This is a genomic window from Komagataeibacter nataicola (genome assembly GCF_003207795.1).
Classification (GTDB): Bacteria; Pseudomonadota; Alphaproteobacteria; order Acetobacterales; family Acetobacteraceae; genus Komagataeibacter; species Komagataeibacter nataicola.
Map to the genome: position 1 here is coordinate 57,280 of NZ_NIRT01000007.1, position 57,671 is coordinate 114,950.

The 57,671-nt window shown below is 65.9% G+C and carries 49 protein-coding genes, 1 tRNA gene and 1 riboswitch (2 of these 51 only partly in view); of the genes, 19 read left to right on the top strand and 31 right to left on the bottom strand.

Features of this window, described 5'->3' with window-relative positions:
- Positions 1-325, bottom strand: the beginning of a protein-coding gene (gene gcvT, locus CDI09_RS05745) for a glycine cleavage system aminomethyltransferase GcvT (protein WP_078526401.1). The gene continues 809 nt to the left of window position 1, outside the view; 325 of the gene's 1,134 nt are visible here — the first part of the coding sequence; its start codon is at positions 323-325; its stop codon lies beyond the left edge, outside the window.
- A gap of 250 nt (positions 326-575) precedes the next feature.
- A riboswitch (glycine riboswitch) is annotated at positions 576-663 on the bottom strand.
- A gap of 126 nt (positions 664-789) precedes the next feature.
- Here gcvT and CDI09_RS05750 point away from each other — a divergent pair.
- Positions 790-1,098 (top strand): antibiotic biosynthesis monooxygenase family protein, encoded by a 309-nt coding sequence (locus tag CDI09_RS05750; protein WP_078526399.1) that lies wholly within the window; start codon positions 790-792, stop codon positions 1,096-1,098.
- A 78-nt stretch (positions 1,099-1,176) separates the two neighbouring features.
- On the opposite strand, the gene speE is transcribed toward CDI09_RS05750, so the two are convergent.
- The 3 genes from speE to uvrA all read right to left on the bottom strand — a co-directional run bounded on the left by speE (position 1,177) and on the right by uvrA (position 5,842).
- A complete protein-coding gene (gene speE, locus CDI09_RS05755; RefSeq protein ID WP_078526397.1) occupies positions 1,177-2,037 on the bottom strand; it encodes a polyamine aminopropyltransferase in 861 nt (286 codons plus the stop codon).
- A 133-nt stretch (positions 2,038-2,170) separates the two neighbouring features.
- Entirely contained in the window at positions 2,171-2,635 is a 465-nt protein-coding gene (gene speD / locus CDI09_RS05760) for an adenosylmethionine decarboxylase (RefSeq protein ID WP_025437442.1), read from the bottom strand.
- A gap of 159 nt (positions 2,636-2,794) precedes the next feature.
- Entirely contained in the window at positions 2,795-5,842 is a 3,048-nt protein-coding gene (gene uvrA, locus CDI09_RS05765; RefSeq protein ID WP_078526395.1) for an excinuclease ABC subunit UvrA, read from the bottom strand.
- Between the two features lie 269 nt (positions 5,843-6,111).
- Here uvrA and ssb point away from each other — a divergent pair, with 269 nt between their 5' ends.
- From ssb to eda, 7 genes are all read left to right on the top strand, one after another.
- On the top strand, positions 6,112-6,648 hold the full coding sequence (gene ssb, locus CDI09_RS05770) for a single-stranded DNA-binding protein (protein ID WP_078526393.1): 537 nt from the start codon (positions 6,112-6,114) through the stop codon (positions 6,646-6,648).
- Between the two features lie 162 nt (positions 6,649-6,810).
- A complete protein-coding gene (gene gyrA, locus CDI09_RS05775; RefSeq protein WP_078526391.1) occupies positions 6,811-9,597 on the top strand; it encodes a DNA gyrase subunit A in 2,787 nt (928 codons plus the stop codon).
- The gene (gene coaD / locus CDI09_RS05780; RefSeq protein ID WP_078526389.1) at positions 9,590-10,102 is read left to right on the top strand and encodes a pantetheine-phosphate adenylyltransferase; all 513 of its coding nucleotides are present in this window, start codon (positions 9,590-9,592) and stop codon (positions 10,100-10,102) included. The genes gyrA and coaD overlap by 8 nt, the downstream gene beginning before the upstream one ends.
- 64 nt (positions 10,103-10,166) lie before the next feature.
- Positions 10,167-10,658, top strand: a complete 492-nt coding sequence (locus CDI09_RS05785; protein ID WP_078526387.1) for a peptidylprolyl isomerase — start codon at positions 10,167-10,169, stop codon at positions 10,656-10,658.
- Positions 10,659-10,824: 166 nt separating this feature from the next.
- Positions 10,825-10,900, top strand: a tRNA-Lys gene (locus CDI09_RS05790).
- 455 nt (positions 10,901-11,355) lie between these two features.
- Complete coding sequence (gene edd, locus CDI09_RS05795; RefSeq protein ID WP_078526385.1) at positions 11,356-13,194, top strand: phosphogluconate dehydratase; 1,839 nt, start codon at positions 11,356-11,358, stop codon at positions 13,192-13,194.
- A gap of 29 nt (positions 13,195-13,223) precedes the next feature.
- Positions 13,224-13,838 carry a bifunctional 4-hydroxy-2-oxoglutarate aldolase/2-dehydro-3-deoxy-phosphogluconate aldolase gene (gene eda, locus CDI09_RS05800; protein ID WP_078526383.1) on the top strand — a complete coding sequence of 205 codons (615 nt, stop codon included), beginning with the start codon at positions 13,224-13,226 and terminating at the stop codon, positions 13,836-13,838.
- A gap of 105 nt (positions 13,839-13,943) precedes the next feature.
- On the opposite strand, the gene alkB is transcribed toward eda, so the two are convergent.
- A complete protein-coding gene (gene alkB, locus CDI09_RS05805) occupies positions 13,944-14,600 on the bottom strand; it encodes a DNA oxidative demethylase AlkB (RefSeq protein WP_078526381.1) in 657 nt (218 codons plus the stop codon).
- 170 nt (positions 14,601-14,770) lie between these two features.
- The gene (locus tag CDI09_RS05810; protein ID WP_078526379.1) at positions 14,771-15,541 is read right to left on the bottom strand and encodes a DUF2076 domain-containing protein; all 771 of its coding nucleotides are present in this window, start codon (positions 15,539-15,541) and stop codon (positions 14,771-14,773) included.
- A 209-nt stretch (positions 15,542-15,750) separates the two neighbouring features.
- Between CDI09_RS05810 and CDI09_RS05815 the strand changes: the two genes are divergently transcribed.
- Together CDI09_RS05815 and glyS are read left to right on the top strand one after the other, a co-directional pair.
- Entirely contained in the window at positions 15,751-16,641 is an 891-nt protein-coding gene (locus CDI09_RS05815; RefSeq protein ID WP_061274502.1) for a glycine--tRNA ligase subunit alpha, read from the top strand.
- Positions 16,642-16,647: 6 nt separating this feature from the next.
- The gene (glyS, locus tag CDI09_RS05820; RefSeq protein WP_078526377.1) at positions 16,648-18,708 is read left to right on the top strand and encodes a glycine--tRNA ligase subunit beta; all 2,061 of its coding nucleotides are present in this window, start codon (positions 16,648-16,650) and stop codon (positions 18,706-18,708) included.
- Positions 18,709-18,816: 108 nt separating this feature from the next.
- Here glyS and CDI09_RS05825 read toward each other — a convergent pair whose 3' ends face one another.
- From CDI09_RS05825 to CDI09_RS05850, 6 genes are all read right to left on the bottom strand, one after another.
- Positions 18,817-19,209, bottom strand: coding sequence for a DUF3293 domain-containing protein (locus CDI09_RS05825; protein WP_078526375.1), 393 nt, complete (start codon positions 19,207-19,209; stop codon positions 18,817-18,819).
- Positions 19,209-20,366 (bottom strand): rod shape-determining protein RodA, encoded by a 1,158-nt coding sequence (gene rodA, locus CDI09_RS05830; protein ID WP_110571216.1) that lies wholly within the window; start codon positions 20,364-20,366, stop codon positions 19,209-19,211. Before rodA ends, CDI09_RS05825 begins: the two co-directional genes overlap by 1 nt.
- A 48-nt stretch (positions 20,367-20,414) precedes the next feature.
- Entirely contained in the window at positions 20,415-22,334 is a 1,920-nt protein-coding gene (gene mrdA / locus CDI09_RS05835; protein WP_078526372.1) for a penicillin-binding protein 2, read from the bottom strand.
- A gap of 34 nt (positions 22,335-22,368) precedes the next feature.
- On the bottom strand, positions 22,369-22,935 hold the full coding sequence (locus CDI09_RS05840) for a rod shape-determining protein (protein ID WP_078526370.1): 567 nt from the start codon (positions 22,933-22,935) through the stop codon (positions 22,369-22,371).
- A complete protein-coding gene (gene mreC / locus CDI09_RS05845; protein ID WP_078526368.1) occupies positions 22,932-23,834 on the bottom strand; it encodes a rod shape-determining protein MreC in 903 nt (300 codons plus the stop codon). Before mreC ends, CDI09_RS05840 begins: the two co-directional genes overlap by 4 nt.
- Positions 23,835-23,971: 137 nt before the next feature.
- On the bottom strand, positions 23,972-25,018 hold the full coding sequence (locus CDI09_RS05850; protein ID WP_078526366.1) for a rod shape-determining protein: 1,047 nt from the start codon (positions 25,016-25,018) through the stop codon (positions 23,972-23,974).
- Between the two features lie 313 nt (positions 25,019-25,331).
- On the opposite strand from CDI09_RS05850, the gene CDI09_RS05855 reads away from it, so the two are divergent.
- Entirely contained in the window at positions 25,332-25,895 is a 564-nt protein-coding gene (locus CDI09_RS05855) for a hypothetical protein (protein WP_078526364.1), read from the top strand.
- A gap of 165 nt (positions 25,896-26,060) precedes the next feature.
- On the opposite strand, the gene CDI09_RS05860 is transcribed toward CDI09_RS05855, so the two are convergent.
- Both CDI09_RS05860 and CDI09_RS05865 read right to left on the bottom strand, forming a co-directional pair.
- On the bottom strand, positions 26,061-27,635 hold the full coding sequence (locus tag CDI09_RS05860; RefSeq protein WP_078528024.1) for a 2-isopropylmalate synthase: 1,575 nt from the start codon (positions 27,633-27,635) through the stop codon (positions 26,061-26,063).
- Positions 27,636-27,932: 297 nt separating this feature from the next.
- Complete coding sequence (locus CDI09_RS05865) at positions 27,933-28,859, bottom strand: N-acetylmuramoyl-L-alanine amidase family protein (RefSeq protein ID WP_078526362.1); 927 nt, start codon at positions 28,857-28,859, stop codon at positions 27,933-27,935.
- Between the two features lie 508 nt (positions 28,860-29,367).
- Between CDI09_RS05865 and CDI09_RS18790 the strand changes: the two genes are divergently transcribed.
- On the top strand, positions 29,368-29,502 hold the full coding sequence (locus CDI09_RS18790) for a hypothetical protein (protein ID WP_265001033.1): 135 nt from the start codon (positions 29,368-29,370) through the stop codon (positions 29,500-29,502).
- 21 nt (positions 29,503-29,523) lie between these two features.
- A complete protein-coding gene (locus CDI09_RS05880; RefSeq protein ID WP_110571214.1) occupies positions 29,524-32,475 on the top strand; it encodes an Rne/Rng family ribonuclease in 2,952 nt (983 codons plus the stop codon).
- Between the two features lie 181 nt (positions 32,476-32,656).
- On the opposite strand, the gene CDI09_RS05885 is transcribed toward CDI09_RS05880, so the two are convergent.
- The 4 genes from CDI09_RS05885 to CDI09_RS05900 form a co-directional block, all read right to left on the bottom strand.
- Positions 32,657-34,159 carry an ATP-binding protein gene (locus CDI09_RS05885; protein WP_078526358.1) on the bottom strand — a complete coding sequence of 501 codons (1,503 nt, stop codon included), beginning with the start codon at positions 34,157-34,159 and terminating at the stop codon, positions 32,657-32,659.
- Entirely contained in the window at positions 34,156-35,412 is a 1,257-nt protein-coding gene (locus CDI09_RS05890; RefSeq protein WP_078526356.1) for a TIGR03862 family flavoprotein, read from the bottom strand. The genes CDI09_RS05885 and CDI09_RS05890 overlap by 4 nt, the downstream gene beginning before the upstream one ends.
- Positions 35,412-36,188 carry a serine O-acetyltransferase gene (gene cysE, locus CDI09_RS05895; protein WP_236944685.1) on the bottom strand — a complete coding sequence of 259 codons (777 nt, stop codon included), beginning with the start codon at positions 36,186-36,188 and terminating at the stop codon, positions 35,412-35,414. The genes CDI09_RS05890 and cysE overlap by 1 nt, the downstream gene beginning before the upstream one ends.
- 140 nt (positions 36,189-36,328) lie before the next feature.
- Complete coding sequence (locus CDI09_RS05900) at positions 36,329-37,561, bottom strand: UbiH/UbiF/VisC/COQ6 family ubiquinone biosynthesis hydroxylase (protein WP_078526352.1); 1,233 nt, start codon at positions 37,559-37,561, stop codon at positions 36,329-36,331.
- A gap of 204 nt (positions 37,562-37,765) precedes the next feature.
- Here CDI09_RS05900 and CDI09_RS05905 point away from each other — a divergent pair, with 204 nt between their 5' ends.
- Together CDI09_RS05905 and CDI09_RS05910 are read left to right on the top strand one after the other, a co-directional pair.
- Positions 37,766-38,104: a P-II family nitrogen regulator gene (locus CDI09_RS05905; protein ID WP_061274536.1), complete on the top strand. Its 339-nt coding sequence runs from the start codon at positions 37,766-37,768 to the stop codon at positions 38,102-38,104.
- A 43-nt stretch (positions 38,105-38,147) separates the two neighbouring features.
- Positions 38,148-38,612 (top strand): hypothetical protein, encoded by a 465-nt coding sequence (locus CDI09_RS05910; RefSeq protein ID WP_078526348.1) that lies wholly within the window; start codon positions 38,148-38,150, stop codon positions 38,610-38,612.
- 11 nt (positions 38,613-38,623) lie between these two features.
- Here CDI09_RS05910 and CDI09_RS05915 read toward each other — a convergent pair whose 3' ends face one another.
- Genes CDI09_RS05915 through CDI09_RS05925 form a run of 3 tightly spaced genes read right to left on the bottom strand, consistent with a single transcriptional unit; the run spans position 38,624 to position 41,532 of the window.
- Positions 38,624-39,541, bottom strand: a complete 918-nt coding sequence (locus tag CDI09_RS05915) for an aspartyl protease family protein (RefSeq protein WP_078528022.1) — start codon at positions 39,539-39,541, stop codon at positions 38,624-38,626.
- 26 nt (positions 39,542-39,567) lie between these two features.
- Complete coding sequence (gene pip, locus CDI09_RS05920) at positions 39,568-40,524, bottom strand: prolyl aminopeptidase (RefSeq protein ID WP_078526346.1); 957 nt, start codon at positions 40,522-40,524, stop codon at positions 39,568-39,570.
- Positions 40,525-40,536: 12 nt separating this feature from the next.
- Positions 40,537-41,532 (bottom strand): tyrosine recombinase XerC, encoded by a 996-nt coding sequence (locus CDI09_RS05925; protein ID WP_078526344.1) that lies wholly within the window; start codon positions 41,530-41,532, stop codon positions 40,537-40,539.
- A 216-nt stretch (positions 41,533-41,748) separates the two neighbouring features.
- Between CDI09_RS05925 and CDI09_RS05930 the strand changes: the two genes are divergently transcribed.
- Entirely contained in the window at positions 41,749-43,998 is a 2,250-nt protein-coding gene (locus CDI09_RS05930) for a primosomal protein N' (protein ID WP_078526342.1), read from the top strand.
- 28 nt (positions 43,999-44,026) lie between these two features.
- On the opposite strand, the gene CDI09_RS05935 is transcribed toward CDI09_RS05930, so the two are convergent.
- Positions 44,027-45,712 carry an NAD(P)/FAD-dependent oxidoreductase gene (locus CDI09_RS05935; protein WP_078526340.1) on the bottom strand — a complete coding sequence of 562 codons (1,686 nt, stop codon included), beginning with the start codon at positions 45,710-45,712 and terminating at the stop codon, positions 44,027-44,029.
- A gap of 152 nt (positions 45,713-45,864) precedes the next feature.
- Between CDI09_RS05935 and CDI09_RS05940 the strand changes: the two genes are divergently transcribed.
- The 3 genes from CDI09_RS05940 to CDI09_RS05950 all read left to right on the top strand — a co-directional run bounded on the left by CDI09_RS05940 (position 45,865) and on the right by CDI09_RS05950 (position 49,438).
- Complete coding sequence (locus CDI09_RS05940; RefSeq protein ID WP_078526338.1) at positions 45,865-47,013, top strand: cation diffusion facilitator family transporter; 1,149 nt, start codon at positions 45,865-45,867, stop codon at positions 47,011-47,013.
- Between the two features lie 22 nt (positions 47,014-47,035).
- Positions 47,036-47,938 (top strand): cation diffusion facilitator family transporter, encoded by a 903-nt coding sequence (locus CDI09_RS05945; protein ID WP_078526336.1) that lies wholly within the window; start codon positions 47,036-47,038, stop codon positions 47,936-47,938.
- 168 nt (positions 47,939-48,106) lie between these two features.
- Complete coding sequence (locus CDI09_RS05950) at positions 48,107-49,438, top strand: chloride channel protein (protein WP_110571215.1); 1,332 nt, start codon at positions 48,107-48,109, stop codon at positions 49,436-49,438.
- A 79-nt stretch (positions 49,439-49,517) separates the two neighbouring features.
- Here the strand turns inward: CDI09_RS05950 and CDI09_RS05955 are convergent, their stop codons facing one another.
- From CDI09_RS05955 to CDI09_RS05995, 9 genes are all read right to left on the bottom strand, one after another.
- A complete protein-coding gene (locus CDI09_RS05955; RefSeq protein WP_078526334.1) occupies positions 49,518-50,555 on the bottom strand; it encodes a glycosyltransferase in 1,038 nt (345 codons plus the stop codon).
- Positions 50,556-50,579: 24 nt separating this feature from the next.
- On the bottom strand, positions 50,580-51,641 hold the full coding sequence (locus tag CDI09_RS05960; protein ID WP_078526332.1) for a WD40 repeat domain-containing protein: 1,062 nt from the start codon (positions 51,639-51,641) through the stop codon (positions 50,580-50,582).
- Positions 51,638-52,639, bottom strand: a complete 1,002-nt coding sequence (locus CDI09_RS05965) for a CobW family GTP-binding protein (protein WP_078526330.1) — start codon at positions 52,637-52,639, stop codon at positions 51,638-51,640. Before CDI09_RS05965 ends, CDI09_RS05960 begins: the two co-directional genes overlap by 4 nt.
- A gap of 101 nt (positions 52,640-52,740) precedes the next feature.
- Complete coding sequence (locus CDI09_RS05970) at positions 52,741-53,838, bottom strand: glycosyltransferase family 4 protein (RefSeq protein WP_078528020.1); 1,098 nt, start codon at positions 53,836-53,838, stop codon at positions 52,741-52,743.
- Positions 53,839-53,852: 14 nt separating this feature from the next.
- Entirely contained in the window at positions 53,853-54,521 is a 669-nt protein-coding gene (locus tag CDI09_RS05975; RefSeq protein ID WP_078528018.1) for a glutathione S-transferase family protein, read from the bottom strand.
- Complete coding sequence (gene mnmA, locus CDI09_RS05980) at positions 54,521-55,618, bottom strand: tRNA 2-thiouridine(34) synthase MnmA (RefSeq protein WP_078526328.1); 1,098 nt, start codon at positions 55,616-55,618, stop codon at positions 54,521-54,523. The genes CDI09_RS05975 and mnmA overlap by 1 nt, the downstream gene beginning before the upstream one ends.
- 125 nt (positions 55,619-55,743) lie before the next feature.
- Positions 55,744-56,058, bottom strand: a complete 315-nt coding sequence (locus CDI09_RS05985) for a ferredoxin family 2Fe-2S iron-sulfur cluster binding protein (RefSeq protein WP_061273819.1) — start codon at positions 56,056-56,058, stop codon at positions 55,744-55,746.
- Between the two features lie 30 nt (positions 56,059-56,088).
- Complete coding sequence (locus CDI09_RS05990) at positions 56,089-57,270, bottom strand: cysteine desulfurase family protein (RefSeq protein ID WP_078526326.1); 1,182 nt, start codon at positions 57,268-57,270, stop codon at positions 56,089-56,091.
- Positions 57,267-57,671, bottom strand: partial view of a cysteine desulfurase family protein gene (locus CDI09_RS05995; protein WP_078526324.1) — the 3' portion only. The gene runs 729 nt beyond the window's last position; 405 of the gene's 1,134 nt are visible here — the last part of the coding sequence; its start codon lies beyond the right edge, outside the window; it ends in the stop codon at positions 57,267-57,269. The genes CDI09_RS05990 and CDI09_RS05995 overlap by 4 nt, the downstream gene beginning before the upstream one ends.

A 57,671-nucleotide genomic window follows, 5' to 3' on the forward strand; every position in this document is an offset into this window, starting at 1 on the left:
CCATCAGGTCATCGCTGATGCCGCCATCTGCGGTAGTGAACACGGCATAGCGCTGGCGGCCGGGCCTGAGCGCCACAATATCCGCAGGCACCAGCGCCTCGAGGGCGTGCGCCGCATCAACCAGATTGCCCGAGCGCGGGCGGATGCGCACCTGCCCCATATGCGAGACATCGAACAGCCCCGCCTTGCCGCGCGTGTGCAGGTGCTCGGCCATGACGCCTGCGGGGTACTGCACCGGCATGTCATAGCCTGCAAACGGCACCATGCGGGCGCCGAGTTTGATATGAAGGTCGTAAAGCGGGGTGCGCAGCAGGGGCTGGGTCATGCGGGCTGGGCCTTGTGCGGGTCCGCAGGCACGCACGCGACCCTGCATGCCAGGCATGCGGGCGGGCAGGCACGAAACGCGCCAGCGGAACAGGTCGGGGGAAATGCGGGGAACACGGTAACGAACGGCATAAGCATGCGGGACTCCTGTCGAATCCTGATGGATTCCAAGTGCCCCTTCTGTCGCATGTGCCTGAGATCGCTATCCCGTCGGCGGGCATCCTGGTGAGGGACGCCTCTTTCCAGAAGTCTTGGTCAACCGGTCCTTTGGCCTGAGAGTTTCCGGGGCGGTTGCTCCTTCGGCGCTGGCGCGGGGCCAGTCTCTCCCGTGTCGACAGAGCTGACTTGACATGAGCGGATGCGCCAAGTCAATCCATGAAAATGCGCCATGGTGGTGCACACCATGACCCCGCCCACCGCAGGCATTACGTTTTGGGCCTGTAACGTAAAAAGGATGACCCCTTCATGACCAGCCCGCTGACCATCGTGGCCGAATTCCGCATTCCCGCCGAGCACCGCAACCACTTCCTCGAACTGTGCGCCTATGACAGCGCCCATTCGGTAGCGGATGAAAGCGGCTGCCAGCGCTTTGAGGCCGTCTGCCCGCTCGATGACCCGCAGACCGTCATCCTGGTGGAAGTCTATGACGATGAAGCCGCTTTCGAGACCCATCTCGCGACCCCCCATTTCAAGGTGTTCGAAGTGGCCGTCAAAGAGCTGGGCGCGGATCTGGTCAGCCTGCGCAAGACCGCCCGCATCGCGCCCGCGGCCTGAATACCGACCTGAGCGCGCAACGAAAAAGGCCGGAGGGGAACATACCCCTCCGGCCTTTTCCTTAACTGGATCCGGTGATTAGCGCGGCAGGTTCTGCGCGATATAAGGCGGCAGGACGAAGGAGGCGACATGCATCTCCGGCGTCCAGTAACGCGTGCCCTTAATGCCCGCCTTCTCGGCGCGCGCGCGGATCACATCAGCCCCATGCCGGCCCGGCACCGTGCCCTTGGCGGCCACGCCCAGCGTCATGAACCCGCCCACATAGGTCGGCACGGCAGCGACATAGGCCGACACATGATCGAAAAACTGCGCACGCCGCGCACTGGTGTCGCGCAGTTCATCCGCCTGCATGAACGGCACGCCGCACTGGTTCACGATAATGCCGTTGGCCGTAAGAATGCGGGCGCAGTGTTTGTAGAACGAATCGGTAAACAGCACCTCGCCCACGCCGATCGGGTCAGTGCTGTCGACGATGATGACATCAAACGATCCGTCGGGCGCGTTGGTCACGTATTCGATGCCGTCACCCACGATCACCTCGGCGCGCGGGTCGTTCCAGGCATCGCCCGCAATGGCGGGCAGGAACTTCTTGGACAGGTCGATGACCTCGCCATCGATCTCGACCATCACGGCCTTTTCCACCGTGCCATGCTCGAGCACGCGGCGCAGCACGCCCCCGTCGCCCGCGCCGATAATCAGCACGCGCTTCGCATCGCCATGCTCGAGCAGCGGCACGTGGGTCAGCATTTCCTGATAGACGAATTCGTCGCGTTCCGTGATCTGGACCACGCCATCAAGCATCAGCACCCGGCCAAGATCGACATTCTCGAACACCGCAATGTCCTGAAACTGGCTTTTGGTGCGTGCCAGCAGCTTATCCACGCTCAGTTCCTGCCGCCAGCCTTCATACAGGCCTTCGCTGATCCACTCACGGGACATGACCAACCCCCTTTACGTCCTAATCGATGCACATGAAAAAGCACGGGCCGGAAATACATCCGGCCCGCCACTTCGACTTTGATTTACTGAAAGCATGCCGGGGCGCGCGGATATGCCCCCCGGCCACAGCCGTTTAAAGCTGCACGCGCCCACGGCGCTGCTCGTCCACCTCGATCCGGCCCGCCTGGAACAGGCGCTGCATGACCGGAATGGCAAGGTGCGGATCGCACGCCCCACACATGAAAATATCCACGGCGGCAAAGTTGCGCTCGGGCCATGTGTGAATCGAGATATGACTTTCCGCCAGCACGACCACGCCCGACACGCCGCCATTGGGCGTGAAGTGATGGAAGTGGCTGTGCAGGATCGTCGCCCCCGCCGTAACGGCGGCCTCGCACAGGGTACGGTCGATCTGTTCCGGATCATCGAGATTCCGGGCATCCCATAGATCGACAAGAAGGTGCGTTCCCGCAAACTTCATTCCGTCTTTCTCGACGAAATAATCCTTCCGGTCGTCCTCGGACGAAAACGGCGCTGAAGAGATCTGGTTATCGCTCGGGTGTTCCGAGACCATCCCCAGTTGAGCAAGTGCGTTCATCACGTACCCCCAAACCAGTAGACAGCCTGTTGGGCAGAATTGCCCCCTTGGGCCAAGAGAGGCGCTGATAGGGCCTGCGGGCCTTGGGGTGCAAGTGTTTTTCGCAGCCTGCGAAAAGTTTTTTGCACCCACCCCGCAACCCTCTGCGCAAAACGGTGTCTATTTTGCCGGCTTACGCTTCGCTTTTGCCGGTTTTTCTTTCTTTTTCGGGCCTTCAGGGGTTTTGCTCCCCGCAGCCACTGTGACTTTTTTGCCGCGCGCCTTGCGGGCTGGCGTGGATGGCGGCACGCCTTCTTCCACCGGCACGAGCGGCCTGTGTTCAAGCAGCGGGCGCAGGAATCGCCCGGTATGGCTTTCGGGTGTGGCCGCCACCTGCTCGGGCGTGCCGCAGCCCACGATGCGGCCACCGCCATCGCCGCCCTCCGGCCCCATGTCGATCACCCAGTCGGCGGTCTTGATTACCTCGAGGTTATGCTCGATCACCACCACCGTGTTGCCCTGATCGACCAGCGCATGCAGCACCTCGAGCAGCTTGCGCACATCCTCGGTATGCAGGCCGGTGGTGGGTTCATCAAGAATGTAGAGCGTGCGGCCCGTGGCCCGGCGCGCCAGCTCCTTGGACAGCTTGACGCGCTGCGCCTCGCCGCCCGAAAGGGTTGTGGCCTGCTGGCCCAGCGCCACATAGCCCAGCCCCACCTTCTGCAATATGGCCAGCCGGTCGCGGATGCGCGGCACGGCGGAGAAGTAGGGCAGCGCCTCATCAACCGACATGGCCAGCACATCGGCAATCGACTTGCCGCGGAACTTCACGTCCAGCGTTTCGCGGTTGTAGCGCGCGCCCTTGCAGGTATCGCAGGTCACGAACACATCGGGCAGGAAGTGCATCTCGATCTTGAGCACGCCATCGCCCTGGCACGCTTCGCACCGCCCGCCTTTTACGTTGAACGAGAAGCGGCCGGGCTTGTAGCCGCGCGCCTTGCTCTCGGGCAGTTCGGCAAACCAGTCGCGGATGGGGCCGAACAGGTCGGTATAGGTAGCAGGGTTGGAGCGCGGTGTGCGCCCGATGGGCGACTGGTCGATGTCGATGATCTTGTCGAGCTGCTCCAGTCCGTCGATGCTGGCATAAGGCGCCGGGTTCTGCCCCGAGCCCATCAACCTGCGTGAGAGCGCCTTGTACAGCGTGTCGATCACCAGCGTGGACTTGCCGCCACCCGACACGCCGGTCACACAGGTAAACGTGCCGAGCGGGAACTTTGCCGTCACATCCTTGAGGTTGTTGCCCGTTGCCCCGCGCAGCACGAGTTCACGCTCGGGGTCGATCCTGCGGCGTTTGGCGGGCACGGGAATGCATTTGCGGCCCGAAAGATAGGCCCCGGTCAGGCTGTCCGGGTTTGCGGCCACTTCCTGCGGCGTGCCGGCGGCGACGATGTTGCCACCATTCACGCCCGCCCCCGGCCCCATGTCGATCAGCCAGTCCGCAGCGCGGATGGCGTCCTCGTCATGCTCGACGACGATGAGCGTGTTGCCGAGCTTCTTGAGCCGGTCGAGCGTGCCGAGCAGGCGCTCGTTATCGCGCTGATGCAGACCGATGGAGGGTTCATCAAGCACATACAGCACGCCCGTCAGCCCCGAGCCGATCTGGCTGGCCAGCCGGATGCGCTGGCTCTCGCCGCCCGAAAGGGTGGCCGAACCGCGTGACAGGGTCAGGTAGTCCAGCCCCACGTCATCAAGAAAGCGCAGCCGGTCAAGGATTTCACGCAATATGCGCCGCGCGATCTCGGCGCGCTGGGGCGTGAGGGTCGCCTCCACCGTGCCGAACCATTCCAGCGCCCTGCTGATGGGCATGTCAGACGCCTGGGCGATGTTAAGCCCCGCCACTTTTACCGAGAGCGCCTCGGGCCGCAGCCTTGCGCCATCGCACACATGGCAGGGCTTTTCGGACTGGTAGCGCGAGAGTTCCTCGCGCACCCATACGCTGTCGGTCTCGGCCATGCGGCGGCGCAGGTTGGTCACCACGCCCTCGAACGGCTTGGTCAGGCTGTAAGCGCGGCGGTCATCGCGGTAGGTGAACTCGATGGGGTCTTTTCCGCCTTCAAGGATCACGTCGCGCACGCCTTCGGGCAGATCTTCCCAGGGCGTGTCCATCGATACGCCGTAATGCCTGGCGATGGAGGCGAGCGTCTGGGTATAGTACGGACTCTGGCTGTTGCGCCACGGCGCTATGGCGCCTGCACCAAGCGAGAGCGATTCGTCAGGCACGATCAGGCGCGGGTCGAAAAAGGTTTCCTGCCCGATGCCATCGCAGGCCGGGCACGCGCCCTGCGGGGCGTTAAACGAGAACAGGCGCGGCTCGACTTCCTCGAGCGTAAAGCCGCTGACCGGGCAGGCGAAACGCGAGGAAAAGACCGTGCGCGGGGCTTCCTCATCGTCTTTGGCGCCCTTCACCACTTCCTCCGCATAGACCAGCCCGTCAGACAGGCCGAGCGCGGTCTCGAAACTGTCGGCCAGGCGGCTTTCAATGCCTTCCTTGACCACGATGCGGTCCACCACCGCTTCCACCGTGTGGCGCAGGCGGCGGTTGAGTTCGGGCACCTCGTCAATGGTGTAGAGCGTGCCGTCCACCTTGGCGCGGGTGAAGCCCTTGCGCTGGAGGTCGGCCAGTTCCTTTTTACATTCGCCCTTGCGGTCGCGCAGCACCGGGGCCAGCAGCATCAGCCGCGTGCCCTCGGGCATGGCCATGACGCGATCAACCATCTGGCTGATGGTCTGCGCCTCGATCGGCAGGCCGGTGGCGGGCGAATAGGGCACGCCAGCGCGCGCCCACAGAAGGCGCATGTAGTCATGCACCTCCGTCACCGTGCCGACGGTGGAGCGGGGATTCTTGGATGTGGTCTTCTGCTCGATGGAGATGGCGGGAGACAGCCCCTCGATCGAATCGACATCAGGCTTGCCCATCAGCTCAAGGAACTGCCGCGCATAGGCCGAGAGGCTTTCAACGTAGCGGCGCTGGCCCTCGGCATAGACCGTATCGAACGCAAGCGACGACTTGCCCGAGCCGGACAGGCCGGTCATGACCGTCAGCGCGTCACGCGGGATGTCCACATCGACATTTTTAAGGTTATGCGCGCGGGCACCCCGCACGCGAATGGACTGCTGGCTGACATGCTGCCCCGCCGGAACCTGCCCCGGACGCGAAGAAACGCTCATGAACTCTCCCTGTTCCGATCCCGTAGGGGGTGCGGATGCTGGCCACGATATCCGGCCCTGTCATATCTGGTCCCGCCAGTCCATTCGGACAAGGGTCGCGCTGCCATGACGCATGCGCGCAGACGCCGCACGCCCACTCGCATTTTATACGGCAATCCTTTAAGATCGCCGCACCTCTATTCGCCACGGCAGCCTGACAGGCGGCAAGCGTGGCAACCGGCGGGGCCAGCAGGCCGCGATCCGCCGGACCCATATTCGAAGGACAGCATATGGCGGGCAGCGTCAACAAGGTCATTCTGGTCGGCAATCTGGGCAAGGACCCCGAAGTGCGGAACAGCCAGAGCGGGGCGAAGATCGTCTCGCTTACCCTGGCCACGAGCGATACATGGAATGACCGCGCTTCGGGCGAGCGGCGCGAGCGCACCGAATGGCACCGGGTCGTCATCTTCAACGAGCGCCTTGGCGATGTGGCCGAGCGCTTCCTGCGCAAGGGCCGCAAGGTCTATCTCGAAGGCACGCTGCAGACACGCAAATGGACCGACCAGAGCGGCCAGGACCGCTACACCACCGAGGTGGTGATCGACCGCTTCCGTGGCGAGCTGGTGCTGCTTGACAGCAACCGCGGCGGTGATTCGGGCGGTGGCGACGACATGGGCGGCGGCTATGGCGGCGGTGGTGGTGGCGGCTACAGCGCGCCCGCGCGCAGCAGCCAGCCCCAGCGCAACGAGCGCCCCGCCGGTGGCGGTGGCGGCGGATGGGATGCCCCCGCCGGTGGCAGCGACCTGGACGACGAAATTCCGTTCTGAGCCGCTCCTGCCCCCTGCGCGGCGCTTCGCGCCGGGGGGCAAGCCATGCTATAGATCAAGCAGGGATATGATGGCCGCCAACCGCGCCATGCCTGCCTTCCGCTCCACCCCCCGCAGCCCCGTGGCCGCGGGGGCGGATAACCCTGACATGACGGAACTGCCTTGACCGAGATACCCGACGATCCCCTGCCCCCGTCCGACATGCTGCCGGTCACGATCGAGGAGGAAATGCGCTCCTCCTACCTGGCCTATGCCATGTCCGTCATTGTCAGCCGCGCCCTGCCTGATGTGCGCGACGGGCTGAAGCCGGTCCATCGCCGCATCCTGTATTCCATGCGCGAAAGCGGGTTCACGCACGACAAGCCCTACCGCAAATCGGCCCGCGCGGTGGGTGACGTGATGGGTAAATACCATCCGCATGGCGACTCCTCGATCTATGACGCCATGGTGCGCATGGCGCAGTCGTGGTCGATGCGGGTGAAGCTGATTGACGGGCAGGGCAATTTCGGCTCGGTGGACGGCGATTCCCCCGCCGCCATGCGTTATACCGAGGCCCGCCTGGCCAAGGCCGCCGCCTTCCTGCTTGATGACATCGACCGCGACACCGTCGATTTCCAGCCCAACTATGATGAAAGCGAGCAGGAACCCAAGATCCTGCCCGCCGCCTTCCCCAACCTTCTGGTCAATGGCGCTTCGGGCATCGCGGTGGGCATGGCCACCAACATCCCGCCGCACAACCCCACCGAGATCATTGACGCGACGCTCGCACTGATCGCGCGCCCGGACATGACGCTCGATGACCTGCTGGAATACGTGCCCGGCCCCGACTTCCCCACCGGCGGCACCATTCTGGGCCGCGCAGGCATCCGCAGCGCGTTCGAGACCGGGCGCGGCTCGGTCATCATCCGCGCGAAGGCCGAGATCGAGGAAGTGCGCAAGGACCGCAAGGCCATCATCGTCACCGAGATCCCCTATCAGGTGAACAAGGCCACATTGCAGGAGCGCATTGCCGACCTCGTGCGCACCAAGCAGGTGGAAGGCATTTCCGACATCCGCGACGAGAGCGACCGTTCGGGCATGCGCATCGTCATCGAGATCAAGCGCGAGGCGACGCCGGAGGTGGTGCTCAACCAGCTCTACCGCTTCACGCAGCTCCAGACCTCGTTTGGCGTGAACATGCTCGCCCTTGATGGCGGGCAGCCGCGCCTGATGGGGCTGAAGGACGTGCTCGAGGCGTTCATCCGCTTCCGTGAGGACGTGATCCTGCGCCGCGCGCGCTTTGACCTCAACAAGGCCCGCGACCGCGCCCATCTGCTCGTTGGCCTGGTCATCGCGGTGGCCAACATCGATGCCGTGATCGCGCTGATCCGCTCGGCCCCCGACACGGCCGCCGCCCGCGCAGCACTCATGGCGCGCGCATGGGATGCGACCGACGTGGCGCCCCTGCTCGAACTCATCCACGATGAAGGCAATGTCATCGTGGATGGCAAGGTGCACCTGACCGAGGCGCAGGCCCGCGGCATCCTTGAGCTGCGCCTGCAGCGCCTGACCGGGCTGGAACGCGACAAGATCCAGAGCGAACTCTCGGAAGTGGCGGTAAAAATCAACGAGCTGCTGGAAATCATCGCCAGCCGCCCGCGCCGCATGGAGGTGATGTGCACGGAACTCACCACCATCCGCGCCGAACTCGCCACCCCGCGCGCCACCGATATCGCCGATTACGCCGGCGACCAGACCGATGAAAGCCTGATCGAGCCCGGCCAGATGGTTGTCACCATCACGCGCGAGGGCTTCATCAAGCGCACCCCGCTTGATGTGTTCCGCGCCCAGAACCGGGGCGGGCGCGGCCGCACGGCGGCCGGACGGCGGGGTGATGACATCATCGTCCGCTCGTTCAACGCGCATACCCACCAGTGGGTGCTGTTCTTCTCATCGGGCGGCAAGGCCTACCGCGAGAAGGTCTGGCGCCTGCCCGAGGCCAGCCCCACCGCCAAGGGCCGCGCGCTCGTCAACCTGCTGCCCGACCTGGGCAGCGACACGATCACCGCCGTCCTGCCCCTGCCGCAGGATGAGGAGCTGTGGGAGAACCTGCACCTCGTCTTCGCCACGGCCTCGGGCAGCGTGCGGCGCAACAGGCTGAGCGACTTCCGCAACATCCGCTCCTCGGGCCTGATCGCCATGAAGCTTGATGAGGAAGACCGGCTGATCGGCGTCGCCACCTGCCGCGAGGGGCAGGACGTGTTCCTCGGCACGCGCAACGCACGCTGCATCCGCTTCCAGATTACTGATGACACGCTGCGCGTGTTTGCCGGGCGCGGCAGTTCGGGCGTGCGCGGCATCAAACTGGCCGAGGGCGACAGCGTGAACAGCCTGTGCGTGCTCAACCATGTCGAGGCCACGGTAGAGGAACGCGCCGCCTACCTGCGCATGGCCAATGCCCGCCGCCGCGCCGAGGCCGCCGCCAATGGCGAGGAAGCCGAGGAGGTCATGGCACATGATGACAGCGAAACCGCCGAAAACCTGCCCCTGACCCCCGAGCGCTTCGCCGAGCTTGAAGCGGGGGAGGAAGTGCTGCTGATCGTGAGCAATGCAGGCTTTGGCCGCCGGTCTTCCGCCTATGACTACCGCGTGAGCGGGCGTGGCGGGCAGGGCATCAACAACATGACCTTCTCGGCCAACAAGCGCGGCAACGCGGTGGTGGCCACCCTGCCGGTGCTGGAAGGCACGGATGTCATGCTGGTGACCGATGCGGGCCGCCTGATCCGCCTGCCGATCGCGCAGGTGCGCATCATGTCGCGCCAGGCCAGCGGCGTGACCCTGTTCCGCCTGAACGATACGGAAGAGGTGACCAGCGTCTTCCCCGTGATGGATGACGGCGAAGAGGGCGAGGAAGGTGACGCCACCGAGGCCACCGATAACGCCGCCCCTGATGCCAGCCACGATGACTGAGGCCGCCCCCGCCCGCACCGGTTTCTATCCGGGCACGTTCGATCCCGTGACCTGCGGGCACATGGATATTATCGAACGGGCTGCGGGGCTGATGGACCGGCTGGTGATCGGGGTGGCCGAAAACCCCGACAAGCACCCGCTCCTGCCGCTAGATGAGCGGATCATGTGCCTGCGCACCGATATCGCCCCGCTCAACGCGGGGCGGGCCATGCCCATTACCGTTGTCGGTTTTACGGGGCTGGTGGTGCATGCGGCGCGTACGCATGGGGCGCATGCAATCATTCGCGGGCTGCGGGCGGTTGCGGATTTCGAATACGAGAACCAGATGTTCGGTATGAACCAGCACATGGCCCCGGACATTGATACGCTGTTCCTCATGGCGCGCGAGGGGCACCAGTACGTCTCCTCTCGGCTGGTGAAGGAAATCGCGAAGCTGGATGGGGACATTTCCGGTTTTGTTCCCCCCTTTACGCGCAGGCACATCCTGAGCCGCCTGCGCGGCTGACGGGCCGGAGCCGCGCCTTGCGCGCCCCTGCCCTCCCACACCCCTATTTACGAAACGGATCACGATGTCTGCTACAGAAAACAAGTCCGACCTGATCAACGTCGATCTCAAGACAGGACGGGTGGTGATCCGCCTGCGTCCCGACATTGCGCCGCTTGCGGCAGAGCGCATCCGCACGCTGGCGGCGGAAGGCTTTTACGACAACACGCCTTTCCACCGCGTGATCCATGGCTTCATGGCGCAGGGCGGCGACCCCACGGGCACCGGCACCTCGGGCAGCAAGCTGCCGGACCTGAAGGCCGAGTTCACCAACAAGGCCAAGTTCGAGCGCGGCACGGTGGGCATGGCCCGCACCATGAACCCCAACAGCGCGAACAGCCAGTTCTTCATCATGTTCGAGCCCTCGCCGCACCTTGATGGCCAGTACACCATCGTGGGCCAGGTGATTGAAGGCATGGACCATATCGACCAGATCAAGCGCGGCGCGGGCCAGAGCGGCATGGTGCAGGACCCCGACCGCATCATCAAGATGCGCCCGGCCGACGCCGAGGCCTGATCGGCCACACCGCCGGGTGGCGCGCCCTGCCGCCGCCCGGCACCATTGGACCTGCATAAACGGCACGCGCAGGTTGACACTCCCGCCGTGGATGTTTAGAGACCTGCCCAAGGCGCCATGCCCCGGTCTGACCGGCAGGCCTGGCCCCTTGATGAACAGGTCATGTGAGCCGGTAGCTCAGTCGGTAGAGCATTCGACTTTTAATCGAATGGTCGTGGGTTCGAATCCCACCCGGCTCACCAGGACCCTCCCCCTTCCCTGCTTTCTGTGGCCTCCGCGCCCCTGTTACCGCCCGTTGCGCAGCGTGGGCGGTTTTGTTCGTGCATGCCTGCGCGAATGCGCGGCGCCGCAACCTTATTACCGTCAAATCTCGATATGAGCGCCATGGGCCACCCTGACCTGTGGGGATGCGTCGTGGCCGGGCGCGGGCTTTCATGGACCAGGCGGGCTATGGCAAAATGCGTTTTCAGATAATTTTATATTCGTTTTAATAATTAAGTTATCTTATCGCTAATTTTTTTATAATTTTATGTCTTGATCTGGGTCCATTTTTGTAAATAAATGGCCTTCCGCCATGCGGTCACAGGATATTCGCACATTCCGGCCGCTTTCCCTCCCGCTATCGTTGCCGGTGCAATGGATGGCGAGCCTGCCCCGGCACAGGCCAGCGCAGGTGCTTCAAAGTCTGTGAGATCCCATGAGCCTGCACCCCGTCCTGACCGCCGTGACCGAGCGGGTCATCACCCGCTCGGCCCGCACCCGCAGGGCCTATCTGGACCTGATTGCCCGCGAGCGTGAAAACGGCATTAGCCGCCCGCGCCTGGCCTGCGGCAACCTGGCCCACGCCATTGCCGCCTCGGGCAACGACAAGGCGGGCCTGCGCGCGGCAGGCGGCATGAATGTGGGCATCATCACCGCCTATAACGACATGCTCTCCGCCCATCAGCCCTATGGCCGCTACCCTGACCAGATCAAGCTGTTCGCGCGTGAGGTGGGTGGCACGGCACAGGTGGCAGGCGGCACCCCCGCCATGTGCGATGGCGTGACGCAGGGCCAGCCGGGCATGGAAATCTCGCTGTTCAGCCGTGATGTCATTGCGCTGTCCACTGCTGTCGGGCTGAGCCATGGCATGTATGAAGGCGTGGCCATGCTGGGCATATGCGACAAGATCGTGCCCGGCCTGCTCATGGGCGCGCTGCGCTTTGGCCACCTGCCCACCATCCTGATTCCGTCCGGCCCCATGCCATCGGGCCTGCCCAATAGCGAGAAGCAGCGCATCCGCCAGCTTTATGCCGAGGGCAAGGTGGGCAAGGACAAACTGATGGATGCGGAATCCGAATCCTACCACGCGGCGGGCACCTGCACTTTCTATGGCACGGCCAACACCAACCAGATGCTGATGGAGGTGATGGGCCTGCACCTGCCCGGCTCCTCCTTCGTGCCGCCCAACAGCAGGCTGCGACAGGAGCTGACCCGTGCCGCCATCCACCGCCTGAGCGAGATCGGCGCGCGCGGCGAAGATTATCGCCCGCTGGGGCTGTGCGTGGATGAACGCGCCATTGTCAACGCCGCCGTGGGCCTGCTGGCCACGGGCGGCTCGACCAACCTTGCCATCCACATCCCCGCCATGGCGCGGGCGGCGGGCATCATCATCGACTGGACTGACCTCGACCAGCTCTCGGCCATCGTGCCGCAACTCACCCGCGTCTACCCCAACGGGTCGGAGGATGTGAACGCCTTCCATGACGTGGGCGGCATGCCCAGCCTGATCGGCTCGCTGCTTGATGCGGGGCTGCTGCACCCCGATATCCTGACCGTGGCCCGTGGCGGCTTCAGTGAATACCGCAGGAAGCCCGAACTGCGTGACGATAAGGTCGTGTGGGAAGATGCAGGTCCCTCCACCAACGAAAACATCCTGCGCGCGCCCGCCAATCCCTTCCGCGCCGATGGCGGCATGAAGGTGATGGAAGGCAATCTGGGGCGCGGCATCTACAAGACCAGTTCCGTCGCCCCCGAGCGCTGGACCATCGAGGCTCCGGCCGCCGTGTTCGATCATCAGGAAGATGTGCTGACCGCCTTCCGCGACGGCAAACTCGACCGCGACGTGGTGGTGGTCGTGCGCTTTCAGGGCCCGGCCGCCAATGGCATGCCCGAACTGCACAAGCTTACCCCCACCCTGGCGGTGTTGCAGGACCGGGGGCACAAGGTCGCTCTCGTAACCGATGGCCGCATGTCGGGTGCGAGTGGCAAGGTGCCCGCCGCCATCCATATCGGCCCGGAAGCCTATGTGGGCGGCCCGCTCTCGCTGCTGCGCGATGGCGATGTAGTGCGCGTGTGCGCCCGGACTGGCCGCATCGAGGCACTGGTGGAACCTGGTGTAATGGCCGACCGCACACCTGCCCGCCCGCCTGCGCCGCAGTTCGGCACCGGGCGCGAACTGTTCGCGCTGATGCGTAATCACGTGGACCTGCCCGAGCAGGGGGCCTCGGCCATTCTTGCCTCCATGGACCACATGGCGGCACAACAGAACGCGTGAACCCAAACGCCTTGCACAAGGAAGCCGACATGGCCCGCATTGAAGAGATCATGACCCTTGCCCCGGTTATTCCGGTGCTGGTCATTCACGACCCCGCCCATGCCCGCCCGGTGGCCGAGGCCCTTGTGGCCGGTGGCCTGCGCGCGCTGGAAGTGACCCTGCGCACCGACTGCGCGCTGGAAGTGATTGCCGAGATGGCCAAGGTGGAAGGCGCTGTTGTGGGCGCTGGCACCGTGCTGAACGGTGATGACCTCAAGCGCTCGGTCGATGCCGGTGCCCGCTTCATTGTCAGCCCCGGCCTGACCACGGGTGTTGCACAGGCGGCACGGGCGAGCGACGTGCCGCTGCTGCCCGGCACGGCGAATGCCAGCGACATCATGCGCGGGATGGATCTTGGGCTGACGCATTTCAAGTTCTTCCCCGCCACGGCAGCCGGCGGCCTCCCGGCGCTCAAGGCGCTGTCAGCCCCGTTTGGTCAGGCGCGGTTCTGCCCCACCGGCGGTATCAAGGCCGAGACCGCAGCCGAATGGCTGGGCCTGCCTTCCGTGCTATGCGTGGGCGGGTCGTGGCTGGTGCCCGCAGGCGCGCCGGATGTGGCGACCATTATGGCGCGCGCGAAGCAGGCGGCAAGCCTGAAAGGCTGATACAGGTAAACGTTTTTGGGTGCCGCCTTTTTTCAAAAAGGCGGCATTCCTCGAAGCTTTTTGAAAAAGCTTCACCAAAAACTTCTTTACGGTGAATAAGACTTCCTACCACACCCGCCGAAAGGTCAGGTTATAGCGGCACGGTCCCGTAACCGGGTGCTGACCTGCCCGTAGCGGCGCGATGCCGTGGAAGACACGCCGCGACGGGCCACCCCACACCACCACATCCCCATGTAGCAGCGCAATGCGGCGCACCGGGTCCGCACGCCGCAACCCGCCCCACTGAAAAATGGCAGGCAGGCCGAAGGACACGGAGACAACCGGCGCATCAGCCCGCTCGTCATCATCCTGATGCAGCCCCATCCGCGCGCCGGGGCGGTAGCCGTTGATCAGGCAGGTATCGGGTGCGAAGTCCTCATGCCCCGCAAGCCTTGCTGCCGCGATGGCCCAGTCCCGCCACGCATGGGGCAGCGCAGGCCAGGGCTGGTGGGTCATGGGGTCGCGGGTTTCATAACGATGGCCCTGCGCGTCACTGCACCAGCCTGCCACCCCGCAACAGGTCATGGCGACCGACATGCTACCGCCGCCCGCCGTTGTCATGCGCCGGAAAGGTGAAAGCCGGGCAATCTGTTTAATCCCCGCCAGCATATCCTGCGCCTGCGGGGCAGCATGGCCGCGCAGAACCATAGCCCCGGCATCAAGCACTTCATGCTTCGGCGCGGATGCAGGCGGTGGGTCGAGCATGAATTCCTGCTGCGCCATGCCGTGTCTTCCCCCCTGTGCCTTGCTGCGCACCGTAAGCGTGTATTTATTCCCAAGTGATGCCGGTTTTTTAAAAAGGCAGTGCTGTTCGAAGCTTTTTGAAAAGCCTTTCCACAAAAAAAAGGGACACCCGCAACGGATGCCCCTTTCCCTGTCAGGACAGAGCTCACTCAGAAGCTGTTATCATCGCCCGCGTCAAACCCGCCACCGTCGAAACCGCCATCATCGCCACCGGCATCAAAACCGGAATCCGCCGTGGTCCCGCCACCGGCAAACGGATCAGCGCCGCCAGTACCTGCAGTGCTGTCACCGTAGTTGTTGTTGATGATGGTCTCGCCCGTGCCGCCCTGGGGCATGCCGCTGGCAAAGCCGCCATCATCATGGTGCCCGCTAAACAGGCCGGTCAGTGCGTTGCCCATCATCATGCCACCGGCCACACCGGCCGCAGTGGTCAGGGCCGAGCCAAGGAAGCCCGAGCCGCCCGAGCGGAACATGCCCGGCTGCATGCCCTGCGGGTAGACCGGCTGCGGCGGCGGGCTGGACGGTGCAGCCCCACCCCAGCCCGGCGGGGGCGCTGCCTGCTGCGTGCGCTGGCCGCCGCCAAAAATGCCGCTGAGGAAGCCGCCACCGCTGCCACCCGATGCCTGCTGCGGCGGCACCTGCTGCTGCATCTGCTGAATCTGCTGCTGCGCCTGCTGGAGCTGCCACTGGAGCTGGCGAATCCGGTTCTGCGCCTCGGCAAGGGCCGCTTCCTGCACCACGGCGGTCTGGGTGATGCGGTAGCGGGCTTCAGGATATTTCTGGAACATCTGCCCGATATACTGATCGGCCTGCGGGTCGATCGGCGGGAGGGCATTTGTCGTCTGCGGCACGCTACCGGGGGCATTGCCCCCCACGCGGGCAAAAAACTGTGTGATCAGTTCGCGTTCCTGGTCATTCATCCTGTCTGTCCTGCCTTGGGCTGGGATACCGTATCCCTGCTGATGTGGTCCGTGCGGGCGCAATAAGCAAGGCCCCCACCTGCCATGCGGGGCCGTTTTGGGCGTATGGCACGCCCGACCTTCCGGTCGGGGCCGCATAACGGTATGCTGTCCGGCGATTTTGCGCCAGATGGCGCAGACCTCTACCCGTTTAGCGGAGCATCTCGTTCATGGACCCGGCCCCCGTGCCCCGATCACCCACCTCACCGCGCCCGCTGTCCTTTCAGGGGCTTATCCTGAAGCTGCACCAGTTCTGGTCCGATCAGGGCTGCGCCATCCTCCAGCCCTATGATACGGAGGTGGGCGCGGGCACGCTCTCGCCGCACACCACGCTGCGCGCCCTTGGCCCCAAGCCGTGGAAGGCCGCCTACGTGCAGCCGTGCCGCCGCCCGTCGGATGGCCGCTATGGCGAGAACCCCAATCGTCTGCAGCACTATTACCAGTATCAGGTGCTGCTCAAGCCCACGCCGGAGGAGAGCCAGAAGCTGCTGCTCGACAGCTACCGCGCCATCGGCATCGACCCGCTCGAGCACGACATCCGCTTCGTGGAAGATGACTGGGAAAACCCCACCATCGGCGCCTGGGGCCTGGGGTGGGAAGTGTGGTGCGATGGCATGGAGGTGACGCAGTTCACCTACTTCCAGCAGGTTGGCGGCATTCCCACCGTCATGCCCTCCACCGAACTGACCTACGGGCTGGAACGGCTGGCGATGTACGTGCAGGGAATCGAGAATGTCTATGACCTCGATTTCAACGGCCAGGGCCTGAAATACGGCGATGTGTTCCTGCGCGCCGAGCAGGACTATTCGCGCCACAACTTCGAGGTGGCGGATGTGGAGATGCTGCACCGGCACTTCATTGATGCCGAGCGCGAATCCACCGCCCTTGCCGAGGCCGGTCTGGCCCAGCCCGCCTATGACCAGTGCCTCAAGGCCAGCCATCTGTTCAACCTGCTCGACGCGCGCGGCGTGATCAGCGTAAGCGAGCGCGCCGCCTATATCGGCCGCGTGCGCAACCTGGCCAGGCGCTGCTGTGAAACGTGGCTGGCGGGCGAGGAATAAGAGATCATGCCCGAACTGCTTATCGAACTCTTCTCCGAGGAAATTCCGGCCCGCATGCAGGCGCGCGCGGCAGCCGACCTCGAACGCCTCGTAACCGAGGCGCTGAGCCCCCTCAAGCCGCGCGCGGCTACGGCCTATGCCAGCCCGCGCCGCATTGCGCTCTCGCTCACCGTCGATGCCACGGTGCCCGGCAGCACGGTCAATGAGCGCGGCCCGCGTGAAAGCGCGCCCGAAAAGGCGCTTGCCGGCTTCATGCGCAAGCATGGCGTGACACAGGATGCGCTCGTGGCCGAAAACGGCTTCTGGGTGCTGCACCGCGATATTCCGCCCGTTGATGCCGCAACCCGGATTGCCGATGTGCTGCCCGGCCTGCTGCGCCGCTTCCCGTGGCCCAAATCCATGCGCTGGGGCGAGGGCAGCGCCTTTACATGGGTGCGCCCGCTGCGCCGCATCGTATGCCTGCTTGATGGGAAGGTGGTCGATTTCACGCTGGCGGAAGGCGAGGATAACGGCCACGGCCTGAAAGCGGCCAACCTGACCGAAGGCCACCGCTTTACTGCTCCCGGCGCCTTTGCCGTGACCGGCACGCAGGACTGGCTGGAAGGCCTGCGCGCCCGCCAGGTCGAGCCCGATGCCGCCCGCCGCCGCACCACCATTGCCGAAGGCGTTGCCCGCCTTGCGGGCGAGGAAGGGCTGAATGTGGTGGCCGATCCCGGTCTGATCGACGAGGTTGCGGGCCTGACCGAATGGCCGGTGCCCTTCCTTGGCCAGATCGATGATGAGTTCATGACCCTGCCGCCCGAGGTGATGCAGGTTTCCATGCGGGTCAACCAGCGCTACTTCGCGCTGCGTAATTCGGATGGGTCGGCAGCACCACGCTTCGCCTTCGTGGCCAACCTGCTGCCCAGCGATGGCGGGGCGCTGACCATTGCAGGCAACGAGCGCGTGCTGCGCGCCCGCTTTGCCGATGCCCGCCATTTCTGGGATCTTGACCGCGCAAACACGCTAGCCAGCCGCGTGCCGGCACTCGACCGCATCGTGTTCCACGCAAGCCTGGGCAGCCAGGGCGAGCGCGTGAAGCGCATCGTGCGGCTGGCGGGCATTCTTGCGGACATGACCGGGGCCGATCAGGCACAGGCCGAGCGCGCGGCCCTGCTGTGCAAGGCGGACCTCACCACCGGCATGGTTGGCGAGTTCCCCGAACTTCAGGGCATCATGGGGGCCTATTACGCCCGCCATGATGGCGAACCCGCCGCTGTTGCCGATGCCATCGGCGCGCATTACATGCCTCGCGGGCCGCTTGACGCGGCGCCAACCGCCCCGGTCTCGGTAGCCGTAGCGCTGGCCGACAAGATCGACATGCTGGTGGCCTTCTTCGCCGCAGGCGAGAAGCCGGGCGGCTCGGGCGATCCGTATGCGCTGCGCCGTGCAGCACTTGGCGTGATCCGCATCATCCGTGAAAACGGACTGCGGCTGGATCTGGCCAAGGTGTTCTGGGAGGCGGCACAGGGCCTGCCCGAGGCCCTGCGCCTTGCGCCCGATCTGGACGTGCTGCCCGAATTCGTGGCTGACCGCCTGCGCGTGCAGTTGCGTGGCGAGGGCGCACGGCATGACATTCTGGCCGCCGTATCAGTGGGCAACACCGATACCGACATCGTGCGCCTGCTGGCCCGCGCCAGGGCCATTGCCGACATGCTGGAAACTGATGACGGGCGCAACATGCTCGCCGCCACCAAGCGTGCCGCCAATATCCTGCGCATCGAGGACCGCAAGGACGGCCCGCATGAAGGCACGCCCAACCCGGCGCTGTACACCCAGCCCGAGGAAAAGGCGCTGGCCGACCAGCTTGCCACGACCATCCCTGCCGTCGAGCAGGCCACGGCACAGGAACGCTACGCCGATGCCATGCGCGATGTCGCGGCCCTGCGCCCCGCACTCGACCAGTTCTTTGACAAGGTGACGGTCAACGACAACGACCCCGCCATCCGCGCCAACCGCCTGCGCCTGCTGTCGGAACTGTGCCGCATGACGGTACTGATCGCCGATTTCAGCCAGATCGAAGGCTGAAATTTAAAAACAATAAAAGTTTTTGGGTGCCGCCTTTTTTCAAAAAGGCGGCATTTTTTTAAGCTTTTTGAAAAAAGCTTTACCAAAAACTTTTGTCTGATTCCCGGTTCAGGCTAGGTACACCAGCCGCGCGGGCCGGTTGCCATGCACCACCACCACGGCATTCTGCCGGAACCGCCGCGCGAGTACCAGCCCACGCGCAAGGTCCACCCGCACGCCATAAAGCGGCTCGGACCATCGACCCAGCCGCCCCGCCCCCAACGCATGGGGCAGCCCGTGCAGGGCGCGGGCCAGATGCGCCATCATGCGCCGGTTCCAGCCATCGGGCCGCAGCCTGCCACCAGGATTGCACGCACTGAGCAGAATAATATCGCCCGCAGGCACGCGGCCCCGCCAGCGCGGCCTGTGCCCAATGCGAATGACCGGCAGGCCCGCCACATGATAGGTGCTGAGCCGGTAGGAACGGTGAATGGCAGGCGTGGGCGGCACGATGGCCGCCATCAGTCCTTTTCCCCCGGCGTGGTCTCGCCAAAGGTGGAATTGCGATGCACCCACGCCGACATGAGCAGCCCGAAGCCAAACATGACCATGAGCATGGCCGACCCGCCATAGGAGATGAGCGGCAGCGGCACGCCACCCACCGGGATTGCCCCCATCACCATGGACAGGTTGACCGCGCAGTAGAGGAAAAAGTTCATGGAAATGCCAAGCCCGAGCAGCCGCCCGAACTGGTTACGGCTGCGCATGGCAATCAGCATGCCGCCAAACACCAGCAGCAGCAGCATGCCGATCACGGTAATGCCGCCCACATATCCCCATTCCTCTGCAATCATGGTGAAGATGAAGTCGGTCTGCTTTTCAGGCAGGAAGTTGAGCTGCCCCTGCGTGCCGCGCAGGTAGCCCTGCCCCCACATGCCGCCCGACCCCAGCGCGATCTTGGACTGGATGATGTTGTAGCCCGCACCCAGCGGGTCGCTCTCGGGGTGGAGGAAGGTGGTCACCCGCGCCTTCTGGTAATCATGCAGATGGCCGTAGGCGATCCTGGCCAGAAAAGGCATGGGCAGCACCAGCAGCGCGATCTGCCACAGCCGCATGCCCGCGCCAAAGAACATGCTCGCCCCCACCGTGCCGATGATGACGGCGGTGCCCAGGTTAGGCTCCTTGAGCACAAGGGCGACCGGCAGCAGCACCATGAGCGCAGGCGGCACCAGCATGAGCGGGTTGCCCATGCTGCGGTAACTGATCTTGTGAAACCACGAGGCCAGCATGAGCACCAGCGCGATCTTGGCCAGTTCCGAGGGCTGGACCTGCATGCCGCCCAGCATCAGCCACCGCTCCGCCCCCTTGCCCACATGCCCCATGCGCAGCACCGCAACGAGCAGGATGAGCGAGAAGATGTAAAGCGGCCACGCCATGCGCACCAAAATGGCCGGGCTCATCAATGCTATGCCCAGCATCATGACCAGACCAAAGCAGAAGCGGATGGATTGCGGCCCGGCAAACGGCCGCGACGTGCCGCCACCAGCCGAATACAGCGCCCCGTAGCCAATCACCGCCAGCGCGCAGATCAGCAGCACATACAGCCAGTTGACCTGCCACAGCTTGGTCAGGATCTGGAAATTGGGTTCGGCGCGCAGCAGGCGCTTCTGGAATTTCATTCCATTCTCCACAACAGGCGCGGGCATGGCGGGGGCGCTTGGCCCGTATCAGTCCACCTCGGCCTGCGCGACTTCCTGGCCCGGCGGTTCGCGGTGGTTGACCGGATCACGGCGCAGGGTATCGGTCATGATATCACGCGCAAGGGGGGCCGCGACATCAGCACCTGCATTGCCATGCTCGATCACCACCGCCGTGGCATAGCGCGGCGCGTCATAGGGCGCAAAGCAGATGAACAGCGCATGGGGCCGGTATTCCCACGGCAGGTTGGCAGAGTTGAAGTGCCCGCTCTCGCGCATGGCGCGCGAAACACGCCGCACCTGCGCCGAGCCGGTCTTGCCCGCCATCTGCACGCCCGGAATGTCCAGCCGCGCCTTGGGTGCGGTGCCGCCCTCCTCGTTCACCACGGCGTACATGCCCGCCCTGATGTCCGCGAAGAAATGTTCGGGCATGTCCATGCCCGGCGCGCGGCCAAGGTCGGTCAGGTCCGCCATGCGGCCCGCCACCGAGCGGATCAGGTGCGGCTGCACGTTGCGCCCCGTGGCGATGCGCGAGGCATAGGTGGCGAGTTGCAGTGGCGTCACCTGCACGAAACCCTGCCCGATGCCGCTGACAATGGTGTCGCCGCCATTCCAGTGGTGGCCATGTGCGCGCCGCCATGTGGGCGTGGGGATCAGCCCCTGGCGCACATGCGGCAGTTCGATCTCGGGCAGCCTGGCGCCAAGGCCAAACAGTTCTGACGTGGCCGCAATAGGGTCCATGCCGGTGCGGCGTGCGACTTCATAAAAGAACACGTCGCACGAATATTTCAGCCCCTGCCGCAGGTTGATCGTGCCATGCCCGTAGCGCGACCAGCAGTGAAAACGCGTGCCGCCCACATCGATATAGCCGGGGCAGGTAATGCGGTCGGACGGGGAGAGCGTGCCCGCGCGCAACGCCGCCATGGCCACGGCAGGCTTGAAGGTGGAGCCAGGTGGATACAGCCCCGACACCGCCTTGTTGATGAGCGGGGTCTGGCTGTTGTTGGTCCACTCGATCCACTGCGCCTGACTTACGCCGCTATCGAACAGCGAGGGGTCGAAGGAGGGGTTGCTGACCATGGCCAGCACCTCGCCATTGCGGCAGTCCATCACCACCGCGCTGGCCGACTGGTCGCCAATGCGGCCAAGCACCTGCTGCTGCAGGCCGCTATCAATGGTCAGCGCGATCTCGTCACCCGCGAGGCCGGGGTCACGGTCAAGCTCGGCCATGACGCGGCCCACCGCGTTGACCTCCATCTCCACCGAGCCCACCTGCCCGCGCAGGTTCAGGTCCTGTGTCTGCTCAATGCCCGAGCGCCCCACGCGCATGCCCGGCAGGGCGAGTTCGGCATTATGCACCACGTCCTTTTCGGCCGGGGGCGCGACATAGCCCACCACATGCGCCATGAGCGGGCCGAAGGGATAGACGCGCGTGGTGCCCACATCGATCAGCACGCCCGGCAGCGAGGGCATGTTGAGTTCCAGCCGCGCCATGTCATCCCATGACAGGAAATCACGCAGCATGATGGGGATGAACCGCCGCTTGTGGCGCAGTTCATGCTCAATGCGCACGCTGTCGCGCGGCTCGAGCGGCACAAGCTGGGCAAAACGCTCGAGCGTGCCGTTGATGTCGCTGGTTTCCTCGGCCAGCAGCAGGGCGCGCCAGTTGATGCGGTTGGCCGCGACCGAGATGCCGAACCGGTCGGTAATGCGCCCGCGCGGCGGGGCGAAGAAGCGTTTGCTCAGGCGGTTGTTTTCCGCAAGCTTCGCATAATGGCTGCCGTTGAGAACCTGAAGCCCGTACAGACGTTCACCCAATGCACCGAGCACCGCGCCCTGGGCTGCCATGAGCAGCAGGGCGCGACGGGTAAAGACGCCACGGGAGGGATTCTTGCCCTCCTCCGGGCGCGACATGAGCCGGTTGCCGGATTTCTTCTTGCGTAACTTCATTTACTCATCCGGCACGCAGGCCGTGGCACCGGCTTCAGGCGCGGTCCGCGTTATTGACGACAAAGCGGTAGGTCCAGACAAACCCCACATACAGGACAGGGAAACTGCCAAAGGCCAGGACTGTCTCGAACACAAAGGGCAGGAACTCCACAATATGCAGCGCCAGCGCGCAGCACAGCACCCATTGTAGCGCCGTAACGCCCACCATCACCACGCCAAACACAAGCCACAGAACAAAAAAATTAACTCTTGCCAGCGTATAGCGCCCGGACAGGGCCACACCATGCACGATCAGCATCATGAGCAGCATGACCCCCGCCGGGCCAAAACTCAGGATATCGGCCCAGATGCCCAGCACGAACACCGCAAGCGAGGGCATGAGCGCCGGCACGAACACCGACCACAGGAAAATGGTGGCCATGATGATGGCGGGCATGAGCTCGACCTGACCGGGCAGGTTGAGCGGCGCCGAAAGCACCAGCGTTGCAAAGAACACGAACAGGAACGGCACGCTGCTGCGCACGCCATGGTCGATACGGTAGCCCAGCCCCGAGCGGGGATGGATGCCGGGGCGGATCGGGGGTGGGGTGAAGGTCTTCATCCGTGCAGGCCCTGATCGGAGTGCGTGGGCAGGGGCATCGTCCCCCCGCCTGAAGGCAGCGGCACGCGGCCCGGCGCATCGGGCGGCACCACGCTATCTTCATAATCGAACACGCGCAGCATATCGACATGATCGAGATCAGCCGCGGGCACCACCACCGGCTGGCCGGGGCGCAGGTAGTGCACATGCCCCACCGGCAGACCGGCGGGCAGGCTCTCGATCTCGCCATTGGTCACGACACGCTCGCCCTCGATCGGTACATTATCCTGCGGGTAGAAGATAATGCGCGGCAGGGCCGAGTTGTCACCCGCCATGATGGCCGCCGCATGGCTTGATTCCAGCGTGACCGGCAGGCGGCTTGACGAATCGGTAATGAGCAGCACGCGCGCCGAGCGCCGCCCCACCTCGGTCACGCGCCCCACCAGCCCCGCGCCATCAAGGGCGATGCCGCCCTTGCGCACCGCCGTATCAGGGTTGAGGGACAGCAGCACCGCGCGCGCGTAAAGCCCGCTGGTGTCGCGCACCACCCGCCCGCTGACAAAAGTGGGCGCGTTATCGGGAATCCAGTGCAGGTTGGCCTTCAGCGTCGCGTTTTCATCAGCCAGCGCTGCCGCCACGTCATACCAGTGGCGCAGCGATGTGTTCTCGGCGCGCAGGCGGATGTTCTCGGCTTCGAGGTTGCGGATATCCTGCAGGTTGCCCGACACCCAGCGCAGTTTTTCCTGCGGCCAGGCCACCAGCCCGTAGGCGGGGGCGAGCAGGTCGGCGGTGTTCATGCGCAGCTTTTCGATCAGGCCACGATCGGCCTTGCCAAGCAGGATGACACCGCAGGCCACGAGAATGAGGGCAGGCAGCACAAGCTTGCCCAATGCCTGGCGGAACTGAATGGAGACAGGCATCACGCACGCACCCCACGCACGGCGGCGGCGTCGTGCCGGTCGGATCGTTCACTCCTGCCTGCTCGCCGGACCTGCATCGTCCTGCGTCTCCCCCCTCGGCACGCCGCCCTGCCTTGCGCCGTGGGCGGCGACCGTCATTAGTACATGCTTGTCAGTACATTGCGCAGGCGCTTCATTTCCTCAAGCGCGCGCCCCGTGCCCATGGCCACGCAGGACAGCGCATCCTCACCCACCGTAACCGGCAGGCCGGTTTCACGCCGCAGCACTTCATCGAGCCGGTACAGCAACGCGCCGCCACCAGTCAGGACAATGCCCTTGTCCACGATATCGGCGGCAAGTTCGGGCGGGGTATTTTCAAGCGCCGTGGTCACCGCGTCAAGAATCTGGCTGACAGGCTCGGCCAGGCTCTCGGCAATCTGCGCCTGCGAGACAACAACCTCGCGCGGCACGCCATTAATCAGGTCGCGCCCCTTGACCTCGCGCCACGGACCGGGGTCCTCCGGGTCATCAGGCGGCATGGCCGAGCCGAGATGGATCTTGATCTGCTCGGCCGAGCTTTCACCAATCAAGAGATTATGATTGCGGCGGATGTAGGAGATGATCGCCTCATCCATCTTGTCGCCACCCACGCGCACCGAGCGGGCATAGACGATGCCACCGAGCGAGATGACGGCCACTTCCGTCGTGCCACCGCCGATATCAACGATCATGCTGCCCGAAGGCTCGGTGACCGGCAGCCCCGCGCCGATGGCCGCCGCCATGGGTTCCTCGATCAGGAACACCTTGCGGGCACCGGCACTTTCAGCACTTTCCTGGATGGCGCGGCGCTCGACGGCGGTGGAGCCCGACGGCACGCAGACGATAATCAGCGGGCTTGCGAACATGCGGCGGTTATGGACCTTGCGGATGAAATGCTTGATCATTTCCTCCGCCACCTCGAAGTCCGCGATCACGCCATCACGCAGCGGGCGGATGGCCGTGATGTTGCCGGGCGTGCGGCCAACCATCTGCTTGGCTTCCTCGCCTACCGCAAGCACCTGCTTCTTGCCCCGTACCTCTGCCAGCGCGACGACCGAAGGTTCGTTCAGGACGATGCCACGCCCCTTGACGTAAACCAGCGTATTCGCCGTGCCGAGGTCGATCGCCATGTCAGCGGAAAGCAGACCCAGTACACGAGCAAACATCCAGAACTCCCGACAACAACCACCAGACAGGACTGTCCCATCTCCCGACCGGCGGCACCGCATGCCCTCATGGCATACCTGCGTCACGTCGAAAACCGTCTGGGTAAGCTCGAGGGATTACCGGTGCATGCTGGCAGGGGCAAGAGGCGAGAGGGTTTTAATTTATTAAAATCTTCATAGCCGGGCGGATTGTTACAAATTGCCCCTCTTTGGTCATGGCCAAACCACCTTCACCACTCCATCTATGTTCTGTACCAGGCGGTAAAGCGGGCCATCGTGGCATCGCCCGTCAACAGGAGCGGAACAGACCTACATGAAGACTTCATCGCCCCGCATGACCATTCGCCCGGCACTGCTGCTTGCGGCGACAATGTGCCTCGGCCTTGGCGCATGCGAGGACACGCGCGACCCCGGCCAGCGCGCCATTGGCGGCGGGCTGCTTGGCGCGGGCGGCGGCGCGCTGATCGGCGGACTGGCGGGCGGCGGGCAGGGTGCCGCGATTGGCGCGCTGGCCGGAGCGGCGGGGGGCGCTGCCGTCGGCGCCGCCACCACGCCACGCAACCGCCCCCGTGGCGAGGCCCCTTCCACCGTATGCGCGGGGGGCCGGGTGCTGCCGCCAGGCTATGGGCCGCAGAGCTGCCCCGAGGCCGCGGGCCAGCGCGCGGGTTATGGCAGCCAGCGCGGTTACGCCAGCCCCAGCTACCCCCAGCAGGGCGGGTATGGGCAAGGGGCCTATGGCCAGGGTGGATACAGCCAGGGCGGATATGACCAGAGCGGCTATTACGGCCAGCAGCAGGGTGGCTATGCCCAGCCCTATGGCTACGGGCAGGAAGGCAGCAGCTACCCGCAGGGCTACGAAGGCGAAGGCGGCTACTGAGCCGCCCCGAAACACAACACCCCGCCGCGTTACAACATCACGGCGGGGTGTTGTGGCGGCATCGGCCACCTGTAATGAAAGTCTCGGGCTGCTGCCTTTAATTTAATAAAGGCAGCGTTTTACCAGGCTTCTTTAAAAAAAGCCTCACCAAAACCTTTTCTTTACTCAGGCCTCGAGGGCGGCAGGCTCGGCCCGGTCGCGCTTGACCAGCAGCTTGTTGAGCGCATGCACGTAGGCCCGCACGGCCGAGACCAGCGTATCGGCATCGGCACCCTGCCCATCGACCAGCTTGCCGTCTTCTTCCAGCCGCACGGAAGTACGGGCCTGCGCGTCGCTGCCCTCGGTCACGGCGCCGACGGAATACAGCTGCAGCGTCGCATCATGCGGCACGATGGCGCGGATGGCGTTGAACGCGGCATCAACCGGCCCCTGCCCTTCCGCATGGCCTTCGCGGCGCGCGCCATCGACTTCCAGCACCAGATCGGCGGTGGCCGGGCGGCGCGAGCCTGCGGTTACATCGAGCGAGATGAAGCGGATGCGGGCATGGTCGCGCACTTCATCATCCACCAGTGCGACCAGATCCTCGTCGTAAATGACCTTCTTGCGGTCGGCCAGATCCTTGAAGCGCGAGAACGCCTCGTTGAACTGCGCTTCTTCCAGCGCGTCGTAGCCCATCGCCTTGAGCTTGTCGCGGAAGGCCGCACGCCCCGAATGCTTGCCCAGCACCAGCGAGGAGCGGGTCCAGCCCACGCTCTCGGGCGTCATGATCTCGTAGGTGGCGGCGTTCTTCAGGATGCCATCCTGATGGATGCCACTTTCATGCGCGAACGCATTGCGGCCCACGATGGCCTTGTTGGGCTGCACGTCAAAGCCGGTGATGGTGGCCAGCATGCGCGAGGTGCGCAGCAGGCGCTCGGTGTGGATGCCGGTGGTAAAGGGCAGCACGTCATGGCGCGTGCGCAGCACCATGATGATCTCTTCAAGAGCCGCGTTGCCCGCGCGCTCGCCAATGCCGTTGATGGTGCATTCCACCTGGCGCGCGCCCGCCTTCAGCGCCGCGATGGTGTTGGCAACACCGAGGCCCAGGTCATTATGGTTGTGGGTGGAGAAGATGACGCCATCGGCACCCGGCACGCGGGCGCGCAGGTCAGCAAAAATCCGGGCCATGTCCTCGGGCGTGGAATAACCCACCGTGTCGGGGATGTTGATGGTGGTCGCGCCTGCGCGGATGGCGGTCTCGACACAGCGGCACAGAAAGTCGGGCTCGGTGCGCGAGCCGTCCTCGGCGGACCATTCCACGTCATCGGTGAACTGGCGGGCGGCGCGGTTGCCGGCCTCGATCACTTCCAGCACCGTTTCAGGCTCCATGCGCAGCTTGTATTTCATGTGCAGCGGCGAGGTGGAGATGAAGTTGTGGATGCGCCCGCGCTTTGCAGGTTTGATCGCCTCGCCCGCGCTGGCGATGTCGTTCTTGCCGCCGCTGCGTGCGAGCGCGCACACCACGGCGTTTTTCACCTTCTGGGCAATCTGGTGAACGCTGTCGAAATCCCCTTTCGAAGCCACGGGGAAACCCGCCTCCATCACGTCCACGCCGAGTTCTTCCAGCGCTTCGGCCATGCGCAGCTTCTCGGCGAGGTTCATGGAAAAGCCGGGCGACTGCTCGCCATCACGCAGTGTCGTGTCAAAAATGATGACGCGGTTGGCGTCGATACGGCCAAAGGAAGGGTGGTCGATGCTCATGGTAATAACCTCGGACTTGGTCCTGCATGGGACGGGCGACGGCACGCGCATGCGGCCTGTCTGTTCGTGTTCGCGCGGCTGCATGGCCGCTCCGATCAATCCCCTGGGCGCGCCGGCACGCAGGCCGGCCCTGATCGCTCAGGGGCGGATAAGTCGAAGACGAAGGAGCCCCGTCGCGGCACATGCGCGCGCGGAAAGGCGCGCGTATGCGCCCGATCCGATCCCCACGATGTGCGCTATCGTTACCATGCCGGGCACAATACAGCCCCGCAACGTGATTGCAACCCGAAAAGCGCCCTAGCCCGTGGCATGGGTGACCATGCTGTCAGTGGCGAAATAACGGTCGATGGCCTGCACCATGGCGCCCGCCACCACCATGCGGTGGGCCGCCTGCCTGAGCGCTGCTTCATCCATGTGGTTGGACATGAAGCCCATCTCCACCAGCACGGAAGGAATATCGGCCGATTTGAGCACCACGAAGGAAGCATGCCGCGAGGGGTGTTGCAGCAGGCCGATGCGCGGACGGAACGAGGAGACGATGCTGCTGGCCATGTGGGCGGCGCCGTGGCGGGTTTCCTCGGTCACGAGGCTTGCCAGGATTTCCTGCACCTCGGGCGAGTCCGCATGCACGTGCGGGCCGCCATAGCGGTCAGCGCTGTTCTCGGTGCGCGCGAGCATGGCCGTCTGCCGGTCCGACGCCTTTGATGAGAGCGTATAGACACTCGCCCCACGCACCGCGCGGTTGGTCAGCGCATCGGCATGCATGGAAATGAACAGCGAGGCCTTGTGGCTGTGCGCGATGTCCACCCGCCCCTCAAGCGGGATGAAGCGGTCATCGGCGCGCGTCATGGCCACGCGGTAGCGGCCACTGGCCTCGAGCTGGCGCTGCAGCTCGCTGGCCGCCGCCTCGGCCACATGCTTTTCATAGGTGCCGGAAATGCCGATGGCGCCGGGGTCCTTGCCGCCATGGCCGGGGTCGAGCATGACCAGCGGCTTTGGCGGCGCTGCACGCCCCACGATGGCGGGCGCATGCAGCGGGTGGGCGGCGTGACGGGCGGCAGCGGCCGCATGCACGTGGGCGGGCACCTGGGGCGCCACCCGCGCCAGCGCGCTGGCGGGCAGCAACACGCCCAGCCCCGCCACAACAGTGCGGCGCGGCAGCACGGGGTCGGGCCTGCGCCCCGGCGGGCCCGCCTTGTTTCCATCAGGCCAGCCAGTGGTCATGCATCGGGTTCCGGTCAAGACAGTTGCGGGATCATGTATCTTTTTTCCTTACCACCATCCGCGCCCTTCGTCAGCGGGATAAACGCAAGCCCCTTGCAGGAAGGGCCGCATTGCGTCATGCTGCCCAGCCGTGATGGACCGCGCCCGGTCCGGCTGCCCTGCTGGCATGCCTGATAGGGCGAGATGCCAGCAGGCATGACTTAAACTCCATCCGGCATGCATCATGCATGCGCGACATGCGCTTACCGGTACGCTTACCGGCCACGTTACGGCGTGGGGGCACATGCCACGCACGACCTGAGGCAGCCGCACCGGTGTTCCCCATCGACAGGAAACCGGATGGCATACCAGTCGATACGGAAGGTTCCGCCCCGGCAATCAGGCCGGGCCGCGCCCTCCCCAGCCAGGACAGAGGATGGATTGGACACCACGCGGACCCATTGCGCACATGCGATGGCACCATGCCCGAACACGGACGGCACAAGCATGCCGCATCCGGTCGTGCCGCATGGCCTGTCCGCCCGCGCAGGGCGCGGTGGTCTCCCGTCCGGTTTCGGTCACGGCTTTTTCAATCATGCTTTTGTCCGCTCCCCCGCCCTTCCTGCCGCCACGACTCGCGCGCAGCCCGGATGCCGGAGCGTGACACACCGGAGTGCGCCTATTTATGAGCAAACGCATGCTGATCGACACGACCCACGCGGAAGAAACCCGCGTGGTCGTGATGGATGGTAACCACCTTGAGGATTATGATGTCGAAGCCGCTTCCAAGAAGCAGCTCAAGGGCAACATCTACCTTGCGAAGGTTATCCGTGTAGAACCCAGCCTTCAGGCTGCGTTCGTGGATTATGGCGGCAACCGCCACGGCTTTCTCGCCTTCAGCGAAATCCACCCCGATTATTACCAGATCCCCGTAGCCGACCGCGAAAAGCTGCTCGCGCTGCAGGAGGAGGAACGCCGCGCGGAAGAAGAACGCCGCGCGCGTGATGACGAGGAAGAGGACGCCCCCCGCGCCGAGGACGAGGCCGAAACCCCCGCGGGCGACGAAGACGACGAGCCCGAAACCGTGGGCGGCGAGAACGACACCGGCGATGAGGCCCAGGCCCAGCGCCGCATCGCCCGCTTCCTGCGCAACTACAAGATTCAGGAAGTCATCCGCCGCCGCCAGATCCTGCTCGTGCAGGTGGTCAAGGAAGAGCGCGGCAACAAGGGTGCGGCTCTGACCACCTACGTATCGCTTGCAGGGCGGTACTGCGTGCTCATGCCCAACTCGCTGCGTGGAGGCGGCGTTTCGCGCAAGATCACCTCGGTAGCCGACCGCCGCCGCCTGCGCGACATCATTACCGAGCTGTCCATCCCGCGCGGCATGGCCATGATCGTGCGCACTGCCGGCGCCCAGCGCCCGCGCGCCGAGATCATGCGCGACTGCGAATACCTGCTGCGCCTGTGGGATGATATCCGCCAGCACACGCTGGAATCCGTCGCCCCCGCCCTGATCTATGAGGAAGCGAGCCTGATCAAGCGCGCCATCCGCGATATCTACACGCGCGAGGTCAGCGAGATCCTGATCGATGGCGAGCCGGGCTGGAAGTCGGCGCGCGAGTTCATGCGCATGCTCATGCCCCAGAACGCGCAGAAGGTGCGCCTGTGGCAGGACCACGAGCAGACCCTGTTCTCGCACTACAAGGTGGAGGGGCTGCTTGATTCCATGCTCTCGCCTTCCGTGCAGCTCAAGTCGGGTGGCTATCTGGTCATCAACCAGACCGAAGCGCTGGTGGCGATCGACGTGAACTCGGGCCGCGCCACGCGTGAGCGCAACATCGAGGAAACGGCGCTGCGCACCAACCTCGAAGCCGCCGAGGAAGTCGCCCGCCAGCTGCGCCTGCGTGACCTGGCCGGCCTGATCGTGATCGACTTCATCGACATGGAAAGCCGCAAGCATAACGGCATGGTCGAGCGGAAGCTGAAAGATGCCCTGCGCACCGACCGCGCGCGCATCCAGGTGGGCCAGATCTCGCATTTCGGCCTGCTGGAAATGTCGCGCCAGCGCCTGCGCCCCTCCATTGCCGAATCCGCCTTCATGCCCTGCCCGCACTGCCAGGGCACCGGCATCGTGCGCGGGATCGAAAGCTCGTCGCTGCACGTGCTGCGCGCGATCGAGGACGAAGGCATGCAGCGCAAGGCCGCGGAAATTACCGTGCAGGTCGCACCCGAGGTCGCCTTCTACATCCTCAACAACAAGCGCACCTGGCTTTCGGAAATCGAGACGCGGCACAAGATGCAGGTCGTGTTCGCACCCGATGCCACACTACAGCCGCCCGAGTGCAAGATCGAGCGCGTGCGCCAGCAGACGGCCCGCTTCGAGGCCCCTGCCGCCATTGCACACGCCCCGGCCGAAAGCAGCCACGTGCGCGAGATCCAGATCCAGGCCGAGCCGCCGGTAGCCGCCGAAGCGACCCCGGAAGCCCCGGCCAGCACGGAAGAGGACGAGGATATCGCATCGGGCACCGACCACCGCCGCCGCCGGCGCCGTCGTCGCCGTCGTGGCTCCAGCGCCACCACCGCGCCCGAGCAGACGAGCGAGACGCAGCAGCCTGCAGCCGAGGAACCGGCACCCGTGCCCGCTCCCGCGCCGCGTGAAGTCTATCGTGGTCCCACCCCGGCTGACCCGTATGGTGACCCGATCATCGACATCTTTGACGTGATCGAGCAGACCACGGCACCTGCCGAGATCGTGGAAGAGGTTGTGGAAGCCGAACCTGCGGTCGTTGCTGTGGCGGAAGAAGAGGAAGCGCCCAGGCCGCGCCGCCGCCGCCGCACGCGCCGCCGCACGCCGGTGGAAACGGAAGCCACCACCGAGGCCCCGCAGGCCGAGGCGGAAGCCGAAGTGAGCGCACCCGTGGCCGAAGAAGCACCGGTGGAGAAAGCCGAAGCCCCCCCTGCCGCACCGGCAGTAGAGGAAGCCGTGGCGGAACCCGTGGAGGAAGCGCCCAAGCCGCGCCGCCGCCGCGCCAGCACGGCCACCACCACGCGCAGCAGCCGCAGCCGCACCAAGGCCGCCAGCACGCCGGAAGAAAAGCCGGCTGAGGCAGCAGCACCCGACGCTGCGGAAGAAGCAGCCCCTGCCGAGGAAGCCGCACCCGCCAAACCCGCGCGCAAGCGTGCGGCAAGCCGGAGCACGGGCACGACGACGGCCACCCCGCGCCGCCGCACCACCCGCAAGACGGCTGCCAAGGCGGATGAGGCCACTGAGGCTGCGGCTGAAGCTCCCGTGAAAGCGGAAGTGAAAGCCGAAGCCCCGGCGACGGAAGAGGCTCCCAAGCGCCGCCGTGCCCCGGCACGCCGCAAGAAGGCCGAGCCTGCCGCCACCGAGGCAGCGGAAGCCCCGGCGGAAGCGGTAGCCGAGACGGCGGAAGCCGCACCGGCAAAGCCCGCGCCGCGCAAGCGTGCCACAACCCGCAAGGCCGCCACCACAACGACGGCCACGGCCACCCGCACGCGCCGCCGCAAGAAGGCGGAAGACGCAGCGGAACCGGCTACGGCCGAGGCGGCGGAACCTGCCGCGCCGACCGAAGCGGAAGCGGCTCCCCGCCGCCGCACGGGCTGGTGGAAGCGCTGATTACAGCGTGACTGGCTGAAAGGTAAAAAACCTGCCTTCGCAAGAAGGCAGGTTTTTTATTGCCTGCAGAGCTTCTGATTTCCGATTTATATTAAAATATTAAACGTTTTTGGGTGTCGCCTTTTTTCAAAAAGGCGGCGTCTTCTGGAGCTTTTCGGAAAAAGCTTCACCAAAAACTGCTTTATAATTTATCGCCCTCGGGCAGGGCGGGTGCGGTTTCCCAGCCGGGACCGATAACGGCGGCACTACGGCGGCCCAGCCCGTCATGGCGGAGCACGATCATGTTCTGCTCCTCGAGATAGGCAAGCTGCCGCCGGGCGCGGCCAAGCGAATGGGTGCCGTAAGTGCGCGCGATCAGGCTGTCGGATGGGCAGGGCTCCCCATGCAGCGCCGCGCGTGCAATGAGCAGAAAGATGCCCTGCATGTCATCAGGCAGCACGGCCGCCATCTGCTCGGCCTGCCGCCAGTCCTCGCTTTCCACGGTGGCGGCATCCACGCCTGCGCGGGCGACTGCAAGCAGGCGGCGAAAGCGCGGCATGTCCAGCGCGTCACGCCCCATGCCTTCGATGCGGCAGCGCACCAGAAAATCCTGATACAGCACATGCACCGGGCGAAAACCCGCATCCTCATCGCGCAATATGTCGGTCAGGATATCGATAAAGCGCAGCCTCAGCGCCGCCGCATCCACCGGCGGGGCTTCTGGTGCCGCGGTTTCGGCCTCCAGCGTCGCGGTCTCGGCGTGGGCTGCAAGCTGCGAGAGGATATCGGGCGGCGGGCTGATATGGCGCGGCGCGCGCGCGGGCAGTTCGCGCTCGGGCACCGGGGTCAGGATCAGTTCACGGATCTCATCACCCGCAGGCACCGGCTCAAAGGGCATGAGCGTGGGGCCAGCCGAGCGGCTTTCTGTCTCGACCGGACCGATCTTGACGGCAAGCGGCCTGCGGCACACGGCGGGGCCGAGGGCCACGAAATAGCCGCGCTCAAGGTCACGGAAACTCTCTGCCTGCCGCCGCTCCATGCCCAACAGGTCGGCGGCGCGCATCATGTCGATATCAAGGAAGGTACGCCCCATGAGGAAGTTCGAGGCCTCGGCCGCGACATTCTTGGCAAGCTTGGCCAGGCGCTGCGTTGCGATAACCCCTGCCAGCCCGCGCTTGCGGCCACGGCACATAAGGTTGGTCATGGCGCCGAGCGAGGCGCGACGTGCCTCATCCGACACCTCGCCTGCCGCAGCAGGGGCAAAAAGCTGGGCTTCATCCACCACCACCAGCACGGGGTACCAGTAATCGCGCGGCACCTCGAACATGCCGCCGAGGAAGGCTGCGGCGCGGCGCATCTGCACATCCGCGTCCACGCCCTCAAGGTTCAGGATGACCGAGGCGCGGTGCATGCGCATGCGCTCGCCCGCCGCCTGCAGGGCCGCCTCGGTATGCTCGGCGGCATCAATGACCAGATGGCCATAGCGCTCGGCCAGGCTGACGAAGTCGCCCTCAGGGTCGATGATGGCCTGCTGCACCATGCGTGCCGACTGCTCGAGCAGGCGGCGCAGCAGGTGCGACTTGCCCGAACCGGAATTGCCCTGCACCAGAAGGCGGGTGGAAAGCAGTTCAGCCAGGTCCATCGTCACGGGGCCATCGCCCGCCACGGCCCCGCGCCGCTCGCCAATCGTGATTGCAACACTCATGGCGCTGACGGATAGCGCTCGCGCCGCGAGTCCTGCAACCACGCCCATGCGCCCTCGCCCGCCATGCGGCCCGTGGCCATGCAGCCCTGCAGCAGGTAACCGCCGGTGGGGGCCTCCCAGTCCAGCATCTCACCAGCCGCGAACACGCCCGGCAGTGCGCGGATCATGAAATGTGCATCAAGGGCGGGCCATGCAATGCCACCGGCTACCGATATGGCGCGGTCCAGCGCGGCTGGGGCATGAACGTCAACCGGCACCGCCCTGACCCGCGCCGCCAGGGCCTGTGGTGCGCGTGGCAGAGGCCCGTCGCCGCCTTCCCGCATTAGCGCCACCGCAACGGGGGAAAGCTTCAACGCCTTGCGCAGCGTGTTGGACAGGCTCTCCCGCGCCCGCACGCGGGCGATGCGGGTGGCGATCTCGGCGGGATCAAGGGTCGGGCGCAGGTCAATGAGCAGGCGGGCATGGCCGGTCCGGGCAATCCGCTCGCGAATCGCTGCCGAGAGCGCATAAACCGCGCCACCCTCAATGCCCGTATCGGTCACCACCGCTTCGCCGCGCACGTCTGGCCCATCTTCCAGTGCAAGGCCGATGCCGCGCAGCGGCGTGCCCGCAAACCGGTCGCGGAAAGCGGGACTCCATCCGGTCACAAACCCGCAATTGGCGGGAGCGAACGGCGTGACCTCAACACCGAGTACACCAAGGCGTTCGCGCCATGCGCCGTCAGACCCCAGCCGCGCCCAGCTTGCGCCCCCCATGGCCAGCACGGTGGCATCAACCCGCCAGCTCACCACCCCGCCGGGGCCGGACACGCGCAGGCGGCCCGTCTCATCCCAGCCCAGCCAGCGGTGGCGGGTCAGCAGGCGCACGCCGCGCGCGGCCAGCCGCGCAAGCCACGCGCGCAGCAGGGGCGAGGCCTTCATGGCGCGGGGAAACACCCGGCCACTGCTGCCGGTAAAACACGACTGGCCCAGCCCTTCGGCCCACTTCACCATATCGGCCGGGCTGAAGGCGGACAGGGCCGCCTGCATCATCGGCCCTGCCGCGCCATAGCGGGCGCCGAACGTGGCGGCATCCTCGGAGTGGGTGAGGTTCAGCCCGCCGCGCCCGGCCATGAGCAGCTTGCGGCCCATGGTGGGCATCTGCTCGACCACGCTCACCGCGCAGCCGCGTTCGGACAGGATCTCGGCTGCGGCGAGGCCCGCGGGGCCACCGCCAATAACGGCCACATGCGGCCTGAAAACGAATTCGGTCATCAGATGATGTAATCAATCGGCGGGAGCATCTGGTCCATGGTGAAGGCTGGCAGGCTGGAATGGCGCGTGCCGACCACGCGGGCCGGGTTGCCCACCACCGTGGTGTAGGGCGAGACGGATTCAAGCACGATGGACCCTGCCCCCACCTTGGCCCCCTCGCCAATCTCGATATTGCCCAGAATGGTGGCCCCCGCGCCAATCAGCACGCCCCGGCGCACCTTGGGGTGGCGGTCGCCCACGTTCTTGCCGGTGCCGCCCAGGGTTACGCCCTGCAGCAGCGACACGTCATCTTCCAGCACCGAGGTCTCGCCAATCACGATGCCCGTGCCGTGGTCGAACAGGACCCGCCGCCCCAGCCGGGCCGCGGGGTGAATATCAACCCCGAACAGTTCCGAACACCGGCTCTGCAGGTGCAGCGCCAGATAGCCACGCCCGTTATGCCACAGCCAGTGCGCCACGCGGTGGCTCTGCACGGCATGATAACCCTTGAAGAACAGGAAGGGCGTTACGTATTCCGCCGTGGCCGGATCGCGCTCGCGGATGGCCACGAGATCGGCCGCGGCCGCGTTGACGATATCGGGGTCGGCCTCGAACACTTCCGTCACCAGCTCGGCCAGCGCGTCATCGGCCACCGAGCGATCGCCAAGCTTGCGCCCGAGCAGGGCGGCGAGTGCGCCGCGAAAGGAGCCGTGATTGCGGATGCCCGTGGCCAGCAGCCCCTTGACCAGCGGGTCATTGCAGCCGCACGCGCCACTTACGATCTCGCGCCACAGCATGGCGGGGTCGATTGGCCCCAGCGTGGGGGGCAGCACGGGGCTCGCGCGGTCCTTCAGTGAAAGGGCGGCAGGCGGGTTTTCAGGCATGATCGGTCCGTTCCGTCCGATGGGCGGTTGTCATATGTCTGGCAGGCGGCGGCTTACAGCCCCATGGCGTGCCGGGCAAAGCTGCGGCGCAGGGGTGTTATGCGGTTGACGGTGGCAAGCCCCACGTCACGCGCCAGGCGCAGCACGGGATTGTCATTGCCAAACAGGCGCTCGAGCGCATCGGTTGCCGCCAGCATGAGCATATTGGCCGGCCGGCAACGCGCCTGGTAGCGGCGCAGCACGTCGGGCGCGCCCACATCGCCGCCCGCCGCATGCACCTGCGCCAGAATGTCGGCCATGGCGATCACATCACGGAAGCCGAGGTTGAGCCCCTGCCCCGCAATGGGGTGGATGCCGTGGGCGGCATCGCCCACCAGCGCCAGACGCGTATCAATATAACGCTGCGCGTACTGCGCGGAAAGCGGATAGACCCAGCGCCGCCCCACGGGTGTCACGGCGCCAAGCCATTCATCGCCCATGCGGCGGCGGATCTCGTGGGCAAAGGCTTCGTGCGGCAGGTCGGCCAGACGGTGGGCCACCTTCTCGCTCTCGGTCCAGACCAGGGCGGAGAGGTTGGGGTGCTGCGCGTTACCTGCCATGGGTAGCTGGGCAAAGGGGCCTGCGGGCAGGAAATGCTCCAGCGCGCGGCCTTCATGCGGGAATTCGTGAGCGACCGCGCACACGATGCCACACTGGTTGTAGGGCATGCGGGTGACCGTGATGCGGGCCTGGTCGCGCAGCGGACTGCGGCGGCCCTCGGCGGCCACCACGAGGCGGGCATTGATGGTGCGGCCGCTGGTGGTGTGGATCACCGCACCCTGCGCCGTGCGGGTCACGCGGCCTTCATCGGGGGCGAAAACATGCAGGCCCGGCGTTGCGTGAAGGGCGGCGTTAAGCGCCACGCGCAGGGCGCGGGCCTCGATCATCGCACCGAAGGGCTGGTCGGCATCGGCACGGCCGAATTCAAGGAACAGGGGCGAAGGCGGCTGGCCGGGCCTGCCATCGGTCACGCGGATCTCGTTGATGTCGCACGACTCCATGGGCAGGCGAGGCCACACGCCCGCCTCCTCGAGCAGGCGGCGCGAACCTGCGGCGATGGCATAGGCGCGGCCATCGAAGGCCGGGTGCTCCATGGGCGGCAGGGCCGCGCGATCGATAATCGCGACCTGCATGCCCGCTGTTGCCAGGCGGCAGGCCAGCGTGGCGCCAACCGGACCCGCCCCCACGATGCAGACATCAACCCCAAGGGCTTCGGGCATGGTGGTGGCTGTCATGTTCGCGGTCATTTCGTTTCCTGTTCTGGGCCCCCCGGGCAACGGGGCAGGCCACACGGATTTACTCCCCACCGGGGGTAACGCACAAGCACACATGCCAGATGCTGGGCGTGAAGGCGGATGACATACATCACCCGATCAGGGTATAGACGGAGCGGTTACCTTACTTCACCCACGGTCAACCGGCCGGAACAGCAAGAATGGAGACGCGGTGCGATGAAGCTTGTCACAGCCATCATCAAGCCTTTCAAGCTCGACGATGTGCGTGAGGCCCTGACCCCGCTGGGGATTCAGGGGCTGACCGTATCGGAAGTCAAGGGCTTCGGTCGCCAGAAGGGCCAGACCGAAATCTATCGCGGCGCGGAATACCACGTCAGCTTCCTGCCCAAGATCAAGATCGAGGTTGCCGTGACCGACGAACTTGTCGAGCAGGCAGTCGAGACGATTCTGGAAGCCGCCCACACCGGCAAGATCGGCGATGGCAAGATCTTCATCTCCCCGCTTGACAGCGTCATCCGCATCCGCACGCGCGAGACGGGCGACAGCGCACTGTAAAACCCTTATTTTCCATACATTATTTCAGGACTGACCAGACCTCATGGCCACATCATTCCGCCTCTCCCTCGCCACCGCCTGCGCCCTTACACTTGCCCTTTCCACCGGGGTCGCGCAGGCACGTGAAACCTCCAAGACCTGCCACGCCAAATTCACGGCGGCCCGCACGGCAGGCACGCTGGGCACGCAGTCCTACAAGGAATTCAAGGCCGTGCAGTGCGATACCGACACGGCCGCCGCCGCAACACCGGCAGCTCCGGCTCCCGCCGCAGCGCCTGTTGCCGCACCGGCAGCCAGCAAGGCCGCAACCCCCGTGGCATCCACCTCCGCCACAATGCCTACCGCTGTCGCTGACAAATACAGCAAGGAAGCCGCAGGCAAGGGCCGCCTGCACACCTGCCTTGACCAGTACAACGCCAACAAGGCCACCAACGCCAATGGCGGCCTGCGCTGGATCCAGAAGGGCGGCGGCTACTACAGCATCTGCAACGCCAAACTCAAGGGCTGAGGGCCCGTGCCTTACCCGCCCTGCCTGTGCGCGGGGCGGACAAAGGCCTGGCTGGTGGCGTAGGATATCCACACCCGGTGGCTTGCGAACCAGTCAGAGCCCAGCAGCATCTCCAGATGCTCGCGCAGCGGGGCCACGGTCAGCGTAACATTGCGCTCAAGCTCGTGGCCCACCTGCAGGCTGTTAAAACGGTGCCAGTGATAGATGTCCCTGTGCCCGTCCACGCTCGCGGTCACACCACCGGGGTCGCGCTCAAGCTGTGACTGGGCGACACCCGCGCGGTGCGCCACGTCGGGCGAGACGATGCGCGAGCGCGCGCCACTGTCGAGCAGTGCGGTGACCGGCCTGCCATCAAGCTTTACATCCAGCAGAAAGCGGTTGTCCTGCCTGCGCAGGGGCAGGCTTTCATACGGGCCATCCCACGCGGGCGGGGGCGCGCAGGCCAGCGAGCCGTGCTGGATGTTCCACAGGCTCAGCGTGCCGCCGGGTACGTCCATGTCCAGATCGAAGCGCGAGAGAATATCGCCACCAAGCAGCCCCGCCACGGGGGGCTGGATCATGGGCTGGCCGGGCAGTTCGCCCACCGGCACGGAGCGCGCGCCAAAATCCACGCCGCCCACCCGCAGGTCGGGCACGATGGCGTTGGGCGTGGCCTGCGCCACCCCGCCGGTGCCATGCACCACCGTTTCATGCTCGGGGTCGAGGCGCAGGCGCAGGTAACCCACCATCTCGGGCGTGAGCAGCCCGCCATCCGAGCCGGTATCCACCAGCGCGCTCAGGCTGTGGCCCGCAATGCTGATGACGATGGAGAGGTAACCCCCATCATCACGCAGCGGCACTTCGGCCACGCGCTCGTGGCTGCACAGCCGCGCGGCGTCGGGGGAGGCCATGGCGCCGGGGGCTACAGCGAGGCCGCAGACCAGCCCCATGGCCAGCAGGGCATGACGGGCCGCCACTAGCCCAGCCGCTCCGCCATGGCATCGGTCGCGCCGAGGAGTGCTTCGAGAATGCCGGGCTCGGTCATGGCATGCCCCGCGATGTCAATGACCTGAAAATCCGCCTCCGGCCAGGCGCGGTGCAGGTCCCACGCCGTGCGCATGGGGGTGGCCACATCATAGCGCCCCTGCACGATGATGGTGGGGATGTGGCGGATGCGCTCCACGTTGCGGATCAGCTGCCCCTCCTCCAGCCATCCGGCATTGATGAAATAATGGTTCTCGATGCGCGAGAAGGCCAGCGCGTAGCGCGGGTCGGCATGCCGGGTGGTGGCATCGGGCGCGGGGCGCAGGGTGATGGTGCGCCCTTCCCACACGCTCCAGGCGATGGCGGCCTTTATCTGCTCGTCCTGATCCGTGCCGGTGAGGCGGCGGTTATAGGCCGTAATCAGGTCATCGCGCTCCCCGGGCGGGATGGGGGCGAGGAACTGCTCCCACAGGTCGGGGAAGAGCCATGAAGCACCCTCCTGATAATACCACAGCAGTTCCGCCCGGCGCAGGGTGAAGATGCCGCGCATGACCAGCGCCGTGACCCGCCCGGGATGTGTCTGCGCATAGGCCAGCGCCAGCGTGGAACCCCATGAGCCGCCGAACACCATCCACTGCTCCGCTCCCGTGAGCACGCGCAGGCGCTCCATATCGGCCACGAGATGCCATGTGGTGTTGTGCTCGAGGGAGGCATGTGGCGTGGAGCGCCCGCAGCCGCGCTGGTCGAACAGCAGGATGCGATAGCGCGCCGGGTCGAACATGCGGCGCTGGAAAGCCGAGCACCCCCCACCGGGCCCACCATGGACAAACACCACGGGAATGCCGTCAGGGTTGCCGCACAGTTCCCAGTAAACGCGGTGCCCCTCCCCCGTATCAAGCCAGCCGTGGTCGTAGGGGTCGATAGGGGGGTAGGCAAACCGCTCAGGCATGGATTTTCCTGTTCATCGGGCAGTAGTATCGGGCGGGGTGTCGGTGGTGGCATGCGGATGGGCGCGTGTCCAGACGTCCATCAGCCGCGCTTCATCCGCCAGGGTGTAGCGCTGGGTGGTGGACAGGCTGGCATGGCCGAGCAGGTCCTGTATCACGCGCAGGTCGGCGCCGCCTTCCATCAGGTGCGTTGCGAATGAATGCCGCAGCGCATGCGGGGTTGCATGCTCGGGCAGGCCCGCCATGTGCCGCCACGTGCGCATGGCGCGCTGGGCAATGCCCGCCTGCAGTCGCCCGCCACGCACGCCCACAAACAGCGGCGCATCGGGCTGGGGCAGCGGGTGGGCATTGCGCCACCGCCTGAGCGCCTGCATGACCTGTGGCAGCACCGGCACCATGCGCTCCTTGCCGCCCTTGCCGCGAATGCGCAGCACGCCATCGCCCTGCACCGGGTTGCCAAGACTGGCGGCCTGATCGAAATCACGCACATCCAGCCCCAGCGCCTCCGAGATGCGCAGCCCGCAACCGTACAGCAGCATGAACAGGGCGCCGTCACGCACCTGCGCCATGGGGGTATGGGCGATGTCGGCAACGCCTTCGGGCACCTCGAGCGCATCGGGCCTTGGCAGCGGGCGGGGCAGCGGGCAGCGGGTGCGCGGGGTGGCCAGCAGGGCCGGGGCCGGGTTGTCCACCCCGTGGTAGCGGGCAAGGTAGCGGTAGAACGAGCGCAGCGCCGAAACCCGCCTCGCCCGCGTGCGCGCGGCACGGTCCTGCGTGGTGGCGCGGCTGCCGCTCAGGGCGGCGTTATGCTCATGGGCCAGCCAGGCCCGCAGGTCGGCCAGCGACAGGCCCGCGAGCGCGCCCAGATCGGGTTCCGCGCCCAGATGCCCCATGAGAAAGGCCAGGAAACGGTCCAGATCGCCGCGATAGGCCGCAAGCGTGAGGGGGGAGGCCCGGCGTTCGGTCTCCATCCACTGCAAAAAGGCATCGCGTGCCCCGGTTGCCATCATGCCGCATGCCCTTTCCCTGACCGAAAAAAGTTTTGGGTGAAGCTTTTTTCAAAAAGCTCCGAAGAACGCCACCTGTTTGAGAAAAGGCAGCACCCGAAAACTTTTATCACTTTTTATCAATGCGTTGTTTCAAAATAATGTCTTACTCAAGGCAATCGGCGCGCCATGCCCCATGGATGGACAAGACACAGGCGATGCCTGACGGTAGAAAAACACATGCCGCATCGCAACCCCACCCAGACGGACCTGCTGCCCCCCGCCCCTGACGGGCGCGTGCGGGTCATGCTCACCCTGCCCTTTGCCGGGCCGCTGGACTACCTGCTGCCGCCCCGGCTGATCCATGCCCGCCCCGGCGATATCGTGAGTGTGCCGCTCGGCCGCCGCACCGAAACCGGCGTGATCTGGGATGCCGCCCCCAACCTGCCGCCCGAATTCAGGCCGCCCCCCCCAAAGGAGGTACCCACCAGCCGCCTCAAGCCCGTGGCCGCCCGCCTTGACCTGCCCCCCCTGCCCGCGCAGTTGCGCCAGTTCGTGGACTGGGTGGCCGCCTATACGCTCTCGCCACCGGGCATGGTGCTGGCCATGGCGCTGCGGGCCAATGCGCTGGCCGCCCTGCCCAGACCCGGCACGGGCTACAGCCCCGCGCCAGCCTTGCCCGCGAACCTCCGGCTCACGCCCGCGCGCCAGAAAGTGCTGGACATTGCAGCCTCAGGGCCGCCGCTGCCTGCCGCCGAACTGGCCCGCCGGGCGGGCGTGGGGGCAGCCGTCATTCGCGGGCTGGCGCAGGCGGGCGCCCTGCGTGCGGTTGAAATCACGCCCCCGCCACCCTTCGCAACACCCGACCCGGCGCATTGCCCGCCCACGCTGGGTGGCAACCAGGCCGAGGTCGCAACCGAACTGCGGGCCAGGGTGGATGAGAACAGCTTTTCCATCACCCTGCTGGAAGGCGTGACCGGATCGGGCAAGACCGAGATCTACATGGAGGCCATCGCCGCCTGTCTTGAGGCAGGCAGGCAGGCGCTGGTGCTGCTGCCTGAAATAGCACTCTCGGCGCAGTGGACCGGGCGCTTTGCCCGCCGCTTTGGCGCGGAACCCGCACTGTGGCACTCCGACCTCGGGGCAAGGCTGCGGCGGGTGACATGGCGGGCGGTAGCCGATGGCACGGCGCGGGTTGTGGTGGGCGCGCGCTCGGCGCTGTTCCTGCCCTTTGACCAGCTCGGGCTGATTATTGTCGATGAAGAACACGAGACCGCCTTCAAGCAGGAAGATGGCGTGACCTACCACGCGCGTGACATGGCGGTGGTGCGCGCGCGCATGAGCAGAGCGCCCATCGTGCTGGTCTCGGCCACGCCCAGCCTTGAAAGCCTGGCCAATGTGGGCGCGGGCCGCTACCGGCACCTCAGGCTCAATGCCCGCCACGGCAACGCCACCATGCCTGTGGTGGAAACACTGGACATGCGCGCCGACCCGCCCGAGCGCGGGCTATTCCTCTCGCCCGTACTGACCGGCGCGATCAACGAGGCCGTGGGGCGGGGGGAGCAGGCCATGCTGTTCCTCAACCGCCGGGGCTATGCGCCACTCACGCTATGCCGCACCTGTGGCCACCGCATGCAGTGCCCCAACTGCACGGCCTGGCTGGTGGAACACCGCGCGCGCCATATCCTGACCTGCCACCATTGCGGGTATGACGAGCCCATTCCCCAGACCTGCCCAAAATGCGCCGATGCCGACAGCCTGACCCCCATCGGCCCCGGCGTGGAGCGCATAACGGAGGAGGCGCGCGCCACCTTCCCCGATGCACGGATTCTGGTCATGGCGAGCGACACCCTCAGCGGCCCCGCCGCCACCGCCGCCGCAGTGGAGCGCATTGCCCGGCGCGAGGTGGATCTTGTGATCGGCACCCAGATCGTGGCCAAGGGCTGGCACTTTCCGCACCTCACCCTTGTTGGCATTGTCGATGCCGATCTCGGCCTTGGCGGTGGCGACCTGCGGGCCTCCGAGCGCACGGTGCAGCTTCTGCACCAGGTCGCAGGGCGCGCGGGCCGTGCGGAGGCGCCGGGCCGGGTGCTGTTGCAGAGCTACGTGCCCGACCACCCGGTGATGCAGGCGCTGGTTTCAGGGAACTTTGGCAGCTTCATGGAGCAGGAGGCCGAACAGCGCCGCCCCGGCTTCTGGCCGCCTTATGGCAGGCTCGCCGCCCTGATCGTGAGTGCCGAGACGCCTGATGCCGCCGAACTGACCGCCCGCGCCCTGGGCCAGAACGCCCCCCGGCTTGATGGCGTGCAGGTGCTTGGCCCTGCCCCCGCGCCACTGGCCATTCTGCGCGGGCGGCACCGCCACCGGCTGCTTTTGCGCGCGCGGCGCAACATTGCGGTGCAGCCCATCATGCGCGAATGGCTCAGCCGCGTAAAACCCGAGCGCGGGGCGCGGATTGACGTAGATATTGATCCGGTCTCGTTCCTGTAGATAGTAAAAACTTTTACTTTTTAATACGCTACTGGGCATCGGTGGCATGGGTCATGCCCCGGTGCAGCGCCTGCTCCACATCCCGCCCCGCCAGCGACAGGGCCACGGCCTCGGCAATGCGGATGCCATCAATGCCCGCCGAGAGAATGCCCCCGGCATAGCCCGCCCCCTCGCCCGCCGGAAATAGCCCGCGCAGGTTCATGCCCTGCCCGTCCACCCCGCGCGGAATGCGCAGTGGTGATGAGGTGCGCGTCTCCACTCCCGTCATCACCGCATCGCGCATGGAAAAGCCTGCCAGCTTGCTGTCAAAATGCGGCAGCGCCTCGCGCATGGCCGCCACGGCAAAATCCGGCAGGCAGCGTGACAGGTCAGTCGGCGTAACGCCGGGGCGATAGGACGGCACAACAGCGCCAAGGGTGGTGGACGCCACGCCATCGAGGAAGTCGCCCACCGTCTGCGCGGGCGCGAAATAACCCCCGCCACCCGCTTCAAAGGCCCGGCGCTCCCACTCACGCTGGAAGGCGATGCCCGCAAGCGGCCCGTCGGGGTAATCACGCTCTGGCGTCACGCCAACCACCAGCCCGGCATTGGCGTTGCGCTCGGCGCGGGAATACTGGCTCATGCCATTGGTCACCACCTGCCCCACCTCCGAGGTGGCAGCCACCACCGTGCCACCGGGGCACATGCAGAAGGAATAGACCGCACGCCCGTTGCTGGCATGGTGCACCAGCTTGTAATCCGCAGCCCCGAGCAGCGGCACGGCCTCGGGCTGGCCATAGCGGGCGGTGTTGATGACCGATTGCGGGTGTTCGATGCGCACCCCGATCGAGAACGGCTTGGCCACCATGGCGACACCTGCCTCATGCAATGCGCCGAACGTGTCACGCGCGCTGTGGCCGATGGCCAGCACCACGTGGCTGGCCGCAATCTCGTCGCCCTCCGCCAGGCGGAGGGCGCGGATGCGCCTGTTCCCCGCGCCGTCATCACCGGTTACGAATTCGGTGACATGCGCGCCAAAGCGGTATTCGCCGCCCAGCGCCTCGATCTCGGCGCGGATATGCTCGACCATCGACACCAGCCGGAACGTGCCGATATGCGGGCGCGAGAGGTATTCGATCTCGGGCGGCGCGCCTGCGCGCACGAACTCGGCCAGCACCTTGCGGCCATAATGGCGCGGATCACTGACCTGACTGTACAGCTTGCCATCGGAGAAGGTGCCCGCTCCCCCTTCGCCAAACTGTACGTTGCTCTCGGGGTTGAGGATGGATTTGCGCCACAGGGCGAAGGTATCGACCGTGCGCTCGCGCACCACCTTGCCACGCTCGAGCACCACGGGGCGCAGGCCCATCTGCGCCAGCACAAGGGCTGCCATCAGCCCGCATGGCCCCGCCCCGATCACCACCGGGCGCGTAAAGCCGGGCCGGGCGGCAAGGGCCGGGCCGTCATCCACTGCAAAACGGTAGGTGGTGTCGGGCGTGGGCATGATGTTGCGCGCGCCTGCATGGGCGGCGAGCACGGCGGCCCCGTCACGCACGGCGCAGTCAACGGTATAGACCAGCATCATGCGGTGCCGGTGGCGTGCGTCATGCCCGCGGCGGAAGATGGTGATGGCCTCGATATCCGCCCGCGCAACGCCCAGCCGCCCGGCCACCGCCTGTTCCAGTGCGGCGTCATCATGCGCGATGGGCAGGCGCAGTTCGGTCAGTCGGATCATCGGGGCAGGTTTCCGTGGCTGATGGTGGTGCGGGTGCCATATCACGCCGGGGCGCCGCACAGGAATGTGCTAAATGCTGGTGACGGGCGGTAACCTTCTGCTAGGAAGGCGGCGATACCCTGCCCCTCCCGATCAATATGGACTCAGGCCCGATGGGCGAATGCCAGCACAACCATGGCGCGGATGGCCATGACCACTCCCATGACCACGCCGCCCCCCCACCCGCGCACGGCCCTGACTGCACTGGTCACGAGCATGCGCACCCCGGGCAGGCCACCAGCGGGCCTGACGCAGGCCATGGCTGCGGTCATGATACCCATGCGGGCCACGACCATGCCGCTGACGGGCATGATGGTGGCTGCGGGCATGACCACGGGCATGGCGGGCTGTTTGGCCACCATCATGTGCACACGCCGGCCTCCTACGGTCGGGCGTTTGCCATCGGCATTGCGCTCAACCTTGTCTATGTCGTGGGCGAGGCGGTGTGGGGCGTGCGCAGCCATGCGCTCTCGCTGCTGGCCGATGCGGGGCATAACCTGTCCGACGTGCTCGCCCTTGGCGCTGCGTGGCTGGCCGAGGTGCTCTCGCGCCGCTCGCCCACCGCCAATTTCACTTACGGGCTGCGCCGCTCCTCCATCCTCGCGGCCCTTGGCAATGCCGTGGCCCTGCTGGTGGTGACCGGCGGCATCATGTGGGAGGCCGTGCTGCGGCTGATCCACCCGCACCCGGTGGCGGGCGTTGCGGTGATGGTGGTGGCCGGAATCGGCATTGTGGTGAACGGGCTGACAGCGCTGCTGTTTGCCAGTGGCGGCAGGAAAGACCTCAACCTGCATGGCGCGTTCCTGCACATGGCATCCGATGCAGTGATGGCGCTGGCCGTGGTGGCGGGTGGCGGCCTGATCCTGCTGACCGGCTGGCTGCGCATCGATCCCGTCATCTGCCTTGTGGTGTCGCTGTCCATCATTGTGGCCACATGGTCGCTGCTGCGCGATTCGCTCGACATGGCGCTCGACCGCGTGCCGCGTGGCATTGACCCTGCGGCCGTCGATGCCTTTTTGCGCACGCTGCCCGGCGTATGCGACCTGCATGACCTGCACATCTGGCCCATCAGCACCACCGAAACCGCGCTGACCGTCCACCTCGTGCGCGGGGCGGGCGAGCAGGGCCATGCACCTGATGGCCTGCTGAACCGCGCCGCCAGCGAGCTGCAGGCCCGCTTTGGCATTGTTCACCCCACCTTGCAGATTGAAACCCTGACCGATGCCGACCACTGCATTCTGGCCGAAGCCCACACCGTCTGATCGCAAGGACTCCCTGTTCAGCATGTTTTCCCGTACCGACCCCAAGATCCGCGCGGCCTGGTGCAGCGTTGTCGTCAGCCTGATCGCGCTGGGCATGAAATATGCCGCATGGCGCGTGACGGACAGCATCGCGCTGTATTCCGACGCCATCGAGACCATCATCAACGTGGTCTCCGCCGTGGCCGGGCTGTGGGCGCTGCGGGTGGCAAGCCTGCCGCCGGACCACAACCACACCTATGGCCATTACAAAGCCGAATACCTCTCCGCCGTGGCGGAAGGAGTGCTGGTGGTCATTACCGCCATCACCATCGCGCATGAGGCGTGGATCGGCTTCCAGCACATGCATGCGCCGCAGGATTCGCTGCTGGGTATAGCACTCAATGGCGGCGCGGGGCTGCTCAACCTGGGGTGGGGGCTGTTCCTGCTGCGGCTGGGGCGCGCGCGCCATTCACCCGCCCTGGTGGCCAGCGGGCACCATGTGCTGTCCGATGTCTGGACATCGGCGGTGCTGATTACGGGGTTCGTGCTGATTCCGCTCACTGGCTTTTTGTGGCTCGACCCGCTGCTCGCCGCCCTGATTGCGGTGAACGTGCTGCGCACGGGGTGGGAGATGATGCGCACCTCCATCGCGGGGCTGATGGACGAGGCCCCCAATTCCGAGACGCTGGGCGAGATCCGTTCCATCATCTCGCACACCGCCACCGGCGCCATGGAGGCGCATGACATCCGCGCGCGCATCGTCGGCGCCATGACCTTTATCGAGTTTCATCTTGTCGTGCCCGGTGCCATGAGCGTAGAGGAAGCCCACCACATATGCGACCGGGTGGAAGATGGCCTGCGCGCGGGACTGGGTGATGCGCTGATCAACATCCATGTCGAGCCCGAGCGCAAGGCCAAGCATACCGGCGTGCTGGTGCTGCCCTGACCTGGCAGAAGGGGTGCATATTCTGCCAATGACCGCCTGACCTGCGATAAATACCACCCTTGCCGGGCAACCGGACGGCTTATACCCGGTTTTACCCGCTTCAGGGCTGTTGCTGAAAGTACGTTACCGGGCATGCGAACCGACCTTACCGAGATACGCCGGAAACATATGCGCCATCTGCGCCGTTCCGCGCGGATCACCACCGAGCAGTGGCGGCGCAAGATCGCGTGCTGGGCTGCCGCCGTGGTAGTGGGCGTGGTGGCGGTGGGCTTTGCCCTGGCCGCTGATGCCGCGGCAAGCCTGCGCACGCACATCATCGCGTTCAACCCGTGGCTGATGCTTGTGCTGACGCCGGGCGGGCTTGCGCTTTCAACGTGGCTGACGCGCACCTGGTTTCGTGGCGCGCAGGGCAGCGGCATACCGCAGACCATTGCAACACTGCACCTTGAAAATTTCGCCATTGTCGACCGGCTGCTGTCGCTGCGGGTGGCGGCGGGCAAGATCGTGCTGACCTCGCTCGGGCTGGTGGCGGGCGCGTCCATCGGGCGCGAGGGGCCGAGCGTGCAGATTGGTGCCGCCATCATGCATGCGTGCGGGCGGTGGCTCAACCTGTCCACCATCAGCATGCGACGCGGACTGATCCTGGCAGGCGGCGCCTCGGGGGTGTCCGCCGCGTTCAACACGCCGCTGGCGGGCATCGTGTTCGCCATTGAGGAACTCAGCCATTCCTTTGAGCAGCGCACCAGCGGCACCATGCTCACCGGCGTGATCCTGTCGGGTGTGACGGCCATCGCCCTTGTGGGCAATTACAGCTATTTCGGCCATACGGATGTGGTCGTGCCCATTGGCATCAGCTGGATCGCGGTGCCAACCTGCGGCATTCTGGGCGGCATTGGCGGGGGCGTGTTCTCGGCCATTCTCATCCGCGCAACGCGTGGCCTGCCCGGCGGGCTGGGGCGCTTCGCCAAGGGGCGCCCGGTCGCCTTTGCCGCCGTGTGCGGGCTGCTGCTGGCCATACTGGGCATTGCCTCGGGCGGGATCACCTATGGCACCGGCTATTATCAGGCGCATGAAATCATTGACGGGCGCACACATTATCCCGCCTCGTTCTTCATCCTCAAATTCATCGCCACCATCATTTCCTACTGTTCGGGCATTCCGGGGGGGCTGTTTGCGCCGTCGCTGGCCATCGGGGCAGGGTTTGGCGGATGGGTGGCGCAGTTCCTGCCGCACACCACGCCAGGTGCCGTGGTGCTGCTGGGCACGGTGGCCTATTTCTCGGCCGTGGTGCAGTCACCGCTGACGGCCTCGGTCATTGTCATGGAAATGTGTGATAACCAGCAGGTCACGCTGGCCCTGCTGGCCACGTCGTTCCTGGCCTATGGCGTGTCGCGCATGATCTGTTCGCAGCCGCTCTATGCAGCCCTCGCCGAGGCGTTTCTTGATGGCATGGCCTCTGCGCCCAAGCCCCCGCCTGCGGCAAAAACTGCCGTAAAATAAGAAAAATTTTTGGTGAAGCTCTTTTCATAAAGCTTCGACAGATGCCGCCTTTTTGAAAAAAGGCGGCACCCAAAAACTTTTATCCGTTTTTTGCCTGAAGCACCCGCTTATAAAAAGCCAGCCACTGGCTGGTGACGGCCTGCGCCGTAAAGCCTGCCTCATAATCACGCGTGCCACCTGCCACAATACGCGCGGCAAGGGCCGGGTCATCAATCACCGCGCGAATGGCCGTGGCAAGCGCCGGGGCATCATCAATCGGCACCAGCATGCCGTTTTCACCGTTGCTGATATGGGCGCGTGGCCCATCTGCCGCGCAGGCGACAAGCGGCACGCCTGCCGACCAGGCATCGAGAATCACGGTGCCAAACGGTTCGTAGCGCGAAGGCAGCACGCACAGGTCAGCCGCCGCCAGCAAGGCGCCCCGGTCCGACCGCCAGCCCAGAAAATGCACCCGCTCCGCCACCCCCAGCCTTGTAGCCTGTGCGCCCAGGGCCGCGCGCAGCTCGCCCTCGCCCGCCAGCCACACATGGCAGCGCGGCAGGGCGGGCAGTGCATCCAGCAGGGTTTCCAGCCCCTTGGCGGGGTGCAGGCGCGAGAGCACCAGCAGCACCGGGGCATCGGGCGGCGTATCAAGCGCCTGCCGCGAGACTGGCGGCTGTGGTGTTACGGAAGGAAACGTGGGGATATAGGCCACCCGATCGGCTGGCGCACCACGTGCAACCATGGAGGCGGCCATATCCGCCGTGCAGCCCACAAACCAGTCACAATGCGCAAACGGGCGCAGGTCCTTGTAATTGCCAAACCAGCCAATCACCGGCACCCCGGTGCCCGCAGGCACGATCTCGGCCGCGCGGCGCAGCCAGCAATGAATGAGGTCGGGCCTGATGCGCCCGATCAGCCGGCGCAATGCATGGCGGGCCGCAGGGCGGAACGGCAGGCGCAGCGGGCCAGTGTCCACGTCCATCCCCGCCGCCCGCATGGCGGGCACACGGGGGGCTGCGGGGTGCATGACCATGCTCTGTTCAAGCCCTGCCTCATGCAGGCTGCACATGACATCGGTCGCATAAAGCTCCGCCCCGCCATTGCCTTTCGCGGCCATGACATGCAGCACCCGCATGCGTTTTTCCGCCCCCTTGCTGCTTTATTTGGCCGACAGGTCGATCACGGCGGCCCGGCCATCTTCCGTGCCGAAGGCCAGCGCGCAGCCATCGGGGCTGAAGGCGAGCGCGGTTACGGCCCCCTCACCCGCCATGCTGACCGGCAGCAGGCGCTGGGCATTGGTATCGACCATCAGCACCGCGCCATCGGCAAACCCCGCGGCCACGATGTCATGCACGGGATGGCAGGCGACACGGGTGCACATGACACCGGGAATGCCACCAGCCTCCATCGGGGGCTTGCCCATCGGGCCGCCACCAAAGAACGGCCACATCACGATGGTGTCCGCCCCGCTGGTCACCAGCCACTTGCCATTGCGCGTAAAGGCCATGGACTGCACCTTGGAGGGGTAGCCGCTCATGCGCATGTTGTGCCCGTCGGACAGGCGCCAGCCATGCAGTTCCGATTCCTGCATGGAGGTAACCAGCGCCTCACCCGCAGGGTGGATGGCGATGCCGATATGGCTGCCCTTCCATTCAAGCTGGCGCGGCGTGTCCACCTTGGCCTGCACGAACCACATGGATGCGCCGTTGTAGTGCGAGGCCGCGATGCGCTTGCCCTTGGCGTCAAACACGATGCCGCTGACGGTGGAGGGGTGCTCGAGCACCTTGAGCGTGTCGCGGCCCTGCGCATCACGCAGTTCGACCTGCTTGCCGGATGCAAAGGCGATCACGCCGCCTTTGTCATTCGCCCAGGTGGTGATGTGCTCGATCCAGCGGCGGCCTTTTGCCAGTTCGCTCACGCTGCCATCAGCAGCGATACGGCGCAGGCTGTTATCGTCACCGCCGGTCAGGAAGCCGGTGGGGGCGGCATCGGGGGCGATGGACAGCACCGCGCCGTCATGCACGGTCTGCACATCCCACGCATCCGAGCGGCCCCAGTCGGCACGGCTGGCGACCATCACGTCGCCCTCACCGGTGGCGAAGGCGACCTGCTGGCTGTCACGCGCAATGGCGCAACCGGTAATCTGGCCTTCAAGCTGGCGCTGCGCGCCCCGGCGTTCAAGCAGCGAGGGGGGCATGGTGTCGTTCATGGTGCCGCTCATTTCGCACGGCAGCTTTCAAAGCCGCGACGCAGTTGCGGGCGGTTGAGGTTGCGGCCAATAAAGACAAGGCGCGAGACATGCGGCTCGTCCTTCTTCCACGGGCCGATAAAGCCGCCATCAGCCATCATGTGCACCGCCTGGAAGGCGAAGCGCTGGTTCTCGCCCGCATAGTTCAGGATACCCTTGGCACGCAGGATATCCGCGCCCTGCTCCTGCAGCACGGCCCCGATCCAGGCCTGGAACCTGGCGGCGTCGAGCGGTTCTTCCACTTCAAACGACATCGACGTGACATCGGCCTCGTGCGAGTGGCTGGTGTCTTCGAGGAAGTTGGGAGCATGCTCGAGCGCGCGCTGGAGGTCAAAGCCGCCCTGGTCGAGCACGTCGGATAACGGCACGTCACCACGCTGTGCGCGGTGGATGCGGCACACGGCATTGATGGAGCGGATGCGCTTTTCAATCGCCTCAAGCCCGGCTTCATCCACAAGGTCAACCTTGTTGAGGATGATGACATCGGCAAAGGCGATCTGGTTCACCGCCTCCGGGCTTTCGTCGAGCGTCTGGAGCACGTTGTAGGCATCGACCACGGTCACCACCGCATCGAGCCGGGTCTTGCCGCGCACGTCTTCATCGACAAAGAAGGTCTGGGCCACGGGGGCGGGATCGGCGAGGCCGGTGGTTTCGACGATGATGCCATCGAATTTGGCGCGGCGTTTCATGAGGTTGCCGAGGATGCGGATCAGGTCGCCGCGCACGGTGCAGCAGATGCAGCCGTTATTCATCTCGAACACTTCCTCGTCGGCATCGACCACGAGATCGTTGTCCACGCCGAGTTCGCCAAACTCGTTGACCACAACCGCGTATTTGCGGCCGTGCTCGGCGGTGAGGATATGGTTGAGCAGCGTGGTCTTGCCTGCGCCGAGAAAGCCCGTCAGCACCGTAACCGGCACGAGGGCGTTCGCAGCTTTGGCGTCAGGTACGGCCTGAACGGTATCGGACATGGAACCTCCAGTGTTTGGGCATGAGCCTTGTGTGCCCAGATATAGGACGGCGCGCAGTCCTGTCCCATACCCGCGCGGCATAAAAACACAAAAACGCGGCGTCAGGCGCGGCGGCGGCGCAGGGCTTCGGCCCGCATATGGGCGCGGCACGCACGCGCATGCTCCACGCCAAAGCGCAGCGCCTGCGCGCGGCCCCGCGCGGCAAGGTCCGCCCGCAGGGCCGGCCCGTCCATCAGCCGGGCGATGGCCTGTGCCAGTTCCGGCGTAGGCAGGGGCGGGCAGAGCAGGCCGCCATCACCCACCACCTCCGGCAGGCCGCCGGTGGGGGCAGCCACAAGGGCCGCACCCGCCGCCATGGCCTCGAGGGCTGCAAGGCCAAAGGGCTCGGGCCAGCGGCTGGGCACCACCACGATGGCCGCCCGCGCCATGGCCGCCAGCACATCCGCATGGGGCCGGTAGCCCTCAATCCCGATGCCTGCCGCCTGCGCGCGGGGCAGCAGTTCCGCCATGAAAGGCGTTACCGGCGCATCGGCGCGGAACCGGTCGGCCCCGATCATGTCAAAGCGCCAGTGCGGGTAAGCCGGAGCCAGCCGGGCGCAGGCCGCAACAAACAGGTCGGCCCCCTTGGTTGCCACCATGCGCCCGGCGAACATGACCTGTGGCGCGCGATCCTGCATGGGTGGCACAGTGGCGGGAATGGCCACCCCGTTGGGCGAGACGCCAACCCACTGCCCATCCGTGACGGGCACCCCCTCCATGAAGCGCCCGCGCACCCAGCCGGACACGCAGGCCACGTTCATCCACCGCAGCAGGGCCGCGCGGCGGCCAGGCGTCTCGGCGCCACGCATGCCCTGCGGGTCGTTATGCAGCACCAGCAGCACATGCTGGCCGGGGCGGCTGCGGGCGATATGCAGCGCGGTATCGGGGCGGTTATGCACCTCGACCACCGCAGGGGCGATATCATGCACGATGCGCAGCACCGCAGCGGCATAACGGTGGCTGCGGCTGCCCGGCGGCCACAGGCCGGAGCGCACCGCGCGGTATTCATGCCCGGGCAGCAGCGTGGGGCCTGCCACCGGCGCGCCGATGATGACATCATTGGGGCCAGCAAGGGCCGCGACCTGCAGGCCAATCGCGCCCACGGCCCCGGCACTGAAGCCTTCACGCGCGGGCAGCACCACCGCCACGCGCCACGGCAGGGTCTGCACGGGGCTCAGGCGATACCCTCAAAACGTGCCTGCTGCCACTGCTTTGGCTCCTGTGCTGCAAGCTGGTACCACTCTTCCATGAGCGGATGCGCGCGCACGGCGGTCATGTAGGCCCGTGATTCCGGCGAGGGATTGACCCCATAGGACAGGAAGCGCGAGACGATGGGCGCAAACATGGCATCCGCCATGCCGAATTTTTCTCCGAACAGGAAACTGCCACTCTTGCCGAAATCCAGCCGCGCCTCGGTCCAGATCGCATCAATCCGCGCAATATCGGCGTCGATATCCGCCGTGGTGCCCGCAGCCAGCGGCCGGTTTTCGCGCCCGGTATTCATGGGCATGGCGGCGCGTACGGCGCGAAAGCCTGCGTGCATCTCGGCGGCGATGCTGCGGGCATAGGCGCGCGCGCGGGCATCTGCGGGCCAAAGACCGGGGGCCTGCTCGGCGCAGTATTCACACAGCGCCAGACTCTCCCACACGGCAACCCCGTCATGTTCAAGATAAGGCACCTTGCCATTGGGCGAGATGGTGCGGATGGCGGGCGTCTCGCCATTATCGGCCAGCGGGATCACCTGCTCGCGCACGTCAAGCCCGGCCAGGCGCACCGCAAGCCACCCGCGCAGCGACCATGATGAATACCGCCGCGTGCCTATGACCAGAATACTGTCGTTCATCATGCCGCCTTCCCTTCACCTTCGGTCTCGACCCGGCGGATGAACCCGCCACCGAGCACCCGGCTGCCCTCATACATCACGCAGGCCTGCCCCGGCGCGGGCACGGCCCCCTCGTCAAGCACCACGCGCGCACCGCCATCAGGCAGCGCCCACACGGTGGCGGCACGGACCGCCTCGCGCGCGCGGATCTGCACCGCGCAGCGCAGGCCCTGTGGCCCCGGCTGCGGCACCAGCCAGTTCATGTTGCGCAGCACCAGCGTGCGGGCCACGGCATGGGCGCGCGGGCCGATCACCACGCGCCTGCGGGCAGGTTCGATGCCCACCACCATCTGGCGCTCGCCCGCCAGCATGGCGGCATTGCCCAGCCGTTTGCTCTGGCCCACGGTGTAGCGGCTCACGCCTTCATGCTGGCCCACCACGTGGCCGGACTGGTCCACGATCTCGCCCGCGCCGGTGATGTCGGGGCGCAGCTTTTCCACCAGGGCGGCGTAGGAGCCATCGGTTACGAAGCACAGGTCCTGGCTGTCGGGCTTGGCGGCCACGGCAAGGCCAAAGCGCTCGGCCTCGGCGCGAACAGTGGCCTTGTCCGGCATGTCGCCCAGCGGAAAGCGCAGGAAATCAAGCTGGTCGCGCGTGGTGGCGAACAGGAACCATGACTGGTCGCGCCCTTCATCAACGGGGCGGTGCATCTCCACGCCATCGGGGCCTTCCACCCGGCGCACGTAATGCCCGGTGGCCATGGCATCGACCCCAAGGTCGCGCGCCATGCCCAGAAGATCGGTGAATTTCACGCCCTGGTTGCACGCAACGCACGGCACCGGGGTCTCGCCTGCGGCATAGGCATTGGCGAAGGTATCGATCACGCTGTCATGAAAGCGGCGTTCGGCGTCGATCACGTAATGGGGGATGCCGAGCCTGTCAGCCACGCGGCGGGCGTCGTGTATGTCGCGCCCGGCACAGCAGGCGCCCTTTTTCTTGCTCTCGCGGGAATCGTAGAGCTGAAGGGTCGCGCCAATGACCTCGTGCCCCTCGGCCACGAGGCGCGCGGCAACGACGGAACTGTCCACCCCGCCAGACATGGCCACAAGAATACGCATGGGCTCGGTTCCACTTTCCCTGAACAGGCAATGCCCGGAGAACTATCAGCCTCCGGGCACCGCACGTCAAACATCGTCTTGCCCGCCCGCGCCATAAATCACGCGGGCGGCCTGGTCCGTCCCGTTCAGGACGTGCTGGGCAGGCGCACCACGAGGCCGTCGAGCGCCTCTGTCATCACGATCTGGCAGCCCAGGCGCGAGGTCTTTTCCAGCCCGAAGGCGAGGTCGAGCATGTCTTCCTCATCCTCGGTCGGCGGTGTCAGCTTGGGTGCCCATTCGGGGTCAACCACCACGTGGCAGGTAGCGCAGGCCAGCGAGCCTTCGCATGCGCCTTCAAGGTCGACACCGTTCTTGTGCGCGATTTCCAGAACCGACAGGCCCAGCGGGGCCGCGACCTCGCGGCGGGTGCCATCACGCTCGATGAATACTATATGAGCCATCTTTTCCATCCTGCCTGTGCGTTGCGCCCGTTACAGTGGCGCAGCGCTGCCTTGCGCGCGGCAATGTGCCACCGCGCGGCACAGGATCGCCGCCGCGCGATCCACTTCGGCGGGTGAGGTATAGCGTCCGACCGCCAGACGCAAGCCTTCCGCCGCCCGCATGGCCTCAAGACCCATTGCGCTGAGCACATAGGATGGCACCACCTCAGCCGAGGAACACGCCGAACCGGTGGACAGGCATAGCTCGGGGGCCGCCGCCAGGAGATCGAGCGCGCGCACCCCCTCGAAGCCCAGATTGAGGTTGGCGGCAAGCCTTGCCTCCATGCCGCCATGCACCCGCAGGCCGGGGCAGCCCGCCGCAAGGGCGGCCAGCATGCGGTCGCGCAGGGCCGCAATGCGGGTACGCTCGGCCGCGCCTTCAAGGCGGGCGATGCGGCATGCGGCACCAAATCCGATAATCAGCGGCGCAGGCAGCGTGCCCGAGCGCAGGCCACGCTCCTGCCCCCCGCCCGAGAACAGGGGGGCAAGGCGCACACGCGGCCTGCGCCGCACGAACAGCGCGCCCACCCCCTTTGGCCCGTACAGCTTGTGCGCCGAGACGGAGGCAAGATCGAGATCCCACGCCCTGACATCAACATCCACCTTGCCCGCCGCCTGTGCGAGATCGCTGTGCAGCAGGCTGCCTGCCGCGCGCACGATGGGGGCCAGCGTTGCAAGGTCGTGCAGCACGCCGGTCTCGTTATTGGCGACCATGATGGAGGTGAGCAGCGTGGGCACCTGCAAGGCCGTGGCCAGCACATCAGGGTCGAGCGTGCCATCGGGCCGCACGGGCAGGATCACGGGCTCGCAGCCCTCGGCCGCCAGATCACGCACCGATTCCAGCACGCATTTGTGCTCGGTCGCCACCGTGATGACCCGCCTGCGCGGATCCCCGCGCGCGATCAGGTGGCGCACGGCCCCCTTGATGGCGAGATTATTGGCCTCGGTCGCCCCCGAGGTGAACACGATCTCACGCGCCTCAGCGCCGAGCAGGGCCGCGACCTCGCCCCGGGCCTGTTCCACCGCCTCATGCGCGGCGCGGCCTGCCGCGTGGTCAAGGCTGTGGGGGTTGGCGAAGCTATGCGCAAACCACGGCATCATTTCCGCCACCACGCGCGGATCGCACGGCGTGGTGGCCTGATAGTCGAGATAGATCAGCTCAGGCCCGGTCATGCAAGCGCTCCGGCCTGTGCGGGCAGGCGGGCCGCCATGGCCGTGTAGGCGTTGATGAAACCCTGCACATCGTCCTCGCGCGCCGACCACGGCAGCGAGACGCGAATGGCGCAGCCCGCATCCGCGCCCAGCCCCATCGCCTCGAGCACATGCGACCGCGCCACCTTGCCCGATGAGCACGCTGATCCGGCAGAAACACCATAGCCCGCCATGTCGAGCGCGATGAGCTGGGTCTGCGCCCGCCGTCCGGGCAGCACAAGGCTGGTGGTATTGGCCAGGCGCGCGGCCCCGGCCCCGCATGCACGGGCTCCTGCCGCCACGGCCGCCGCCTCGATCCGGTCGCGCCAGGCGCCAAGCCGCGCGGCCTGTGCTGTCATGCCCGCAACCGCGCCCCTTGCCGC

Bases quoted from the DNA above. Each gene is read 5' to 3' on its own strand.
- CDI09_RS05950 (WP_110571215.1), top strand. From the start codon at position 48,107: ATGCGCCATCTGCGCCGTTCCGCGCGGATCACCACCGAGCAGTGGCGG.
- CDI09_RS05750 (WP_078526399.1), top strand. From the start codon at position 790: ATGACCAGCCCGCTGACCATCGTGGCCGAATTCCGCATTCCCGCCGAG.
- CDI09_RS18790 (WP_265001033.1), top strand. From the start codon at position 29,368: ATGGCCTGTCCGCCCGCGCAGGGCGCGGTGGTCTCCCGTCCGGTTTCG.
- CDI09_RS05855 (WP_078526364.1), top strand. From the start codon at position 25,332: ATGAAGACTTCATCGCCCCGCATGACCATTCGCCCGGCACTGCTGCTT.
- cysE (WP_236944685.1), bottom strand. From the start codon at position 36,188: ATGCTGTGGCGCGAGATCGTAAGTGGCGCGTGCGGCTGCAATGACCCG.
- rodA (WP_110571216.1), bottom strand. From the start codon at position 20,366: ATGAAATTCCAGAAGCGCCTGCTGCGCGCCGAACCCAATTTCCAGATC.
- CDI09_RS05860 (WP_078528024.1), bottom strand. From the start codon at position 27,635: ATGAGCATCGACCACCCTTCCTTTGGCCGTATCGACGCCAACCGCGTC.
- CDI09_RS05850 (WP_078526366.1), bottom strand. From the start codon at position 25,018: ATGTTTGCTCGTGTACTGGGTCTGCTTTCCGCTGACATGGCGATCGAC.
- CDI09_RS05825 (WP_078526375.1), bottom strand. From the start codon at position 19,209: ATGGCGGCCATCGTGCCGCCCACGCCTGCCATTCACCGTTCCTACCGG.
- speD (WP_025437442.1), bottom strand. From the start codon at position 2,635: ATGAACGCACTTGCTCAACTGGGGATGGTCTCGGAACACCCGAGCGAT.
- coaD (WP_078526389.1), top strand. From the start codon at position 9,590: ATGACTGAGGCCGCCCCCGCCCGCACCGGTTTCTATCCGGGCACGTTC.
- CDI09_RS05940 (WP_078526338.1), top strand. From the start codon at position 45,865: ATGGGCGAATGCCAGCACAACCATGGCGCGGATGGCCATGACCACTCC.
- CDI09_RS05985 (WP_061273819.1), bottom strand. From the start codon at position 56,058: ATGGCTCATATAGTATTCATCGAGCGTGATGGCACCCGCCGCGAGGTC.
- CDI09_RS05840 (WP_078526370.1), bottom strand. From the start codon at position 22,935: ATGAAGACCTTCACCCCACCCCCGATCCGCCCCGGCATCCATCCCCGC.
- CDI09_RS05935 (WP_078526340.1), bottom strand. From the start codon at position 45,712: ATGATCCGACTGACCGAACTGCGCCTGCCCATCGCGCATGATGACGCC.
- mnmA (WP_078526328.1), bottom strand. From the start codon at position 55,618: ATGCGTATTCTTGTGGCCATGTCTGGCGGGGTGGACAGTTCCGTCGTT.
- CDI09_RS05810 (WP_078526379.1), bottom strand. From the start codon at position 15,541: ATGAATGACCAGGAACGCGAACTGATCACACAGTTTTTTGCCCGCGTG.
- CDI09_RS05910 (WP_078526348.1), top strand. From the start codon at position 38,148: ATGGCCACATCATTCCGCCTCTCCCTCGCCACCGCCTGCGCCCTTACA.
- CDI09_RS05890 (WP_078526356.1), bottom strand. From the start codon at position 35,412: ATGACCGAATTCGTTTTCAGGCCGCATGTGGCCGTTATTGGCGGTGGC.
- CDI09_RS05945 (WP_078526336.1), top strand. From the start codon at position 47,036: ATGTTTTCCCGTACCGACCCCAAGATCCGCGCGGCCTGGTGCAGCGTT.
- edd (WP_078526385.1), top strand. From the start codon at position 11,356: ATGAGCCTGCACCCCGTCCTGACCGCCGTGACCGAGCGGGTCATCACC.
- CDI09_RS05815 (WP_061274502.1), top strand. From the start codon at position 15,751: ATGGACCCGGCCCCCGTGCCCCGATCACCCACCTCACCGCGCCCGCTG.
- CDI09_RS05885 (WP_078526358.1), bottom strand. From the start codon at position 34,159: ATGAGTGTTGCAATCACGATTGGCGAGCGGCGCGGGGCCGTGGCGGGC.
- CDI09_RS05865 (WP_078526362.1), bottom strand. From the start codon at position 28,859: ATGACCACTGGCTGGCCTGATGGAAACAAGGCGGGCCCGCCGGGGCGC.
- CDI09_RS05975 (WP_078528018.1), bottom strand. From the start codon at position 54,521: ATGAACGACAGTATTCTGGTCATAGGCACGCGGCGGTATTCATCATGG.
- CDI09_RS05965 (WP_078526330.1), bottom strand. From the start codon at position 52,639: ATGTCCGATACCGTTCAGGCCGTACCTGACGCCAAAGCTGCGAACGCC.
- CDI09_RS05880 (WP_110571214.1), top strand. From the start codon at position 29,524: ATGAGCAAACGCATGCTGATCGACACGACCCACGCGGAAGAAACCCGC.
- CDI09_RS05785 (WP_078526387.1), top strand. From the start codon at position 10,167: ATGTCTGCTACAGAAAACAAGTCCGACCTGATCAACGTCGATCTCAAG.
- ssb (WP_078526393.1), top strand. From the start codon at position 6,112: ATGGCGGGCAGCGTCAACAAGGTCATTCTGGTCGGCAATCTGGGCAAG.
- CDI09_RS05960 (WP_078526332.1), bottom strand. From the start codon at position 51,641: ATGAGCGGCACCATGAACGACACCATGCCCCCCTCGCTGCTTGAACGC.
- CDI09_RS05915 (WP_078528022.1), bottom strand. From the start codon at position 39,541: ATGGGGCTGGTCTGCGGCCTCGCTGTAGCCCCCGGCGCCATGGCCTCC.
- alkB (WP_078526381.1), bottom strand. From the start codon at position 14,600: ATGGCGCAGCAGGAATTCATGCTCGACCCACCGCCTGCATCCGCGCCG.
- mrdA (WP_078526372.1), bottom strand. From the start codon at position 22,334: ATGAAGTTACGCAAGAAGAAATCCGGCAACCGGCTCATGTCGCGCCCG.
- speE (WP_078526397.1), bottom strand. From the start codon at position 2,037: ATGTCCCGTGAGTGGATCAGCGAAGGCCTGTATGAAGGCTGGCGGCAG.
- CDI09_RS05900 (WP_078526352.1), bottom strand. From the start codon at position 37,561: ATGACCGCGAACATGACAGCCACCACCATGCCCGAAGCCCTTGGGGTT.
- CDI09_RS05905 (WP_061274536.1), top strand. From the start codon at position 37,766: ATGAAGCTTGTCACAGCCATCATCAAGCCTTTCAAGCTCGACGATGTG.
- CDI09_RS05930 (WP_078526342.1), top strand. From the start codon at position 41,749: ATGCCGCATCGCAACCCCACCCAGACGGACCTGCTGCCCCCCGCCCCT.
- eda (WP_078526383.1), top strand. From the start codon at position 13,224: ATGGCCCGCATTGAAGAGATCATGACCCTTGCCCCGGTTATTCCGGTG.
- CDI09_RS05990 (WP_078526326.1), bottom strand. From the start codon at position 57,270: ATGACCGGGCCTGAGCTGATCTATCTCGACTATCAGGCCACCACGCCG.
- glyS (WP_078526377.1), top strand. From the start codon at position 16,648: ATGCCCGAACTGCTTATCGAACTCTTCTCCGAGGAAATTCCGGCCCGC.
- pip (WP_078526346.1), bottom strand. From the start codon at position 40,524: ATGCCTGAGCGGTTTGCCTACCCCCCTATCGACCCCTACGACCACGGC.
- CDI09_RS05955 (WP_078526334.1), bottom strand. From the start codon at position 50,555: ATGCGGGTGCTGCATGTCATGGCCGCGAAAGGCAATGGCGGGGCGGAG.
- CDI09_RS05925 (WP_078526344.1), bottom strand. From the start codon at position 41,532: ATGATGGCAACCGGGGCACGCGATGCCTTTTTGCAGTGGATGGAGACC.
- mreC (WP_078526368.1), bottom strand. From the start codon at position 23,834: ATGCCTGTCTCCATTCAGTTCCGCCAGGCATTGGGCAAGCTTGTGCTG.
- uvrA (WP_078526395.1), bottom strand. From the start codon at position 5,842: ATGAGCGTTTCTTCGCGTCCGGGGCAGGTTCCGGCGGGGCAGCATGTC.